Genomic DNA, 56,635 nt, shown 5'->3' on the forward strand with positions numbered 1-56,635 from the left:
CGTCATCGCTGGCGGTCACCCGGGCGAAAAAGTTCACGCAGGAGGCCATATCCCGCTTGCCCAGTCCGTACTTCGCCAGCTCGACCAGAAAACTGTCGTAACCGTTTTGATGCCAGCCGTTGCGGTCGTGCTGATAATCCCGCGCGCCATACTGAGCGCTGACCTGACGGGCGTTGCTGCTGCCGCAGACACTTTCGTGCCAGCCGAAGCTGTCCTGCTCAATACCGCAGAAAATGCGGCCCATATCGGAATACAGGCAGTGTCCGGCCGTCAGACGGAAAGTGTGCTGGCATTTCAGCGTGTCCGGCGCGTTGTAGCGCTCCAGCAGGTTTTCCGGGTTGTACATCAGCAGGCCAGCGTTGATGCCGCCGTCAATATCGCTCAGGCGCAGCGCGCTGCCCCGACGCATCCGCAGGGACCAGTGCGATCCTGCCGGTAATAGCGTTTCATAAGTCATCATGGTTCCTCCTCAGGCAACCTGCGCGACAGGCGAGGCTTTAGCCGCCGCAGGCCGCCCGCGCTCCAGTGGAATATCGTAAGTAATGCTCGCGCCCCAGGCATCCGGCTGGTGGGGATCGTGGCGCAGCTTGTCAAAAACCCACAGCCGCGATCCGAGGGTGAAGCCCTCTTTCAGGTCGTGGGTGATCATAAAAATGGTCAGGTTATGGCTCTGCCACAGATTGCCGATCAGCTCGTGCATTTCGCCGCGAATACCCGGATCGAGCGCGCCAAAAGGCTCGTCGAGCAGCAGAATGCGCGGCCGTTTCATCAGCGCCTGAGCCAGCGCCAGGCGCTGCTGCATGCCGCCGGAAAGCTGATGGGGATATTTGCTTTGCGCCGAAACCAGCCCAACCTGAGCCAGCATCTCCAGCGCCCGCTCGCGAATTTTCCTGCGCTTTTTACCCCACACGCGGCCCAGCCAGCGCGCTTCGCTGAACTCATCGGCCAGCATCACGTTGCCCAGCACGGTCAGATGGGGAAATACGGAGTAGCGCTGGAACACCACGCCACGATGGGCGTCCGGCTCCTGCGGAACAGGCTTGCCATCCAACAGCAGCTGCCCTTTGCTTGGGCTTTCCGTTCCCAGCAGCATATTGAGAAAGGTGGTCTTTCCGCAGCCGGAAGCGCCGACGATCGAGACAAACTCGCCCTCCTCGACGCTGACGTTGAGCCGCTCCAGCACCACCTGCTGGTCATAATGTTTTTCCAGGTTTTTCAGCTCGATAATCGCCACGCTTCCCCCTTATTTTGCGTAATACCACGGCCAGCAGTGGCGGCTAATCAGCCGCAGCAACAGGTCGAGGGCGAAGGCCAGCAGGGTGATCCACGCCACGTACGGTAAAATGACGTCCATCGCCAGATAGCGCCGCATCAGAAAAATGCGGTATCCCAGACCTTCGGTGGCCGCAATCGCCTCCGCCGCGATCAAAAACAGCCAGGCCGAGCTAAGCGACAGACGCACCGCGTCAAACAGGCGCGGCATCAGCTGCGGCAGGATCACCCGCCAGAGGATCTGAGCGCTGTGGCCGCCCAGCGTCTGCGCTTTCACCAGCTGTTCGCGCGGTATAGTCTGCACCTGTAGCATCAGATCGCGGGTAATCATCGGCGTGGTGCCAATCACGATCAGCACCACTTTAGAGACTTCCCCAAGGCCAAAGCAGATAAAAAGGATCGGCAATACCGCCAGCGGAGGCACCAGCGCAAACAGGGTGATAAGCGGCGAGAGAAACGCGCGAAACACCGGCAGCGCCCCGCAGAACAAGCCAAAAACCAGCGCCAGCATCGCGCCAATCGCCACCCCCATCGCCAGTCGCAGCAGGCTGGCGAGGGTATCCGCCCACAGCAAATACTCGCCGGTGCGCGGGCTGGCCTCGAAGGCCATGCGGTACACCGCCTCGCCCATCGCGTTGAAACCCGGCAGCAGTTTATCCGCCGCGTTCAGGCTCAGCCGCGCGTCGGAAGCCATCAGATACACCAGCAGCAACGCCAGCAGCGGCAGAAATCCCATCATGAAGCGGGCCATCGGCACCGGTTGGTAATTGATCATTTTGCGCATCGGGCGTTCCTCCGGTTACAGCTGATTTGCCGCAGCCAGCCTGGTGAACTCATCGGTAAAGCGCAGCTTGACGTTGCCCGCGTTGCCCCAGCTTCCGGCAGGCGTTTCGATACCCACCACGTCGGCACCCGGCGCGGCTTCGCCCAGCAGGCCGTGCTTGAAGGAGAATTCAGCTACCAGCTGCATGGTGGCTTTGATTTGCGGCGTGTCGATAAAGTCGAGCGTCAGTTTGGCATCGCTGAACAGGTGCGTGGCGGCCAGCTGGCGATCGAAGCCCGCCAGGTCGGTGCCGGAGGCTTCGCCCATCTGCGTGCGCGCCCTGATAGCCTCAGGCGAACTGCCGGACATCGTTTTCAGCGTCTCGTACCAGGCGCCGGTCAGCGCTTTGCCCAGCTCAGGATGCTTTTTCAGCGTGGCGGTATTCACTACCAGCAGATCAAGAATTTCGCCGGGGATTTGGGCAGAGGAGAACACCAGCTTGCTGTTGGGCTGCTTTTCCGCTTCGGCCAGCAGAGGGTTCCAGGTGACGATAGCGTTCACTTCCGGGGTGCTGAAAGCCGCCACCAGATCGGCATCGGCGGTGTTGACTACCTTCACATCTTTCTCACTCAGGCCGGATTTATCCAGCGCACGAGCCAGCAGGTAGTGGGAGACGGAAAGTTCGACCAGGTTGATCGGCTTGCCTTTTAGCGCGGCGACGCTGTCAGCGCCTTTGACCAGGATGCCGTCGTTGCCGTTGGAGTAATCGCCGACGATCAGCGCGGTGCTGTCGACGCCGCCGCTGGCCGGGATAGTCAGCGCATCCATATTGGTCATGGTGCAGCCGTCAAAGCCGCCGGAGGTGTACTGGTTAACCGACTCGATATAGTCATTCACCTGCACGAACTGGATATCTACGCCGTATTTATCGGCCCATTTTTTGACGATGCCATTTTGCTGGGCAAAGTCCCAGGGCATCCATCCGGCGTAGATGGACCAGCAAATTTTGAAAGTGGGCTTTGCCGCAAGGGCATTGACGCTGAACAATGCGAGGGCACAGAGAAGAAGCAGGCGCTTGAAGGCTATGATCATGGTGGTTCCTCTGACATTGGCGGGTGAAATAAAAGCAGGAGGCAGCGAGTAACATCGCGCTATCCTCCCGGGCTTTTATCCCGCCGTGTAACCGCCAGAGGGCGGTCGGCCACTCTCGGACCAGCGTCTTGCGACCGGAACCCTAGTGACCCATTTTCAAATTGTGTGGCGACACCGGCTACCCGCTATCGCTCCTGCATAAGGTCATTAAAGCAAGATGGATACCAGGTTTTTAATTAACTGATTACTGGTCGATTTTGAATATATGAGGGGAAAACGGGCGGCTGGATGCTCTGTAAAGGCACAGCATTGCACCATTACAGCGCAAATTTGTTTGGTCGGCCGCTGGGCTGGGCTGCTTTATCCCTCTTGCCGTACGCCGCTGATAAGCCTGGAAAGTGAAGGCGTGAATTTATTCGTCTTTCCGGCCCTGTTACCCCTATCCTCCCCGGCACGGAGAGACTATCCTTCAGGGGCGGCGTTTGCCGCTCATATTGCTTGTAAGCCCTAAAATTACAGGAGTTACTCCCCATGACCACAGGAATATTTCGCGGCTGGTCGCGTCTGTTCGTGCCTTTTGTCGCACTTTTTCTGGTCTTTCAGCTCACCGGCTGCGGCGATAAAGAAGCCGACCAGCGCAAAGCCTTTATCGATTTCCTGCAAAACACGGTGATGCGCAGCGGCGAACATCTGCCGAGCCTCAGCGAAGACCAAAAGCAAAAACTCGGTAATTACGTCAGCGATTACGCCATCCTTTACGGCTTCTCTCAGCAGGTTAACCGCGCTGTGGATTCGGGCATGAAGCCGGTTGTGGATGAGCTTTCCGCGATCCGCACGCCGCAGGACTACCTGACGCACCGCGATTCACTGCGCCAGGCAAGCGGCTCGCTGAGCGTGCTGACGCAGCAAATTCAGGCGGCCAAAACGCAGGCAGACAGCAGCAAGGCCGCGCTTAAGCAGCCGGAAGATCTGAAAACGGTCTATGATAACGTCTACAACAAAGTGGTCACCCAGCCAGCCAATTCACTACAGCCGCTGCTGCCAGCTTTGCAGACGCTGAGCCAGGATGTGGTGCAGACCGGCGACTTCCTGCAGCAGCAGGGGAGCAAAGTGACCTTTAACGGCCCGGCCATCCAGTTCCCTACCCAGCAGCAGGCGACGCAGTACAATACGCTGATGCAAAACCTGTCCGCAAATGCGCAGGTGTTAGGCCAGGCTCAACGCGCTATGCAGGGTGGATTCCAGTAAGCCGTCAGGCTTATTTATCATGGCTCCCTCGTCATTATTACGGGCAGAGTGCTTTCTGCCCGTAAAATAATTCGCCCCGAAACCGGCGCGGGCAGCCCGCCAGTTTCCCCGACCAAACGCGACAATTTGCGTAATTTTCTTACATCCTGCTAAGCCGTTGATTTCTTATCCTGCTGAACTGTGATCGCACGCATTTTCACCGCTAAATTTATTGTGACAAAGATCACACAATGAACAGAAAGCCACCCAGCCATTTCGTGATATAAGTCACACAAATCAGCCCGTATTGCGCATTTATTCCACAAAGTCTTTTTTTTACACTGCATATATGTGATCCGCGTCACTAAAACACCCCCTGAAGGTCACCTAACATAGTGATATACATCACACTTTTTGTGATGACTACGCAGTGTCATATTCGCGTGATAGAGTCCGCCTGCATACAGTGATACAGACGGCTCCCCGCCGTAATGTCCTAAACAAAAATCAACGCGCTCTCTTATTGTCAGCGCGTACCAATAAGGGGTGTTTTTTTATGTCCTCATCAGATATCAAGATCAAGGTCCAGAACTTTGGTCGCTTTCTGAGCAACATGGTGATGCCAAATATCGGGGCGTTTATCGCCTGGGGTATCATCACCGCACTGTTTATTCCTACCGGCTGGCTGCCAAATGAAACCATGGCCAAGCTGGTCGCCCCGATGATCACCTACCTGCTGCCGCTGCTCATTGGCTACACAGGCGGCCGTCTGGTCGGTGGCGATCGCGGCGGCGTGGTGGGGGCAATCACCACTATGGGCGTGATCGTCGGTGCGGATATGCCTATGTTCCTCGGATCGATGATTGCTGGTCCGCTCGGCGGCTGGGCAATCAAACGCTTCGACCGCCTGGTCGACGGCAAAATCAAAAGCGGCTTCGAAATGCTGGTTAACAACTTCTCTGCCGGTATCATCGGCATGTTGTTGGCAATCCTCGCATTCATGGCCATCGGCCCGCTGGTAGAAGGTCTGTCCCATATTCTCGCCGCTGGCGTGAACCTGATGGTGCAGAACAACCTGCTGCCGCTGACCTCCATCTTTGTGGAACCGGCGAAAATCCTGTTCCTGAACAATGCCATCAACCACGGCATCTTCTCGCCGCTGGGTATCCAGCAGGCCAGCGAAGCCGGTAAATCCATCTTCTTCCTGATCGAAGCCAACCCAGGTCCAGGTATGGGCGTGCTGATGGCTTACATGTTCTTTGGACGCGGCAACGCCAGGCAGTCTGCGGGCGGCGCGGCTATCATCCACTTCCTGGGCGGTATTCACGAGATTTACTTCCCGTACGTGCTGATGAACCCACGTCTGCTTATTGCGGTGATCCTCGGTGGGATGACCGGCGTGTTCACCCTGACGGTGCTGCATGGCGGTCTGGTATCGCCTGCTTCTCCAGGCTCAATCCTGGCCGTGCTGGCGATGACGCCGAAGGGCACCTACTTCGCTAATATCGTGGCGATAATTGCGGCCTTCGCAGTCTCCTTCGTGGTTTCTTCCATCCTGCTGAAAACCAGCAAAGTAAAAGAAGATGACGATATCGAAGCCGCAGCGCGCCGCGTGAGCGAGATGAAAGCGAAGTCTAAAGGTCTGCCGGGAGCCGCCGCGGCGACCACCACTGCCGACGGCATGAGCAGCGACCTGAGCCACGTACGTAAAATCATCGTTGCCTGTGATGCCGGTATGGGGTCAAGCGCGATGGGTGCAGGCGTGCTGCGCAAAAAGGTGAACGATGCCGGACTGACCAATATCTCCGTCACTAACACCGCCATCAACAACCTGCCGGGCGACGTCGACCTGGTGATCACTCACCGCGATCTGACCGAACGCGCTATGCGTCAGGCTCCGCACGCTCAACATATCTCGCTGACCAACTTCCTCGACAGCGGCCTGTACACCGATCTGACCAGCCGTCTGGTTGAGGCTAACCGTACTGCCGGCCACCGTGAAAAGGTTTCCGAGACCCTGAGCGACAGCTACGACGACAGCCAGGAACATCTGTTCAAGCTGACCGCCAGAAACATTTTCCTCGGCAACCACGCCAGCGATAAAGAGCAGGCTATCCGCTTTGCTGGTGAGCAGTTGGTCAGAGGCGGTTATGTTGAGCCAGAATATGTTCAGGCGATGCTGGATCGTGAGAAACTGACCCCAACCTATCTGGGTGAGTCCATCGCCGTGCCGCACGGGACGATTGAAGCAAAAGACCGCGTGCTGCAAACCGGCGTGGTGTTCTGCCAGTACCCGGACGGCGTACGCTTTGGTGAAGATGAGGATGATATCGCCCGCCTGGTGATCGGTATCGCAGCGCGAAATAACGAGCACATTCAGGTGATCACCAGCCTGACCAACGCGCTGGATGATGAGTCCATCATTGCCCGACTGAGCACCACTACAGATGTTCAGGAAGTGCTGGACCTGCTGTCAGGTAAACAGCCGGCGTAAAGCAACCGTTCTTTAAGCATGACCTCCCAGGGCCGGGTATGCCCGGCTCTTTTCGGGTCGGGTTTGTCCGGCCTCTGATTTTTAATACGGGAAAAATTATGAAAGCATTACATTTTGGCGCCGGTAATATTGGCCGCGGTTTTATTGGTAAATTACTGTCTGATGCCGGTATTCAGCTAACGTTCGCCGACGTTAACCAGGTGGTTCTGGATGCGCTGAACGCCCGTCACGAGTATCCGGTTCATGTGGTTGGCGAGCAGGCTCAGGTTGAGATCGTCAAGGGCGTGAGCGCCGTTAGCAGCGCCAGCGATGATATTATTCCGCTGATTGCTGAGGTTGATATCGTTACCACGGCGGTTGGCCCGCAGATCCTGGAGCGCATTGCCGGCGGCATCGCTAAAGGTCTGGCAAAACGCAGTGATAGCGGTAATACCCGGCCGTTAAACATCATCGCCTGTGAAAACATGGTGCGCGGCACCAGCCAGTTAAAAGGCCACGTACTGAAGGCGCTGCCAGAGCAGTATCATGCCTGGGTCGATGCTAACGTTGGCTTCGTGGATTCCGCCGTAGACCGCATTGTTCCTCCTTCTGAAGCAGGCACCACCGATCCTCTGGAAGTGACCGTGGAAACCTTCAGCGAATGGATTGTGGATAAAACCCAGTTCAAAGGCGCGCTGCCGACTATTCAGGGCATGGAGCTGACCGATAATCTGATGGCGTTCGTTGAGCGCAAGCTGTTCACCCTCAACACTGGCCATGCCATTACCGCCTATCTGGGCCAGCTGGCCGGGCACCAGACCATCCGCGATGCCATCCTTGATGAAAAAATCCGCGCGGTGGTGAAAGGCGCGATGGAAGAGAGCGGCGCGGTGCTGATCAAGCGCTACGGCTTTGATGCAGACAAACATGCAGCCTACATTCAGAAAATCCTTGGCCGCTTTGAGAACCCGTACCTGAAGGATGACGTTGAGCGCGTAGGCCGCCAGCCGCTGCGTAAACTCAGCGCGGGCGACCGCCTGATCAAGCCGACGCTCGGCACGCTGGAATATTCTCTGCCGCACGCCAATCTGGTCACCGGTATTGCTGCCGCTCTGCACTACCACAGCGATCAGGACCCACAGGCGAAAGAACTGGCTGAACTGCTGAACAGCAAAGGCGTGAAGGCTACGCTGGCGCAGGTTTCAGGCCTCGGAGAAGAGAGTGATGTGGTGTCTGACGTCGTGAAGGCCTTCGACGCTATGGCATAATGCCGACTTCAATGGATGAACGGACAGGGCGCGGCTCAGCCGTGCCCCTAAAGGCGGTGGCCGCCTGGTGATGAACGATATGCAGGCTCTCATGGAAAAACCACAGGCTTTTGAGAATCGGGTGCTTGAGCGCCTGAACGCCGGTCGAACGGTCAGAAGCTTTCTGATCGCGGCGGTTGAGCTGCTGGCGGAAGCGGTGAACCTGCTGGTGATCCAGGTATTTCGCAAGGATGATTACGCGGTAAAATATGCGGTAGAGCCGCTCCTGCTCGGCGATGGCCCGCTGGGCGAACTTTCCGTCAGGCTAAAGCTGATTTACGGCTTAGGGGTGATTAGCCGCGGAGAGTATGAAGATGCCGAACTGTTGATGGCGCTGCGCGAGGCGCTGAATGACGACGGCACCGAGTACCGTTTCACCGACGACGAGCTGCTGGGACCGTTTGGCGAGCTGCACTGCGTGGCCGCTTTTCCGCCGCGTCCCGACCTCTCCAGCGACGATCCTGAACTGCGAGCCATGCTGCAACAGCGTTACCAGCAGGTGGTGCGTTCAACGATGGTTCTCTCTCTGACCGAACTGATTTCCCGCATCAGCCTCAAGCAGGCGTTCAAAAAGTAACGCGTCACCTTTCCCTCTTGCCGTCGCTTTCGTGTATCCTTGCGGCAATGAATCACTTCACGGTTAACTACAATGAAAGAACAAGTCCAGGCAGAAATCAGAACCCTCAGCGATAAGCTGGATGCCCTGACGCGCAAAGAGTCGGCGCTGCTGGAATCAGGCGATGCGGAAAAGCTCGGCGATCTGCTGAAAGAGAAAGACAAGCTGACTCAGGAGCTGGAACGTCTCAGAGGCGTGCGCGAAGAGAAGCTGAGCAAAGAAGCGCAAAAGCTGAAGCAGATGCCGTTCAACCGCGCCATCACCAAAAAAGAGCAGGCGAATATGGGCGCGCTGAAGAAAAGCGTTCGTGGCATCGTGGTGGTCCACCCGATGACCGCGCTGGGCCGTGAAATGGGCCTGAAAGAGATGACCGGCTTCGCCAAAACCGCGTTCTGAATACGGGGTCCTGGCCAGTAAAAATGCCCGCAGAATGCGTAGTCCCAACGCCAAATCGGAAATCCAGGCCCTACGGTACTTACCCTAAGTTCTGCTGGCGCAAGGTTTTGCAAATGGCCGTCACCAGTGGCTGATAGAGTGCAACTGGTAAGTCATGGCCCATGCCATTGATGAGCAGAAGTTCTGCGCCGTGAATTGATGACGCCGTATCCTTTCCGCAGGCCGGTGGAATCAATGCATCGTCAGCGCCATGTATAACCAGGGTTGGAACATGGATGCGGACAAGACGCGACCGAATGTCGCCGGTCGCAGCAATCGCGGCGATCTGCCGCCCAAAGCCGGCTGGGTCATATGCGCGATGAAACTCTTCCAAAATGATGGCACGATGCGATTCCTCATCAAAGGCGAAACCGGCCCCGGCAATGCGGTTTGCAAACAAAAGGGTATGCGTGACGTATCCCTCTAAATCTTCGGCAGGATTGGGGAGGCGCTTTGTCAGCATCGCCATTACATCGGGTTCCGCAGATGGAAGATTGGGATTGCCGGTGCTGGACATGATGGAAATCAGCGACAAAATCCGCTGCGGGTAATCGCTAGCCATCAGCTGCGCGATCATGCCTCCCATTGAGCGCCCGATGACGTGTGCCTGGTTAATGGCCAGAGCATTTAGCAGACCTATTGCATCTGCCGCCATGTCATGGAGCGTGTAAGGGACGTCCGGCTTTTGGCCAGCCGTTATTGACTTTGCCAGGACCGCAAAATCAGGTGAAGGCAAATTTGTGAAATGCGTCGAGAGGCCTGCATCACGATTGTCGAAACGGATGACACGAAAACCCTCTGCCACAAGGCTTTGGCAGAACAGCTCCGTCCAACGAATCATCTGGGTTCCAAGACCTGAGATGAGCAAGATGGTTTCATCGTTCTCATCGCCAAAGCTGTCATAGCAGACGTCGATACCATTGGCCTTTAAGAACTTCATTTTCTCTCTCTAACTCGCCGTTTCGATTTGCGTTAATGGAAGGAGACGAGAATCTTCGATCGCAGCCGTTCTATGCCCTATGCCAGCCAGATACTCTGAGTTATTCGCAAAATCCAGGAATGATTCAGCACTACTTTGCTTGACCATCATTGCAAGATCCCACCGTTCGTTTTCGGGGCCAATTAACAGCGGTCCTCCTGTACCAGGGAACAGGATATCTCCGCCGCTTTCGCGCAGAAACGGCAAGGTATGCTGGATGTAGCAATTGAACGCCTCGCTACCGCTGATGGGTTTACCGGGCGCCAGTTCTGGATTCGCGGAGTAGTCGGCGATTTCGCGAAAGCGCAACAGATTCAGCATGATGACGTTACCCTGTATTTTTCTCATAACAAATGCCCGGACAGATTGCTGTGTAGGCTCCAGGTAGCAAGTGTTTAGAGTGGACAAGGGCATTTCAAGATTTCCTGTTCGAGTCTTCAGAAGAAAACAAACTCTGATATTCGTCGCCAAATGCAAGGCGCATTGCATGGTCACGTACATCGCGAGGCCAGACAGCAAGAACTTCGCCGAGTCGAAGTGTGTCATTTGCGAACAATGCGCGCATGGCCTCCTCGAAGCCGGGTAGATCGCCGCCGATGGCTTCCATGAAGTGGTAAGCTCGCTGATGCGCCATCCGACGCTCATCTTTCTCAGCATTGGCACGCCGGGCTTCCTCAACCAGCTTTCTAAGAACCACGGAAGCCCCCCCAGGTTGGGTGGCAAGCCAATCCCAATGTCGGGGAAGCAGAGTCACTTCGCGTGGAATCACCCCTAACCTGGGACGTCCACGCCCTCTAGGGCTCGACACTTCCAGCTTGTCCTGGTCATCGGGCTCGGCTTCAGAGGGGGCTACGCTGGCGAACCGCGCAGCAACTTCCTCATCTGTTCCACGTATATCTACCTCAACAAAGCGGCCCGTCAGGTCATCAAAAGTGAGAACCGGCACGGATGATTTGTCCTCCATGGCTTTCCTGGCTGCCAGGGCATTTGCTTGTAGAGAACCCGTGGCGATACGGCGATGGCCATGGAAAGTTGTGTACGAATTGAGAGGCGGCTGTGTCATGGCAGGCATACAAGGTGAATTTGCCAGAATTTTATCCGGGTAAAATATTCAAGTCAATATTATCCGGATAAATATCCGCATGACACCTACATGGGACGGCTGCGCAGAACCAGCGCGAAACAGAAGTCCAGGGCTATAGCGATGCCCCCTTACGCGCTGTAGTGTCCCTGGACTCGCCATCGTGACGCGCCTGTGCGGTACCTGACTCGAAAAGCGGCAATCAGTGGCAGGAATCTGACCTAACCTCTTGCCCTACAATACCTTGTGCGCCGCTGCATGATTCTACAAAAAATTCGACAGCGGGCATTTTTCATTTCTGGGACAGGCTTATTTCTTCGCGTATTTCGCCTGCAACGTCGCGAACCACGGTGCGACGAAATCGGTAGATTCACCCCAGCCCGGGATGATTTTGTTCAGGGTTGCCACGTTCACCGCGCCAGGCTGCTGGGTCAGCTGCGCCTGAGAAATCGCGGCGGCCTTGAACTGGTAAGTCGCTGGCGTCGCTTCGCCGCCAATCTTGTTGGCGATCAGACGCATATTCGTGGCGCCAATCAGCTTACTGTCCACGGCAACGGTCTGCTTCCACGGGCTGTCCTTCTGGTGCATCAGCTGTAGATCCTGATTCGAGACGTCAATACTGTACAGCTTGATCTCAGTACGCCCATTCTCCTGCAAGGCTTTATAAGCGCCCTGCGCGAAGGCATCCCACGCGCCCCAGATCGCGTCGATTTTCCCTTTCGGGTATTTGGCGAGGATTGCACCAATCTTGTTCGCCGTATCGCCCTGCACGTCTGAAGAGACCGCGCCGATTGACTCCAGCTGGTGAATGCCTGGGTTCGCCTTCAGCACTTTCTCATAAACCACCTGACGACGTTCCATCGCCGGGAAGCCCGCCACCCAAAGCTTAACGATATTGGCCTTGCCGTTGCTGTCTTTTACCAGCTGATCCAGAGAGAGCTGAGCCAGCGAAGCATCGTCCTGCGCGGTCACGGTCACGCCTTCAACCGGCTGATTCACCGGCGTATCGAACACCGACACTTTGATACCCGCATCGGCAATGCGCTTCACCAGCGCAGTGGAGTAGGGATCTTTACCGTGCGACAGGATAATTCCGTCATATTTCTGGCCGATAGCCTGGTTTACGAAGTCCTGGAAACGGGCGTCGTCGCCGTTGCTGAGAAAGGTACTAACCTTAAAACCCAGCTTGCGGCCTTGCTGAATCGCACCGGCAACAAACTGCGTGGTGTTGTCGTCAGAGCCAAGATTGCGGATGACGGCGACGCGGATCGGGCCGTCATGATTGGCAATCGCGGCGGGAACGGCAGCGGTATCGGCAAAAGCAGGTATGGCGGTCAGCAGGCTGAGAGCCAGCAGCGATGTTGTCAGTTTTTTCATTTTTATTAATACCCTGTCTAAGGTGTAAGGCGCTTATCGGCGCTGTATGTAAGTAATTGCCAGCGCAATCGCCAGCACTAATCCTTTGATAATATCCATCGCGTAGTAAGGCACGGAGAGCATCACCAGGCCGTTCTGCAACACGCCAAGGATGATAGCTCCCACCAGCGTCCCCAGCGCGTTCGGCTTGCCGGAGCCAGCCAGAGAAAAGCCGATCCAGGCGGCGGCGACAGCGTCCATCAGATAGCCGCCTCCCGCATTGACCTGCGAAGAGCCGATGCGTGAAGCCAGTAAAATGCCGCCCAGGCCAGCCAGCAGCGACGCGATGACATAAGCCAGCACGCGGTAACGATTAGTGCGGATACCGGAGAGGCGCGCGGCTTCCGGGTTGCCGCCAATGGCGTACATGCGGCGGCCGTGCTTGGTCAGCGACAGCCCCAGCTGAGCGACGACGGTCACCACCAGCATGACGATGACGATGATCGGCACCTGCCCCAGCAATGAGAAGTTGGCCGGAATCGTCCCTTCCGCCATATCGCCACTCGGCATAACCATGTTTTCGGTGATCGAGCCACCGAAGCTGTAGGTCATCGCCACGCCCTGCACCACGAACAGGCTGGCTAACGTCGCTAACATGTCGGGAATTTTCAGGATAACAATGAGAAAGGCGTTAAACAGGCCGACCAGCGTGCAGAGCAACAGCGTAATCGCTATCGCCTCGGTCGAGCCAAAGCCGTACCAGACGAACAGCGAGATCACCAGCGAGTTAGCCAGAGAGGCCGTAGAACCCACGGAGAGGTCGAATCCGCCAATGGTCAGGGAAACCGACACCCCAATCGCAATGACCGTCACGATGGCAATAGAGCGCAGGATATTGATGATATTGCCCGGTTCCAGGAAACTGTCCGACGCCAGGCCAAACGCGGCGATCAGCGCGACCACCGTCAGCAACATTCCCCATTTATAGAGAAATTCAAACAGCTGGTGACGCACAGAGGGCGTCGCCTTCAGGGAAAGTTCTTTGCTGCTCACGCAGGCGTTCCTCCGGTGGAATAAAGTAAAAGTGTTTCTTCGTCAACGGCGCTGGCTTCCATTTCCGCCACGATGCGCCCGTCCCAGAGCACGCAAATGCGGTCGCACAGGCCCACCAGTTCGGCGAATTCGCCGGAGGCATAAATCACCCCTTTTCCCTGGCGGGCCAGACCGTCTATCAGTTCAAATAAATCGGTTTTGGCTTTGATATCCACCCCTTTGGTGGGCTCATCAAAAATCAGCACGTCTGCGTCGTTGCGCAGCCATTTGCCGATAGCCACTTTCTGCTGATTGCCGCCCGACAGGCGGCGCAGCGTCTGCTGCGGGCCAGTGGTGCGCACCCCCAGTTTCTGAATCACGCTCTCCGCCCACTGCCAGGCCTGACGGTGACCAAACAGGCTCCAGCGTGAGAAGCTGTTATCGGCGGTAACGCTGAGATTCATCGCCACCGACTCGTCAATAAAAATGCCCTCTTTACGGCGCTCTTCCGGGATCAGCGCCATGCGGTTTTCTACTGCCGCATGAGGTGAAGACGGTTTCCACGCCTTCCCGTGCAGTTCGCCGCGCGCAATGCGGCTGTTGCTTGCGCCAAACAACGCCTTGCAGAGTTCGGTTTTCCCCGCGCCAGCCAGTCCGGCGATGCCGAGGATCTCCCCTTTACGCAGCGTCAGCGAAATATTCTGCAACAGCGCGTCATCATGCAGGCCTTCTACCTTCAGCAGCGTCTGGTCGCTGAACGGCGGACGACGCGGCGGGTAGATATCCTCCAGCTGATGCCCCAGCATCTTCTCCACAATCTGCTCGCCGTTGAGCTGCGCCATCGGGCTGGTTTCAATCAGGCGGCCATCGCGCAGCACGGTTAACTGGTCGCAGATCCCGCGCAGCTCATGGATGCGGTGAGAGATAAACACCACGCCGATGCCGCTGCTTTGTAAACGGCGCACTACGGCGAATAAGCGCTCGCTTTCATGCTGATCCAGCGGCGCGGTAGGCTCATCCAGGATTAAGAAGCGGCAGTGGTGGGAAAGCGCGCGGGCCAGCAATATTTGCTGTTTCTCTGCCAGCGTACACTGGTCGATGCGGCGACGGACGTCCAGCCTGACGTCAAGCTGCGCCAACAGCTCTCTGGCCTGCTTACGCACCTCGCCCCAGCGATATACCTGGCCGCCCTCGGCGAGGCGATCCAGCATGATGTTTTCCGCCACGCTAAGCGTCGGCACCAGCGCCACATCCACCTCCTGCTGCACAAGGTGGATGCCAAGCCGTTTAGCATCACGCGGCGAGCGAATGCTGACCGGTTGACCATCCAGCAGGATTTCACCGCTGTAGCTATCGTAAGCGCCGGAAAGCACCGCCATCAGCGTCGATTTTCCGGCGCCATTTGCCCCGGTCAGCGCATGTACCGAGTGGCCTTCCAGGCTGAAATCAACGCCATTCAGGGCCGTGAAACCGCCAAAAGCGATGGAGATCTGACGCATTTCAAGGCGATTTACCGCAGTCATGGGCGAAACTCTCAGGCAGATGATGAAACGTGTCGCCGCATTTTTTAATGGATTATCACGGCTGGCAACGAACGAAAGCGCATAAGCTAACACAAAACGTTATTAGCCATCCAGACATCCAGCCACATAAGCGGTTAAAACCAGACAGCCGGAGCAATCCAGCAGAAAACGGGGAGATAATCATAATAAGCAGCATTTCTCTCGGTGCAGAACCAGTTGGTGGGCGGAAGCGAATCCTGAATGCAGGCTTATACGCCCATATGTCCCTTCGGTTATCTGCAATTTGACACGTATATCTGGGTAAGCATCAAAGGAAGGTCATCGACTGCTTGCGGCAAGCTTGACGGCGAAGAAAACAAATAATCCGCCTGTTGCTATGTCCATCCATTTGATGACTGAATTATTTTTTAACCACGCGGAGGCGTAACCGGTGGTCATGATTAAGATTAGCGACCACAGCGTACCCATGACGACATGTATGGCGACAAGCAAAAAAGTCCAGATGAGGGGGGAATGTCCGGTGGGGATAAATTGTGGCAAAAATGAGACGTAGAAGATGCCTATTTTAGGATTAAGAACATTGCCAAGCATTCCTCTTAAAAACCAGTTTCCTACCGCCTCTGCCTTACCATGAGACGGATTGAAGCTGGTTCTTGGTCGAAATATCAGTTGTGTACCTAACCAGCAGAGGTAGCAAGCCCCACACCATTTGAGGACTGAGTAAGCGATTTCTGATACAGCAAGCAGAGCGCCAAGTCCAAAAGCGACTATTGCACCCCAGATAAAACAACCTGCATCAATTCCAAGAGCGGCTTGAAAAGCCTTTTTCCCACCTTCAACAGAGGCTGTACGCAGGATTAATGCCGTATCAAGTCCGGGGGTGAGCGTCAAAATCAGGGCGGCGAGAGAGTAAGCCAGAAGAGCATCTTGAACAGACATTGCCTTTCTCCGAAAGAGCAGATTCTATTGAAATAACAGCAGATTCTCAAGTCAAAAAATCATTGTCATTTTTATTCGCACTGGCATTTGAAGGGGGTGTTGATCGTGCTTGCGGTCATGCTTTTTGCCATGTAAAAAACTCACAACGCGGGAATGCAGGAAATTAATCTGTTAATGTCGATTTCTGTAAGATGGGTCCTCAAATGCCGCAATAAAAAAACCGACGAAGCGAACTCCGTCGGTTTATCGTCACGATATAACGTGGTCGGGAATTATTTAGCGGCGGCAAAGCGTGCGGCGGCTTCGTCCCAGTTGGCAACATCCCAGAACGCCTTGATGTAGTCAGGACGTTTGTTCTGATATTTCAGGTAGTAAGCGTGTTCCCAAACGTCCAGTCCAAGAATTGGCGTACCGGAAGCGCCAGCGATCGCCTCGCCCATCAGCGGGCTGTCCTGGTTCGCGGTAGACACCACGGCCAGCTTGTCGCCTTTTTTAACCAGCCACGCCCAGCCTGAACCGAAACGAGTGGTTGCCGCTTTTTCGAATTCAGCTTTAAACGCGTCAACGCTGCCGAAATCTTTTTCGATAGCCGCTTTCAGCTCGCCGCTCAGGGTAGTGCCGGTTTTCAGGCCTTTCCAGAAGAAGCTGTGATTTGAGTGGCCGCCCGCGTTGTTACGCAGCGCCGTTTTTTTGTCCGCAGGAACCTGATCCAGTTTGGTAATCAGTTCATCAACAGGCAGGTTGGCAAACTCAGTGCCTTCCAGCGCCGCGTTAGCGTTATTGACATAGGTCTGGTGGTGTTTGGTGTGATGGATTTCCATCGTCTGCTTGTCGAAATGCGGTTCCAGTGCGTCGTAGGCGTAAGGCAAGGATGGCAGTGAATAACTCATGTTCATCATCTCCATGTAAATGGTGGGCGGCGCTGTTTCTGTAAGCACCGCGTAAGCAGTCGGATCATTATAGTTAAATAAACGATCCGTAAAAGGGTTATCAATGCCCCGACGTTAATGTGGGTTTAGCCCGCAGCAGGCACAGAGGCCGCTTTATGCTCTTTGCCTGCCCGGTTAAAACAAATCGGTCTAAGGTCTTATTTCCCTAATTCTGCCAATGATTTATCCAGCGCGCCAACCAGCCAGTCGATATCGCTCCGCTGGAAGGCCAGCGGTGGCCGCAGTTTCAGCACGTTGCCATAGGGCCCGGCCACCGAGGTCAGTACGTGGTTATCACGCAGTTTCTCGGTCACGTCCAGCGCCAGCTGCTTGTCCGGCGTTTTGCTGGCTTTATCGGTCACCAGCTCAAAGCCGATAAACAGCCCCGCGCCGCGCACGTCGCCCACGCAGTCATATTTGTCTTTCAGCGTCAGCAGCTCGCGCAGCAGCTCGTCGCCCACTACGCGGCTGTGTTCCTGCAATCCCTCTTCCTTAATCACTTTCAACACCGCCTGCGCGGCCGCCATCGCAACCGGGTTACCGCCAAAGGTGTTGAAGTAGGGGATGTCATCGCTGAAAGAGGCCAGCACGTCGCTTTTCGCCAGCAGTGCGGACACCGGGATGCCATTGCCCATCGGTTTACCGGTGGTGACGATATCCGGCACCACGCCGTGACGCGCAAAGCCCCAGAACGCATCGCCCGTGCGGGCAAAGCCCGGCTGAACTTCATCGGCGATAAAGATCCCGCCGTTTTTATGCACCACATCCACCGCTTTCTTCAGAAAACCTTTCGGCCCCGGCAGCACGCCGTCCGAGGAAAAAATGGAATCAGCCAGGAAGCCCGCGAATTTGATGCCGTTCGCCGCCATATCATCGATCTGCTTCTGAATTTCCCCGGCAAACCAGTCACCCAAATCTGGCGCCGTTACCCGGTAGCGATCGGGGGGAGAAACCAGGCGCGTCGTCGCAGCCAGCGGCTGGCCGGTGCCCAGCGCGGGAGAGACCCCGGAGGTCAGGTCGCTGGTGCCATGATAGGCTTCCTGGCTGACAATAATGCCCGTACCGCCGCTGTATGCCCGCGCCACGCGGATCGCCAGATCGTTGGCTTCTGAGCCGGTACACATGTACATCGCCCGATCGATTTCGCCAGGCATGGTCGCCAGCAATTCTTCCGAGTAATCAAGAATGCGCTCGTGCAGATAGCGGGTGTGCGTGTTCAGCTGCTGCATCTGCTGGTACACCGCATCAATCACCGCAGGATGACAGTGACCAATGCTCGCCACGTTGTTGTAGACGTCGAGGTATTTGTCCCCGGCGGCATCCCAGAGATACTGGCCTTCACCCCGCACCAGATGGACCGGCTTACGGTAGAACAGACGGTAGGATTCACCCAGCACCTTGCTGCGCTTATCGGTCAGTTTACGCACGTCAGCATCCAGGCCGTCGGCGTGCTCGGCGCGAAAGCTGTTGGTGTCCATGATGGTCGAACGTGTAGCCATAATAACTCCCGTTGCGAATTGAGGGGTGAGCGGGCAGCCGTTGCGCCCGGATGAGATTCATCATGGCAAATTTTCCACAAAATGCAACCAAATACACAAATACAATAAAATACACATGCACGACGACAGATTGTCAGTTAGGCTACAGCCATCCCAACTGGAAAAGGAAACCTTAATGTTGCAGGAAACCCGTTTACACCGTATCCGCGCGCTGCTGACTACCCTCAATCACGTCAGCACCGAACGGATCATCAGAGAGCTGGGGATTTCCAGGGAAACCGCCAGAAGGGATATTATTGAGCTGGAAACGCTGGGGCTGGCTCGCCGCGTACACGGTGGATTGATCGCGCTGGACGCGGAGCCAGAGCCGCCGCTGACCGTGCGCAGCGAAGTGCGGGCCAGAGAGAAACGCGCGATTGCCAGAGCGGCGGCCCAGCGCCTCAGGCCGGGTCAGACCCTGTTTCTGGATGCCGGTAGCACCACAACCATGCTGGCGGAAGAGCTGCGCACCATGTCCGGTCTGACCATTATTACCAATAGCCTGAATGCTGCGCTGAAGCTTTCGGCGGCAGAAGAGCATGACGTACTGAATAACACCATTATTTTACTGGGAGGCAGCATGGGTGCCGGGGCGCAGGAAACGCGGGGTGAGCTGACGGTAGGCGAAATCTACCGCTATCGCGCCGACGTAGCGCTGATGTCGCCGGTGGGTATCGACAGTAAAAATGGCGCCAGCAGCTTCCACCCGCATGAAGCCGCCATTGCCCGTGCGATGACCCAACAGGCCGCGCAGCTGATTTTACTGGCCGACAGCAGCAAGCTCGGCCTGACCAGCCGCATCAACTATGCCAGCGTGAAGCAGATCGCCGCGCTGATTACCGACGGCGGCGCGGCTGGCAAACCCGTTTTAGCCGCGCTGGAGAAGGCGTTACCTGAGGTGGTGCTGGCTTAAAAAATTCACTATCCAGGCCAGCACCAGCCGATCGTCCAGTGGAGCAGACAGGCTGTGCAGCGCCTCGCGAACCCGATTTGGCGGCAGAACAGACTGCCGGTATTGCATCAGATCCCGGGCATAGTCACGGGTGAATTCCGGGTGCCCCTGGATACCCAGCATTACCCCGTCATATTCCACCATATAGTTACGACAGAATTGGCTGGCTGCCAGCACCTGCCCCATTGAAGGCAAGTTGACAACCTGATCCTGATGGCTGACCAGGATTTCCAAACCGTCCTGCGACGGCTGCATCCACGCCCGGCTTTCAACGATCTGATTAAACGACACCCCGATCCCCCACCCCTGCGGATGGGGTTTCACCGTTCCGCCCAGCGCCTGAGCCAGTAATTGATGGCCGAAACAGATCCCCACCACCGGGCGCCGTTGCTGCCAGCACTGCCGAATAAACGCCCCCAGCTCGTCAATCCACGGCAGGTTGTCGTACACGCCATGGCGCGAGCCGCTGATTACCCAGCCGTCCAGTTCGTTGATCTGTTGGGGAATTTCACCGTCATGACAGCGAAAAACCTGCCATTCCACCTCGCTACCCACCTGGGAAAATGCCTGTTGAAACAAATGCGGATAGTTGCCGTGGCGCGGTTGCAGCGCCTCAGCCACATCGTCACACTGCAATAAGCCTATCTTCATCAGCAGTCTCGCTCACGATCAAATTGCGCTGGCTATAAACAGCCGCCGCTCGGTTTGCGTCAGCCGCTGGTGGCCATTCGGCGTCACGAGAACCGTTTCGCTGAATGCCATCCCGGCTGCGGACACATACATATGGAACACCATACCCGATTTCAGACGCCAATTGGCATCAGGCAGGAATACGCGGGAGAAATCGCTGGTATGGGGTGATGAGAGGGGATAGTAGCCCAGCGAGTAACCGGTGATATTGACGTATTCAGTCCGTAACCCAGCCGCAAGCATGGCCTCACGAGCCAATGCATCAATTTCGTTGGCGTGAGCGCCTGGCCGCATGGCCGCCAGTTGGCGATCCTGAATGGCAATCAACTGTTCCGCCAAACGATGCTGTTCATCCGTTGCGCTGCCGATCACCACTGGCCGCATCATGCGCGCGCTGTAGCCATGACAGAAAGGCAGCAGTTCCATATGCAGCACATCACCCACCGCTAGCGGCCGATCGTGCAGATTTCCATGCAGGAAGCTATTTCCGACGCCTGCGGTGATGATGCCGCACCGGTTGGTGTCCAGCCCCTGCGCCATAAACACCTGATGCAGCATCGCAGCGGCCTGGCGTTCGGTAGTGCCAGGTCCGGCAGCGGCCACCGTGCGGGTAAACGCCTCATCGCCTACCAGAGCCGCACGGCCAATGTACGCCAGTTCCTGTTCTGACTTACACTCTCGCACCTGCTCAAGTATGCCGGAAAAATCCACTATTTCCGTCTGCGGCAGACGCTGCCTGAGCGCACGAAAACGGTTAATGGTCATGCAGTAGGAATCCTGATCCAGCCCCAGCCGTCCCTGATGCCAGCCTCGTTCGGTCAGCGTCGCCGTCAGCACCTCCAGCGGCTGTTGCCAGTCGCTAAAGGTAACCATGCTGGTCATCCAGCTGCTTTCCACGAAGGTGGATTCATCAATGCTGCGGAAAATCATTACTGGCTCGCCGTCCAGCGGCAGCAAACAGGCGCGATACATGTTTTCTGAAATGCCAAACCCGGTGAGCCAGAACAGGAACTCGGTCTGATCGATCAACAACACATCGATCTGGCGTTCACGCATATGGGCGCGAACGTCACGCACCCGCTGTTGGTACTCTTCAACGGTAAACAACAACTGTTTTACACTACTCATCATTCAGAACCTATCTTGATACGCGCGTGTTCAACGCGATTTAGAGAACAGATTGGCGATAACCAGCGCCGCCACCGAAATCAAAATCAGTAATACGCTGACTGCCGCGATGGCCGGGGACAACTGAAACTGCACGCTATTCCAGATACGTACCGGCAGCGTCTGGGCCTCATTGCCCGCCATAAATAAAGCGATCATCAATTCGTCAAACGAGCTAAGGAAAGCGAAAATCGCGGCGGAAATGATGCCGGGGGCCGCCAGCGGCAGCGTAATGCGCCGCAAAATGGTCACCGCGCCCGCGCCCATACTCATCGCCGCCCAATCCAGCCGACGATCCATTCCTTGTAAAGTGGCGGACAAAATAATCGTGGCGATCGGCAGCGCAATAACGGCGTGACCGATGATGATGGCAACCACGCTGCTAAACACGGCGCTGGCGGAAAAGAAGAAAAACATCGACAGGGCGGTAATGATATTCGGCACGATCATCGGCATCAGTATCAGCGCATAAACCAGCTGTTTGCCGCCAAAGTGCATCCGCACCAGCGCAATGGCAGTGGACAAACTCAGCACCACCGCTAACACGGTAGCGGCAATGGCCACCCGCAGACTCAGCCACATCGACGCCAGCCAGTCCGGGTCCGTCAGGATCTCTTTCATCCAGCGCAGGGAAAAACCGCTGGGAGGAAAGGTCAGATAGCCGGTATTGCTGAACGCCAGAGGAAAGATGATAAGAACAGGCAGCGCCAGAAACAGCAGGACCATACCTGCCAGCAGCCTGGTCAATATGCCTGGAGATCCGGCAGTCATAGTCTGGCCTCGAACAGTTTTTCCAGCCCCACCACTCTCTGATACAGCCAGAACAGCAGCAGAGTACAGACGAGCAATACCGAAGATAGCGCCGCAGCGAACCCCCAGTCGAAATAGGTTTCGATCTGGTTCTCTATCACCATGGAAATCATGGTGTCCTGCTGTCCCCCCATCAGCGCTGGCGTGATGAAGAATCCCAGCGACAGAATAAAGACCAGCAATCCGCCAGCGGCGATGCCAGGCAGACTCAGCGGTACATAGATGCGCCAGAACGCCCGGGTGCGCGACGCGCCCAAACTTTCCGCCGCGCTCAGCAAGCTGATATCAATGCCGCGCATCACGCTGTAGAGCGCCAGCACCATGTAGGGCAACAGAATATAGGTCATGCCGATCATCACCCCGGTCGAGGTATACAGCAGCTTCAGGGGCGCAGGGATAATCCCCAGCCACATCAGCAGCTGGTTGATTGCGCCCTCGGTGCCGAGCAACACCATCCAGGCATACGTACGCACCAGGATGCTGGTGAAATACGGTACGATCACCACAATCATCCACAGATTGGCCTGCCGCACCGGCAGCCGCGCCAGCACGCAGGACAACGGATAACCCAGCGCCAGCGTGGCCAGCGTCACCATGACGGCGATGCGCAGGGTGATCCACAGCACTTGCCAGTAGGCGGGCTCTTCCAGCAACCGCTGATAGTGTTTGAAGGTCAGGCCGGGATCGAGCAGGCTCAGCAGCAGCATTTTGCCCAGCGGGTAGAGAAAAAACACCGCCAGCGCCAACAGCGCAGGAGCCAGCAGCAGCCAGGGACGCCAGCGTCTCATCCTGCCGAATCCGCTCATTCTGCCGCCTCTGCGTCGATCAGCCACAGATGAGAAGGTTGCCAGCTAACGCCAACGTGCGCGCCAGGCCGCAACGCGCCTTGCAGATCCCGATTCTGCGCGGAAACCAGCAGCGGCATTCCGTCCGCCAGCCGCACTGTCGCTTTTACGGTATGACCGAGATACAACACTTCGCTGACCGTAGCGGATAACATTCCCGTTGATGTCGCGCCCTCTGGCTGCGTCAGCAGAATTTTTTCCGGCCTCAGCACCGCCATTGCCCGACCTCCAACCTTGAGGCCGTTGACACCGGAGGCTGCCAGCGTCTCTCCGCTGTCGAGCCGCATCCGGTAGTGCTGCCCTTGCGCCTGCTCGATTACGCCGCCGATAAAATTGGACTGGCCGACAAACTCCGCCACCCAGCGGTTTTGCGGGCGTTCATACAGCATGTCCGGCGCATCAATCTGAGCAATACGGCCGTTCTGCATCACCGCCACCCGATCGGACAGCGTGAGCGCCTCTTCCTGATCGTGGGTCACAAACACGATGCTTGCTCCCAGTTCGGTATGCAGGCGTTTGATCTCCAACTGCATGTGTTCTCGCAGGTTTTTATCCAGTGCGCCCAGCGGTTCATCCATCAGTAGCGCCTGAGGTTCAAAAATCAGCGCTCTGGCCAGGGCGATGCGCTGCTGCTGGCCGCCGGACAGCTGCCGCGGGTAGCGCTGGCCCATCTCCGCCAGCTTCACCATCTCCAGCGCCTGATGAACGCGCTGCCGAATCTCCGACCGTCCCATCCCCCGCATTTCCAGCGGAAAAGCCAGATTGGCCGCCACTGTCATATGCGGAAACAGCGAATAGTGTTGAAACACCACCCCCAAATTACGTTTGGCCGGCGGCAATTCAGTCACGTCATAGCCGTTAATCAGAATCTGGCCGGCGCTGGGCGCGGTGAACCCCGCCATCATCATCAGAGCCGTAGTTTTACCTGATCCGCTGGACCCCAGCAGCGTAACAAACTCCCCCGGCTTGACGATCAGGTCCAGGTTGTCCACCGCCGCCGCACCGCCATAGCGCTTGGTGATGGATTCCATGCGCAGTTCCGCCCCCAACGTCCTGCGGCGAACGTCTTGCCCGGTTGTGGTTTGAGTCGCGCTTTGCATTAGCTGCTCCCCAGCACCCAGGCTTGCCATTTCTCGCCCACGCGGCTGACATTATCCGCCCACCACTGGGCGTCCTGCTGGAACGAGACGTCGAAATGCGCCGGGCTGCCCGGCAGCTTGGCGAGATCCTCCGGGCGCACCAGATCGAAGGCGCGGGTGTTGGTAGGGCCATAGGCGATATAACGCGTCAGCGCCGCCTGGACGCTGGGCTGCAAGGCGAAATCGATGAAACGCTGCGCGTTGCGGGCGTTGGGCGCGTTCTTCACCACGCTCCAGTACTGCACCTGCTGTTTGGCCTGATTCCAGTCGATAGCCAACGGCGCTCCCTGATCGATCAGCGCCTGCGCCCGACCGTTCCAGATGGCGCCCAGCACCGCGTCGCGTCGCTCCAACAACTGTGCGGACACCGCGCCGGTGTCCCACCATTTGGCGACGGCAGGTTTGATCCGCGATAACGAAGCGAATGCCCGATCGAGATCGATGGGATACAGGCCATTAACCGGTACGCCGTCCGCCAGTAGCGCCAGTTCCAGTTCAGCGGCGCCGGAACGTTGGTCCGCCAGCGTGCGCGGGCCGGGGAACCGTTTCAAATCCCAGAATTCCGCCCAGCCTTTCGGGTGATTATCCTGGCTAAACGCTTTAGTGTTGTAGGTCAGTACGGTGGCGAAAAACAGGTTGCCAACCATGTTGGGATGACGCACCGACGCACGGATATCGTCGGGATGGGTTAAGGTCATGCTCTGATAGTCTATCGGCGCCAGCGCGCCAGCTTTGTCCAGACTGATTTGCGCCACGTCCAGCAAATCCAGTACGTCAATATTGACCCGACCGGCGCGCACCATCGCCAGCACCTGTGCCGCAGTCGCCGGCTGCACTTTGACTTCAATACCGGTGGCTGCGGTAAAAGGCTGATAGATCGCTTTTTCCATTGCCTCCTGGTAAGCGCCGCCCAGTCCGCGCACGATCACCTGTTGACGCTCGCCAGCCAGCACGGCTGGCGCGCCAAACGCGCCCAGCGCCAATCCTGCTCCCGCCAGCAGCGACTGCTTAATAAACTGCCGCCGGCCGTTTTCCGTCTCCCCCTGAGCAAGGCGGGGGGCAATCGTTTGCTGCATCACCTTCTTCATCGTTTTCACCTGTCGTCAATAAGTTGACTTATGCCGTCCGGCGGCATAGCTATTTTTTGGGTGGCGAGGACGATCCCCCACGCCGCTGACGGGAAGTCCCGCTGGCCGTTTTCCATAACCCCAGCGCCTTAAGATTGTTATCCGAGCGCTCTAACCAGCGTTTCACGTTGTCTTCATCACTGGAGATCGCCTGGGCGATCAGCCAGTCAATCACCATCATGGTGCTGGTTTGCGACCACCAGCCCAGCGGCGAGCTGCTGCGCGCCACATACAGCGTTTCAACGGCCAGCGCCGCCAGCGGCGAGGTTACCCGGTCGGTCAGCGCCAGCACTCGTGCGCCCTGCAAGCGCGCTTGTTCCATAATGTCCAGGGTATAGGGCAGATAACGCTCATAACCGATGCCGATCAGCACATCATCGGAGGAGATGTGGCGCAGCCGATCGGCCAGATCGCCAGCCCCCAGCACAAACAGTTCCCCTTTGCCGCTGACGTGCTGTAGCATCCGCGCCAGATAACACCCCAGCGGATAGGTCGTGCCATGGGCGGTTACCCATACCTGGCGCGCCTGATTGATAAGCGTCGCCATGCGGGCCACGGTGGCGCAATCGTTGAGTTTGGCCGTTTCCCCCAGCAGCGCGCTGGCGTCATCAAACAGCGACTGACGCAACTCGTCATCCGTGGAAGGCGTGAGCTGCTGACTGCGAATGCCGCTGGCGCCAGCGCGTTCAATTAACCCTACGCGCAGCGCTTTGCGCATATGCGGGTAACCCTCGTACCCCAGCGCTTTGGCGAAACGGATCACCGCCGCATCGCTCATCCCCGCCGTAGCGGCCAGCTGCCGGGCGGTCATAAACGCCACCTGTTCGCTATGGCTCAGGATGTAATTCGCCAGATGCTGTTGCGAAGGGGTGAGCAGTTCGAAATGCGCCTTGATGCGCTCTGGAAAACTCATCATTCGCCTCCTGATTTAAATGCTACATAAATTTCTTTAACTGTAGCACTTTCAACAATGCTCATCTTCATCAGATTTTTGCCGAATGAAAAATAGGTTTTTGTTATAGATGTGACGCAGCGCTTAAAACAGAAGGGAAATCGCCAGGGGAACACGGGGAAACTCTGGGAGTGTAGGGGGGAAAAATCCCCCCCGATTTTACGCCAGCCTTTGCGGATGGGTATAAATTGTAGCGCGGCCTGGCTTGCAGAAGCCAACCAGCGTCAGATTACTGCGCTCGGCCACCTCAACAGCCAGCCTGGTGGCCGCAGAGACCGCAAACAGGATCTCGACGCCGCACATTGCGGATTTCTGTACCATTTCATAGCTTGCGCGGCTGGAAACCAGCACCGCGCCCTGCTGCCAGCCCGGCTGCTGACTGCGCATACCCAACAGCTTATCCAGCGCTACGTGCCTGCCAACGTCCTCGCAGCCGCCAGCGAGGTTGCCATCCGGCAGCATCCAGCCGGCAACGTGGGTGCAGCCGGTCAGTTGCCCGACCGGCTGATAGCTTTTCAGCTGCGATAAGGCTTCGTCCAGTCGCTCAATCTCAAAAGTCTGGGTAAAGGGCAGCGGCGTGATGGGCTTGCCGATTTCGGCCAGCTGTTCAACGCCGCAAACGCCGCATCCCGTCCGGCCCGCCATCGCTCTGCGCTGCTCTTTCAGCCCGCTAAAACGGCGGCTGGAAAGCTCTACCTGCACCTCAATGCCCGTACCGGCTGGCTGAATATCGATGCCGTAAATTTCTGACGGGGAGGAGATAATCCCTTCCGACAGGGAAAAACCGATGGCGAATGCTGCCAGATCTTTCGGCGTTGCCATCATCACTACGTGTGAGATACCGTTATAGACCAGCGCGACCGGCACTTCATCCGCCAGCCAGTCCTGCTCAGGGCTCTGCAACGAACGACGCTGCCGAACCTCTACCCGGCTTAGTCCTGCGTTCTCACTCATCTTCTCGTAACCTCACCGCTTTTATTCACCTGAAACCCATCTGCCCCCGCAAAGTCTGCGGCCATAGTCTAACCCTGTGCGTTCAGAAAAGATTCCTCAGATTCTGAACCTGCGACCGTTTGATCGCAAAGAAAACCGAGCCCCTGAGGCACAGCGTGACTAAGAATTGGGATGCTTTGCGCCAACTAATGCCAGGCAAGAACAGCCCTGTGGCTGGCAGGGAAAAATAATTACCCATGAACATTTAAAACATTAACGTCAAATATTAAAATTTAATTAGTATTATTTAATTTAAAAAATAACAATCATTATAACTGAATTAATTATAAGATTTTATCAAAAAAATAACTCTAAAGAGTAATTTTTGCGAGCCGCCAGCAATTAAATCGTGGCTTGTTGATTGATATCAAAAATCGCCTCTTGCAGACTGCTATTTTCGCTACCAAGGATATATAAAATTGAGCAAAATAGAAAATGCAAATAAACAGACGGAGCTTTTTTAAAATTTGCGCTGGCGGCATGGCCGGAACGTCCCTTGCCGTTCTTGGGTTTACACCAACCTTAGCGCAAGCCTCTCTTCGCGAATATAAATTACTTCGCAGCAAAGAAACCCGAAATAATTGTACGTATTGCTCCGTGGGCTGCGGCATGTTGCTTTACAGCCTTGGCGATGGCGCCAAAAATGCTCGCTCAACTATCTATCATATCGAAGGCGATCCCGATCATCCGGTTAGCCGCGGCTCTTTATGTCCCAAAGGCGCCGGGGTGCTGGATTACATTCACAGTGAGCAGCGGCTGAAATACCCTGAGTATCGCGCGCCAGGCTCCGATCGCTGGCAGCGCATTAGCTGGGAAGAAGCCTTTACCCGTATCGCCCGGTTAATGAAAACGGACCGTGATGCCAATTTCGAGGTGAAAAACGCGGCAGGCACCACGGTCAATCGCTGGCTGACCACCGGCATGTTGTGCTCATCCGCCGCCAGCAACGAAACCGGCCTGTTAGATTACAAATTTGCCCGGTCGATGGGTATGCTGGCGCTGGAGAATCAGGCGCGCCTGTGCCACGGCTCCACGGTAGCCGCTCTGGCGCCCAGCTTTGGTCGCGGCGCCATGACCAACAACTGGACTGACATCAAAAATGCCAACGTGATCCTGATCATGGGCGGCAACCCGGCAGAAGCCCATCCGGTAGGGTTCAAATGGGTGATTGAGGCCAAAACCCATAACAACGCCAAAGTTATCGTCGTCGATCCCCGCTTTAATCGCTCAGCCGCCGTCGCCGATATCTATGCTCCGCTGCGGGCCGGAAGTGACGCCGCTTTCCTGATGGGCGTGGTGAATTACCTGCTGGAACATAACCAGGTGCAGCATGAGTATGTGAAGGCCTATACCAACGCCGCGCTGATTGTCAGTGAAGGATATGGCTTTCAGGACGGGTTGTTCAGCGGCTATGACGAAACCAGCCGTCAGTATGATAAATCGGGCTGGCATTATGAACTGGACGCCAGCGGTAATGCCAGACGTGATGATACGCTCAGCCACCCACGCTGCGTGTGGAATTTACTGAAAGCCCACGCCAGTCGCTATACGCCAAAGCTGGTCAGCCGGATTTGTGGCACCGCCACGGAAGATTTCCTGACCATCTGTCAGCAGTTGGCTACCACCTGCGTGCCGGACCGCACTGCCAGCGTACTTTATGCGCTGGGCTGGACACATCACTCAAACGGCTCGCAAATTATCCGCGCGGCGGCGATGGTGCAGCTGTTGTTAGGTAACATCGGCATGATGGGCGGCGGCATCAATGCGCTGCGCGGCCACTCCAACGTACAGGGCTATACCGATCTGGGTCTGCTGTCGCAAAGCCTGCCGGGCTACCTGACGCTGCCTTCAGAGAAGCAAACGACGCTTGAAAACTACCTTGAGCAGACGACCCCCGCCATGCTGCTACCAGGCCAGGTGAACTACTGGAAAAATACCGCCAGCTTCTTTGTCAGCCTGATGAAAAGCTTCTACGGAGACAAAGCGCAGAAGGAAAACAGCTGGGGCTTCGACTGGCTGCCCAAGTGGGATAAAGGGTACGATTGCCTGACCCAGGCAGAAATGATGGTGCAGGGAAAACTCAACGGTTACCTGATTCAGGGCTTCAACCCGCTGGCCGCCTTCCCTGACAAAAACAAAGCCTTCCGCGCCTTTTCAACGCTGAAATATATGGTCGTCATCGATCCGCTCAGCACCGAAACCTCGAATTTCTGGCAGAACCACGGCGAATTTAACGACGTCGACCCCAAAACAATCCAGACAGAAGTGTTCCGACTGCCCTCTTCCTGCTTCGCGGAGGAAGACGGTTCTATTGCTAACTCCTCCCGCTGCCTGCAATGGCACTGGACAGCAGCCAGCCCTCCGGGAGAAGCCCTGCACGATGGGGAAATTCTGGGAAATATTTTCCTGCGTCTGCGTGAGCTTTATCGACAGGAAGGCGGCGTGGCCGCTGAACCGCTGCTGGCAATGAACTGGGACTATACCAACCCCTGGTCGCCTTCGCCTGAAGAAGTGGCAAGGGAGAGCAACGGCAAGGCACTGGCGGATATTGTCGATGAAAACGGCAGGCTGGTGCTGAAAAAAGGCCAGCAGCTCAGCTCTTTTTCCCAGCTGCGTGACGATGGCACTACCGCCTGCGCCTGCTGGATCTACTCCGGGAGCTGGACGGAGGCGGGTAATCAGATGGCAAGACGTGATAACGCCGACCCTTCGGGCCTCGGCGCAATCAACGACTGGGCCTGGGCGTGGCCGCTAAACCGGCGCATTCTTTATAACCGCGCTTCAGCCGACACCCAGGGCAAAGCCTGGGACCCGCAGCGCAAGCTCATCGAGTGGAACGGTCGGCGCTGGGAAGGGCTGGACATTCCAGATTACCCCGTGACCACGCCGCCGGACCAAAATGTCGGGCCGTTCATCATGTTGCCTGACGGCATGGGGCACCTGTTCGCGCTGGACAAGCTCAGCGACGGCCCCTTCCCGGAACATTATGAACCGCTGGAAAGCCCCACCGGCACCAACCCTCTGCATCCTGCCGTGGTCTACAGCCCTGTGGCGCGACTGTTCAAACGCGACGCGGCGGCGCTGGGTAAAGCCGAACGCTTCCCTTATGTGGCCACCACCTATTCCATCACCGAACTGTTCCGTCACTGGACCAAACATGCGCGACTGAACGCCATCGCTCAGCCGGAACAATTCGTCGAAATTGGCGCTGAGCTGGCGGAAGCGAAGGGGATTAAGGCTGGAGAAACAGTGAAAGTCAGCTCGCAACGCGGGTTTATCAAAGCCAAAGCCGTAGTGACTAAACGCTTGCAGAGATTGGTTATTGACGGCAGGCAGGTCGATACCATCGGTATTCCCTGCCACTGGGGCTTTGAAGGCACGGCGAAAAAAGGCTTCCTGGCCAATACCCTGACACCTTCAGTGGGCGACGCTAATTCGCAAACGCCTGAATACAAGGCTTTTCTTGTTAACGTCGAGAAAATATAGAGAAACGCACTATGTCATTACAGACTCAAAATATCCTCCGTCGTTCAGCGACGAATGACTTAACGCCTCCCCCTAAGGCGCGGGATCATCAGCAGGAGGTGGCAAAGCTGATCGATGTGACCACCTGCATCGGCTGCAAGGCCTGCCAGGTCGCCTGCTCGGAGTGGAACGATCTGCGGGATAAGGTAGGGACTAACGTCGGGGTATACGATAACCCTGGCGATTTGACCGCCAAATCCTGGACAGTAATGCGCTTTTCAGAAGTGGAAGAGAACGGCAGGCTGGAGTGGCTGATCCGCAAGGACGGCTGTATGCACTGTGCCGATCCCGGCTGCCTGAAAGCCTGTCCGTCTGAAGGCGCCATAATTCAGTATGCCAACGGCATCGTCGACTTTCAGTCTGAGCAGTGCATCGGCTGCGGCTACTGCATCGCAGGCTGCCCATTTAACGTGCCGAGGCTGAATAAAGAGGACAACCGCGCCTATAAATGCACGCTGTGCGTCGATCGCGTGGCCGTAGGTCAGGAACCGGCCTGCGTAAAAACCTGCCCAACCGGCGCGATCCGCTTCGGCAGCAAAGAGGAGATGAAGCAGGTTGCCGCAGAGCGCATCAGCGAGCTGAAAAGCCGCGGCTACAGCAACGCGGGGCTTTATGACCCGCAAGGCGTTGGCGGCACCCACGTAATGTATGTCCTACACCATGCCCATAAACCGCAGCTTTATCACGGCCTGGCAGAGGAGCCGTCCATTAGTCCGGCGGTGACCTTCTGGAAAGGGGCCTGGAAACCGCTGGCGGCGATCGGCTTTGCGGCAACCTTCGCCGCCAGCGTCTTCCACTATGTGGGGATCGGGCCTAACCGGGTGAAAGAAGAGGATGACGAACGGGATGAGAAGGAAGAACGCAAATGAAAAAGCACGATCGTATTCAGCGCTACAGCGCGCCGGAGCGCATTAATCACTGGATTGTGGCGTTTTGCTTCGTGCTCGTCACGCTCAGCGGGCTGGGATTCTTCTTCCCCTCCTTCAACTGGCTGATGCACGTTCTGGGCACGCCGCAGCTGGCCCGCATCCTGCATCCTTTCGTCGGGGTGATGATGTTTGTCGCCTTTATGCTGATGTTTTTCCGCTACTGGCGGCATAACCTTCCTGAGCGTCAGGACCTCGAATGGGCAAAAAATATCCATAAAATTGCTCAAAACGAGGAAGTCGGCGATACCGGGCGCTATAATTTCGGACAGAAGTGCGTCTTCTGGGCGGCTATCATTAGCCTGGTGCTGCTGCTGGCGAGCGGCATCGTCATCTGGCGGCCTTACTTTGCCGGTGCTTTTGCTATCCCGGTAATTCGCCTTGCTCTGGTAGTTCATTCCGTTTCTGCGGTGATCCTAATCATCGTGATTATGGTGCACATTTACGCGGCGCTGTGGGTGAAAGGCACGATTACCGCGATGGTCGAAGGCTGGGTCACCTCCGCCTGGGCGAAACATCACCATCCGCGCTGGTATCGTGCCGTTCGTGAACGGCAGCCGGAACAACAGGAAAAACGTCCCTGATGAGTATTCGCATAATCCCGCAGGAGCAGCTGGAGAAAAGCGACAAAAAAACGGCGGAGTCGATTCCGCCGTTACTTTTCCCCGGACTGAAAAATTTATATAGCCGCCGTGCCGCCCGATTGCGGCAGCTGGCGGAGAAAAATCCGCTCGGCGACTATCTGCGCTTTGCCGCCGTGGTAGCCAGCGCGCAGGAAATCGTGCTCTACGACCATCCCTTACAGATGGACTTACATGCGCGCCTGGTGGAAACGTCCGCTTTGGGCAAGCCGCCGCTGGATATCCATACGCTGCCGAGAAGCGCCCACTGGCAGCGCCTGCTGCAATCGCTGATTGCCGAAATGAAGCCGGAGATGACCGGCCAGGCGCTGGCGTCGCTGGAAAACCTGGAAAAAGCCTCGGCCAGCGAGCTGGAAACCATGGCCAGCGCGCTGCTGAGTCACGACTTTGCGCAGGTGAGCAGCGATAAGTCGCCGTTTATCTGGGCGGCGCTGTCGCTCTACTGGGCGCAGATGGCGGCGCTCATTCCGGGTAAAGCCCGCGCCGAATATGGCGAGCAGCGGCAGTTCTGCCCGGTGTGCGCCAGCGTGCCGGTCGCCAGCGTGGTCCACATGGGCGCCCAGGGCGGCCTGCGCTACCTGCACTGCAACCTGTGCGAAAGCGAATGGTACGTGGTGCGCTCAAAATGCAGCAACTGTGAACAAACGCGCGATCTCCACTACTGGTCGCTGGACAGCGAAGTGGCGGCGGTCAAAGCGGAAAGCTGCGGTGACTGCGGCACCTACCTGAAGATGCTTTATCAGGAGAAGGACCCGGCGGTAGAGCCAGTCGCCGACGATTTGGCTTCACTGATCCTCGATGCCCGCATGGAGCAGGAAGGTTTTTCACGGAGTAGTTTGAATCCTTTCCTTTTTCCGGGAGAATAGTCCAGGCTTCCGGCAGAGCGGTTTTTGCTGGTCAGCGCTGCTATCCGTCACATCAGGCCGACAGAGGTCGGCCTTCACAGGAGAAACGCGGAATGAAATTAATCGGCAGCTATACCAGCCCCTTCGTACGTAAAGTTTCCATCATCATGCTGGAAAAGGGCATTACGTTTGAGTTTATTAACGAAAACCCCTGGACTGATGAGAGCCACGTCCCGTCTTATAATCCGCTGGGGAAAATCCCCGCGCTGGTCACCGGCCCGGACGAAATCTGGTATGACTCCCATATCATTGCCGCCTATATCGAGCAGATGGACATTGCGCCAGCGCTGGTGCCGCGTGAAAAGCTGGCGGCGATGAAGGTGCTACAGCTGGAGGCGCTGGCCGACGGTATTGGCGACGCCTGCGTCCTGCTGGTGCGTGAAGGGATGCGGCCGCCGGAGCGGCAAATGGAGGAGCAACTGGTGCGCCAGCGAGAAAAAATTCAGCGCGGGCTGGACGCGCTGGAAAAAGAAGCGGCAAAAGGCACCGTGCTGAACAGCGACACGCTGAACATAGCGGATATTGCTACCGCCTGCCTGATTAGCTACCTGAACTTTCGCCGTATTCTGCCGGGCTGGTGCGTCGATCGTCCTGCGCTGGTCAAACTGGCTGAAAAGCTGTTTCAGCGCGACAGCTTTGCCCGTACCGTTCCGCCAACAGCCTGAGCCAACAATCTGGGTTCGATGAAAATACTGCACACGCTGAAGCATTATTACCACGCGCGTCCCAGGCTACTGGCGGCCGTCGTGCTGGCAGTGGTCAGCTTTTTCCTGTTGCCGGCCAGTCAGCCACTGGTACAAAGGCTGCTGATTGGCTGGAACGTGCTGGGCTGGCTTTACCTGCTTTTCCTCTGGTGGCTGCTGCTGAGAACGCCGACTAAGGAAATTGCGAGAATTGCCCGCGAACAGGATGAGAGTGCGGCTACCGTGCTGGCGCTGGTGTGCCTTACCTGCCTGGTCAGCATCCTGACCATTTTGTTTGAGCTGGGCACGGTGAAGCCGTTGCCGCAGGCGCAGCAGGCCTGGCATATTGCCCTCACCGCGTCGACGCTGGTGGTTTCCTGGACGCTGCTGCCGACGGCTTTTACCATGCATTATGCCCATATGTACTATCAGCAGGGCGCGAAAGGCCACAGGACGCTGCTGTTCCCCGATAAGCCGTCCGAACCGGGCTACTGGGATTTTGTCTATTATTCCTTCACCATCGCGGTGGCGGCGCAAACGGCTGATGTAGCAACCGGTAATACGGCGGTCAGGAAGATCACCACCTTGCAGGCCGTGCTCTCATTTGTCTTCAATCTGGCCATTCTGGGCCTTTCAATCAACGTAGCCGCCGGGCTGCTGAGCTGAATCAGCGGCGGCTGATGACCAATCCCCGGTAATAATTGCAAGCCGCCGCGCATATTTTTCCCTTCCCCCGCGCCAACGTACCCCTTTTTGATTAGCCGCAAAATACGCCTTCTTTTGTTATGGGATAAGTGACTACTTTTCCATTTGGGATGGAAATCAAAAAGAACACAGGGGTCAGAATGGCATTTTTAAGGAAAATTAGTCAGCTACGCTGGCTGAGAGGATGGCGAGGATGGGCATTAATCTTGTTGGGGATGCTGCTGGCGATGCTGGCCATCGCGGGTAGCGTTACCGTTCTGCATAAGACCAGCGACAGCGCATTCTGCGTATCCTGCCACAGCATGGAAAAACCTTTAGCCGAGTACATGGGCAGCATTCACTTTCAGAACCACGCGGGGATCCGTGCCGACTGCGCCGACTGCCATATCCCCAGCCAGCCCGTCGCCTATATGGCGACGAAAATCGGCGCAGTTAAAGACATTTTTGGCGAAATTACCGGAAAAATAGACAGCGAAGAGAAATATAATGCTCACAAGCTGAGCATGGCCGAATCGGTATGGAAAAGCATGAAGGCCAATGATTCGGCCACCTGTCGAAGCTGCCACAGTTTTGAGGCAATGGATATTCTTGCCCAGCGACCCGATGCGGGCAAAGCGCACCCCACGGCGATAAAAGAGGGCCAGACCTGTATCGATTGCCACCGGGGCGTTGCGCATATCCTGCCTGATATGCAGGCCAGCAACCAGGCGGGGGCAGCCCATCTGGCCGCTATCGCCGCCAGTACGCCGCAGGACGCCAGCCCGCTTTACAGCATCGCCACGCAGCCCTTTACGCTACAGCCTACCGCAGGCGCTTCTGCCGGTACTCTGTTCCCCTCCACCGAACTGATCCCACTTAAGCACGAAAACGGCAGGGTACAGTCGCGGCTGGACGGCTGGCAGCAGGAAGAAGTGCCCAGCATTATTTATGCCGCCGCAGGCAAGCGCATCATCAGCGCCGTGCTGGGTGAGCAAGCCGCCAGCGCGGTTGAGCGCCATCAGTCAGCGATTGACAGCCAGACAGGAACCTCCTGGCACAAGGTTTCTCTCACGATCTGGTTACCGACCAGCCAGCTGATTCAGGATCGGCAAAAAATCTGGCAGTACGCTTCCGGCCTGATGACCAGCAGCTGTACCGGCTGCCACGGCCTGATCCCGACCGATCGCTTCACGGCCAATCAGTGGATTGGCGTGATGAAAGGAATGGCCTCACGGACGTCACTGGATGCGGAACAGCTGCGGCTACTGACGCAGTTTGCGCAATACCATGCCGGCGACATGTCCGCCGCCAGCCTGGCGACATCAAAAGGAACCGATGATGAAAAATAGCAGCACAGGACTCAGTCGCCGCCGCCTGTTACAGGCTGGAGGGGCCTTAATCGCCGTGGGCACGTTGGATCTGCTTTACAGCAAGTCAGCGGTGGCCGTCGCGGTCAGCGAGGCTATGCCGTTATTTACCGCCCTCCGTCCCGCCCGCAAAGGGATACTCACCGCCACCCACTGGGGAGCTTTTGAGGCGGTGGTAGAAAATGGCCGGATGGTCGGCGTGCAGCCGGTAGCTGACGATCCGGCTCCCAACGAGCTGATTAGCATGGCCCCCAGCCAGCTCTACGCGCAAAACCGCATTACCTCGCCGATGGCGCGAAAAAGCTGGCTGGAACAGGGACCGGGTAGCAGCAATGAGCTGCGTGGACGCGACGAGTGGGTCAAAATTAGCTGGGATGAGGCGATTAAGCTGGTCAGCAAGGAGATCGGCCGTTTGCAGCAGAGCCTTGGCCCCTCCTCGATCTACGCTGGCTCGTACGGCTGGAAAAGCACGGGTATGCTGCATAACTGCCGCGCCCTGCTGCACCGGTTAATGAATCTGGCGGGCGGCTTTGTTGGCTACAGCGGTGATTACTCGACCGGTGCAGCGCAGGTCATTATGTCGCACGTTGTTGGGTCGATGGAGGTCTACGAACAGCAGACCACATGGCCCAACGTTGTCGATAACGCGGAACTGGTGATCCTCTGGGGATGCAATCCGCTGATCACCCTGAAAAACAGCTGGAACGTTCCCGATCACGTCGGGCTTGATGGGCTGGCAGCGCTGGCGCAGAAAGGCACGCCCGTCGTCGCCATTGACCCGATCTTCAACGCGAGTGCGAAGAAGCTGAACGCTGAATGGCTGGCTCCCAACGCCTACACCGACAGCGCAACGATCCTCGGTCTGGCCCACACGCTGCTGACCGAAGACCTGCACGACCAGCCCTTCCTTGACCGCTACACGACCGGTTTCGATAAATTCCGCGCCTACCTGCTGGGTGAACCGGACGGCATAGTGAAAAGTGCTGAATGGGCGAGTGAGATTTGCGGAGTGGAGGCGAACACCCTTCGCCAGCTGGCGCGCAGGATGGCAGGAAAACGGACGATGATCATGGCCGGATGGGGCATCCAGCGCCAGCATCGCGGCGAACAGCCCCACTGGCTGCTGGTTACGCTGGCGGCGATGATCGGCCAGATTGGCCTGCCGGGCGGCGGTTTTGGCTTCAGCTATCACTACTCTTCCGGCGGCAGCCCGACGGCCAGAGGCGGCATTCTTTCCGGTATCAGCGCGGGCGATCCGCCAAAAAATTCGCCGCCGCCCATTCCGGTGGCCCGTATCGCCGACTGCTTAGCCAACCCGGGAAAACGCGTGCAGTTCAACGGGAAAACCCTGACCTGGCCTGATATCAAAATGGTCTATGTCGCCGGGGGCAACCCCTTCCATCATCATCAGGATACCAATAACCTGCTGAAGGCCTGGCAACGGCCCGACACTATCGTCGTGCAGGAACCGTACTGGACGGCGACGGCCAAACATGCCGACATCGTTCTGCCCTGCACCACCAGCTTTGAGCGCAACGATATGGATATGGGCGGCGATTATTCACAGCGCTATGTTTTCCCGATGCACCAGTGCGTAACGCCGCAGCATGAGGCGCGCGATGACTTTGCTATTTTTCGTGATATTGCCGTCCAGCTTGGCGTGGAGCAGAGCTTTACCGAAGGCAAGAATGAAATGCAGTGGCTTAAATCGCTGTATGACGACATGAAAAGCCAGGCCAGAAACGTCGGCATCCCGCTACCGCCTTTCGATCTGTTCTGGCAGTCCAACAACTATATTCGCTTCCCCATTCCGCAGGAGAACCAGCAGTGGGTACGCTTTGCCGATTTCCGGGCCGATCCGCTACTGAATCCGCTCGGCACGCCCAGCGGTAAGATCGAAATCTTCTCGCAGACCATCGCCAGAATGCAATATGACGACTGCGCCGGTTTGCCCGGCTGGGTGCCGCCAAAAGAGTGGCGCGGCAGCCCGGAGGCCAAACGTTTTCCTTTGTCGCTGAACACCGCCCATCCGGTAAATCGCCTGCATTCACAGCTGGATAATGCGCCGCTGAGGGAGAAATATGCCGTCAGCAATCGCGAAGCCATCCTGATCAACCCTGAGGATGCCAGGGCAAGAGGGATTGAGTCAGGGGACCTGGTCAGAGCCTTCAACGATCGGGGACAGATTCTGGTCGGCGCCACCCTCTCCAGCGATATCCGCCCCGGCGTCGTACGCATCAGCGAGGGAGCCTGGTACGATCCGGCCGAGCCGGCCAGGCCAGGCTCGCTGTGCAGGAACGGTAACGTAAATTGCCTGACGTTTGATATCGGCTCTTCACAGCTGGCGCAGGGAAACTGTGGACATATGGCGCAGCTGGAGATTGAGAAATATCAGCATGAGGCGCCGCCGAATACCGCACACGCCATACCAGCAACGGCAGTTTAGCCCTTCACGGCTGTCTTGCATGACCTGGAGACAGCCGCAAAATTCACCCGCCCCCCAGGCCGACGGGACGCTGGCAGCAATCTGCATTAATACGCCCTTAGTGCTATACTGTACGTATATCCATTTATGACTGGAGAATATGTGACTGAAAACGCCCTGCGCGGAGAAGATGTTTACACCGTCATTGGAAAGGTGGTGTCCAGCCTTTTAAGGCCGGACCATACTCTTACGCTTCATGAGATTATTAACGCACTGCACCTGATGGGTGAAGGCGCCAGCCTTCAAAGCATAAAAGATACCTGTAGCGAGGCCATCAGAATTCTTGCCCGGCAGATGCACTAATTCTGGCGGATAAACCGACGGTACAACAGGCCAGGGCAACAGCGGAGCTGAAGCCCCTTCAGCAGGTCGGGTCAGAATCCCTCGTCATCCGGGGTGCGTCCCACGACAACTTCCAGCACGTTACGCAGCACGTCAAGTTTAACCACGTCAGAGGTACATTCCATCTCACCAATGAGGCTAAGAATAATGGCCTTGGTAGTCACCTGTTGCCCCCGGACCGCCAGCTCCCGGATTACCGAGTCCAGCACGGCCGCTTCGTCAGCAAGAGAATCGCCAGCGCTGCGAAAGTGATTGATAATTTCTGCTTCTAAACTGGTCTGCTGCATGTTTTTATCCATTATGTTCGCATTATTGCGGCCAGAAAGCCTGGCGAAATTAACCCATAAAAAAGACGGCCACCCCTGCGGGGGCCGCGCTCGGTGGTTTGCTCCCCTTTCCAGCGGAGCGGGGAAATATAATGTTAGTGCTTTTTACGGCTTTGCGCGTCAGCAGCGCCAAAAACAGGTGCGCCAACACTTTCACGCGCGGATAAAAATTCGGTCTGGACTTCGTCAAGCGCCGCACGTAACCCTTCCAGCCGCTCAGGATCATTCTCGACCGCAGCCATCTCTTTAAGCCGGTGGGCCAACATGGCGCCATTTAGCGCAAGGTTTTTATCCAGCAGATGTACTGCTGCCTCGCCAATCAGTATTTCGGTTAATTTTTCAAGCTTACTTTTGTGCATACCCGCATTCCAATGGTTCGTTCTCAGACGCACGGAACAGAAGTTCCGATACATCAGGCAGGCTCACGCACCGGATTTGCAGTTCAAAACGTGCAATACCCGGTATATATTAACGGCCAAACAACATGCCAATCAGAGCCTGGTAGTGCTTTTCCTCCTCCATACTGGTGGCATGTTCGAGTTTGCGCAACAGTTTGGTGCAAATCATCTTACGATTCAGGCTCTTACCTGAACGGAGGATCTCCACCACAATACTTCCTAAAGTCTCTTGCTGAGAAGGAAGCGATGCCTTGCTAAAATAGTGAGTAATTTCACTGGCGGTGCCTGGAGCGATACCGTTCTGATTCATAGTTAGTCTCTCAGGTAGTTAATTTTAATCAGCATTGACTACACGTAAAGTTGTACAAACATAGCAAAGTTGTACAGAAATAGTGTGCAAGATCGGCTTCTTATTTTTTGCAAAAAATGCTATTACTTAATTAACAATAAGTTGCATCAATATCAGGCCGCTAACCTTATGAGGGATGTTTGGCTGGTGTGTTGTAAAGCGGTTCCGAGGGCGGGCATATGGGTGCGGCGGGTTTAAACGTCATCCCTGACAGATTTCTCCAGGCGGAGCGCCTTCAGGCACATCCGACAATCCCCTGATGAGGTTATCTTTCATCGTCGTTATCCGGACGAAACCGGACTACGTCTCCGCTCAGGCTTATTTCACCTTCACTGCCAGCTTCCGTTAGCCAGTGCCATGCTGAAGGATACTTCTGTCCGGGTTGCCTGAAACTTTTCAACCAATTGCGGGCATCGGTAATCTGTACCAGGCGAGCATCGCTGGTTTCATTTTCGGCGATCAAACTGAGCTGTTCAATGAGCGTTTCAACGCTGATGTCTTTATCACCCAAAGCCAGGCTCAGTGCAGCTTCGCCAATTATGGTGTGACCTAATTCATCGTCGTGAAATAACACGATACAACCTCCATTAATGAATTAAAGATAACCTCAATATCTATTTTAGTTCTTATTTACAACATTACAAAAAAACATCTTTAATCGCAGGATATAATTTAATTGCTTTAATCAAAATGCATATTTATAACCTCATGAAAAAACTCAAATATTATTTCCAACCACCCGACGGAGGCCTTTCGCCGCCGCAGGTTATAAGTTTTAGCATCGCCGCCTGCAACTGCTCGCGGATCTGCAAAAGGCCAAAGCCAGCATTCGTCAGGATCCTCTGCGGTCACCTGTGTACAATACATCCTCCAGGCCATAAATTGGTTGAGGCTGTGTCTATAAACGATGCTGGCCTGACGACAGGGTGATATCAATGATTTTCAGTCAATTATCTAAGGAAAACTAACGATGCAGCGCTGCGGTTGGGTTACTCAGGACCCTCTTTATCTTGCCTACCACGATACTGAGTGGGGCGTGCCCATTACCGACAGTCGCGGGCTGTTCGAAATGCTCTGTCTGGAAGGACAAATGGCTGGCCTTTCATGGCTGACCGTGTTGAAGAAGCGTGAGAACTACCGCCGTGCGTTTCATCATTTCGATCCGCAGGCCGTCGCCCTGATGGGAGAAGCCGATGTTGACCGGCTGATGCTCGACAGCGGAATTATTCGCCATCGTGGGAAGCTATCCGCCATTATCGCCAATGCGCGAGCCCTGCTGGCGATGGAGGCGCAGGGTGAAGCCTTCAATACCTTTATCTGGCATTTTGTTGATAACCAGCCGCAAATTCATCAGCATACCGATTTCCGTACCGCGCCTACCTTCAGCCCTGTCTCGAATGCGCTTTCCAGGACCTTAAAAAAGAAAGGTTTTAAGTTTGTGGGCACCACCACCTGCTATTCATTTATGCAGGCCTGTGGGCTGATTAATGACCACGTTACCAGCTGCTTTTGCCACCCAAACAACCAGCCGTAGCGCCTCTTTACACTTTCAGACCAAAGCCCCGATTTTTTTACATTTTTTGGCGGCATAATCTGAGTTTTATGGGCAAGTTTGCCTGACGTTGCATTTGAGAAGGATTCTATGAAAAAGCGCTATATCACCCTTGCTCTGGTTTTGAGCGGCACCATTGCCCTCTCGGGCTGTACCACTAACCCCTATACCGGCGAACGCGAAGCAGGAAAATCCGGAATTGGCGCTGGCCTGGGCGCCGCGCTGGGCGCAGGCGTTGGCATGCTCTCTTCCTCCAAAAAAGATCGTGGTAAAGGCGCCCTGATTGGGGCGGCAGCAGGCGCCGCTTTGGGTGGCGGTGCGGGCTATTACATGGACGTGCAGGAAGCCAAACTGCGTGACAAAATGAAGGGGACCGGCGTCAGCGTGACGCGTCAGGGTGATAATATCGTGCTGAACATGCCAAATAACGTCACCTTTGACAGCAGCAGCAGCACGCTGAAGCCAGCCGGGGCCAACACTCTGACCGGCGTGGCGATGGTGCTGAAAGAGTATCCGAAAACCGCCGTTAACGTGGCGGGCTACACCGATAGCACCGGCGGCCGTCAGCTGAATATGACGCTGTCCCAGCAGCGCGCGGACAGCGTTGGCAGCTCGCTGATTACCCAGGGCGTCGCGGCTAACCGTATCCGCACCACCGGGATGGGGCCGGATAATCCGGTGGCCTCCAACGCCACCGCCGAAGGTAAGGCGCAAAACCGCCGCGTCGAAATTACCCTCAGCCCGCTACAGTAAACTCCCCTCGCCGGGCTGCCTACGCGGCCCGGCAACAACGCCTGCTGTGCTGCTGTGTCCTTAAAATCCCTGCCGCGTTGCCTGGAGATGGGCGAGCCTGAGCTTATGCTTTATGATGATCCGATCCGCTTTCGGTTATTCCGCGCTATCTTAGGGTAGGAAGTACTGAGAAGGCTGCAATCCCATTTATCCTCACTGTTTACTGTTCAAAGGATCGCTATGAACCGCAAGGCTGCACGAGCCACTATAAGCGACGTCGCGAAAGCGGCAAAGACTGGGAAAACCAGCGTTTCGCGCTATCTGAACGGTGAGCAGAACGTGCTTTCGGCTGATTTGAAGCAGCGAATTGAAACCGCCATCGCCGAGCTGAATTACCGCCCAAGCCAGATGGCCCGTGGCCTGAAGCGGGGGCGCACCCGGTTAATCGGACTTATTATCGCCGATATCACCAACCCCTATTCGGTGGACGTAATGGGCGGGATCGAGGCGGCCTGCCGGGCGCGGGGCTTCACCCTGCTGATGTGCAACACCAATAACGAGGTGGATCAGGAGCAGCATTACCTGAACCTGCTCAACAGCTATCAGGTGGAAGGCATTGTGGTAAACGCCGTAGGGATGCGTGAAGAGGCACTGAGCCAGCTTCAGCAATCTCTGCTGCCAATGGTGCTGATTGACCGTAAAATCCCCGATTTCCCCTGCGACGTGGTGGGCCTGAATAACGTCGAAGCGGCGACGCAGGTGACCAGCCATTTGATTGAACGGGATTATCAAACGGTAATATTCGTCAGCGAACCGCTTGGCCTGGTGAATACCCGGCACGAACGTTTGCAGGCTTTCAAAGAGACGATGGCGCGCTACCCAGACCGCGAGGCTGTGCAGGCGGAGGTTTCTCTGACCGACGGCGCCGAGCTGGATCGGGTGCTGAAAACGTTCTGGCAGCAGCATGGTTCCCGGCGCTGCGCGGTGATAGTCGTCAACGGTGCCCTGATGTTGCAGGTGGCGCGCTCGCTCAAACGCCTTGGGCTGAGCTGGGGTGAGCAGCTTGGTCTGCTGGGCTTCGACGAACTGGAGTGGTCAGAGCTGGCTGGCGTGGGGATTACCACCTTGAAACAGCCGACCTGGCAGATGGGCTATACGGCGCTGGAGCAGGTTATTCGCCGCATTGAGGGCGATAACGCACCGCCTGCCGATCACGTTTTCTCCGGCGAGCTGATTATTCGCGGGTCGACAAGCCTGACGCAATAGAGGCCGGTAGATTGGGCAAGGGTTGGCCCGAAGTAGGTCAATTATTGAAGATATTATTACTGGTCTTTTAGTTTTATAATCTCGCCGTCTTTTTTCTTCATATAACTATGGTTGTAAGTATCATAATAAGTTACATCGCCCCCTCTGGAACTCACCCTGAATAAGATGTCCTTTTCGATACAATTATCTTTTACCTTTCTGTCGTCGAAACAGCGCAGATCCGTTGTTTCAAAGCTCAATCTTGGAACGCTTTTAGGCATTACTTTATAACCATCATTGAATCCCCAAAAAACTATCCTGAAGTCCCCCGTTTCATCCTCTTCTGGAACGCCATACTTCTCTTTTAACATTTCTTCGTTTTCTTTCCACCATGCTAACTTACCTGCGTCGGTATAGGGAAAGTGTCTGACCAACACATTACTCCCATCGGATTCATGATGGATATCCACTATTTCAACAGGCTCAGAAATTTTCAAGATGAAGAAAATTACGCCGAGTAATGCCAACACAGCGACCAGCACCTGAAGAAGCTCATTTTTTATGCTTTTCATTTTTCTGCTTTTTCTCCATGAATTTCAACAGTCGCTTCCATATTAACCATAAACGGTTTGAACCCCATTTTTTCCCAGCGTTGTAGTAGGAACCAGATGCGGAAGATCGGCATATTGTGGTAACGCGGTTTCATCATATCACGATCGTCCAACCCGAAATGATCCTGTCCTTTAAAGTGTACCTTTGCAGTGAATTTACGCCCTTCAATGCGTAGCGCCATTAACGTTATTTGGGTTGCATGAACATCATGCACAGAAATTCCGAGACCATTTACGCAGTCAATCCAACGGTCAAATTTCGGCAAATAGCTATCACTGATTTCAATCGCTATGGAGTGTCTGATTTTATCTGAAAAATATTTCAGATCTGTATCTTCTGATAGCGCTATTTTTATGCCATTCAAAGCGCTTTTTTTCGAGCGATCGTTCCTGATCAGATTAGCATAAGCAAAGTTCAGCAATGAATCACTAAATGGCCTGCCGTTACCGTTTTGCAGATGATTAACCAATCTTAAAAAGAGCGCCCGATGGCCAAAGAATGAAGCCACCCGTGAGTGCTTGCGCATCTCATCAAAAAGCAGTCTGGAAACGTCCTGATAATTCACCCTCTCTTTGATGATTGCCGGTCTGGCTAAGGCGTGGGTGCCAAACGGATAGCGACGCTTTTCACCCGTCCAGGGATCAAAGCTCTCTGACACACTGTCCAACAGGTAATGTTGCCGGAGAACCTTCTCACTCAGATCGCCACAATGCATATCTTCCGCGTAGCCATCGTCAAAGCGATGCTGGGTAGTGAAAAGTACGTTGGGGAGTTGCAGTTCGCAGGGAAGGGAGATGCTGCTGTCTGTCATCGTGAATTCCTTTTAGACGTTATCGGGCTTCATTGCCCATCGGTGGCTATTTTCCCTAAACCTCAGATTTCCAGGCGCGTTCAGATCGCATTTTCAGACCATCCCCCAACAAAAATTGTTCACATCGTGAGCGCGATCATAAAACCATACACTGCCCCTTTGCTTTGGAACCGGTTCCATTTAACGTTTTTATAACGTCGAGGCCACACCGAGCCTGGAGGAAGGTATGAAAAGAGAAGTGATAGTGGTGACGGCAGCCTATGGTCGCGAGCAGATTGCCGCCATGGGCGGTCAGCAGGCCGTGGTGCCCATCGTTGCCGCCGCCGGTGCCGACGGCATTGAAATCCGTCGCGAATTGTTCAGCGACAGCGAGTTAAGCACGCTGCCTGCACTGGGAAAAACGCTGGCCGATGCCCGGCTGGTGGTGTTCTATTCCGTGCCGGAAGCGCTGTTTACAGAAGACGGGCAGCTTAATCCCAGGCTCGATGCGCATTTCGCCGAAGCAAAGCAATTAAATGCTCAGCTACTAAAATATTCGCTGGGACACTATCGCCGCGGCTTTGACTACGCCGTCCTGCGCGAAAAGCTGGCGGGTCAGACTCTTCACCTGGTTGTAGAGAACGATCAGACCGACTGCGGCAGGCTGTCCGCCCTGGACAGCTACTTTCACGATTGCGGCGAAACCCGCACCTGTAGCGGCATGACCTTTGATATGGGCAACTGGCTGTGGGTGGGCGATGACCCTCTGGCCGCCGCCGCAAGCCTTAGCCGCTTCGTCAGCTATATCCATGTTAAAGCCGCCACGAAAGAGGCCAACGGCTGGCGCGCCGTGGCGCTGGATGAAGCCGACGCTCTGTGGCGCGAGACGCTGGCGCGGCTGCCTTCAGGCGTGCCTCGCGGCATTGAATTCCCGCTGGCAGGCGACGATCTGCTCGCCGTCACCCGCCATTACGTTGATCTGCTGCGAGAGGAGTAACCGATGACCTTCCATGAAAACGGCACGCTTGACGTCGTGACCATTGGTGAAGCGATGGCGATGTTTGTCGCCACCGAAGCCGGTGAGCTGGCCGCAGCCGAACGCTTTGTAAAACGCATTGCCGGCGCCGAGCTGAACGTGGCGATTGGCCTCGCCAGGCTGGGCCTGAAAGTGGGCTGGGTCAGCCGGATTGGCGATGACTCGTTCGGTCGCTTTACCCTTCAGCAGCTGGAAAAGGAGGGCGTGGACCACCGCCAGGTGACGACCGACGGGCGTTACCCGACGGGCTTCCAGCTAAAATCAAAGGTGGATGACGGGTCAGATCCGCTGGTGGAATATTTCCGTAAAGGCTCTGCCGCCAGCCATCTTTCTGCTGAAGACTTCAGCCGCGACTATTTTGGTTCGGCGCGTCACCTCCATCTGAGCGGCGTCGCCGCCGCTCTCTCTGCTTCCTCGCTCGAACTGTCCAGATACGCCGCGCAGGAGATGAAACAGATGGGTAAAACGCTCTCTTTTGATCCCAATCTGCGCCCCGTTCTGTGGCCGGATAAGCGTGAAATGGTCAGGCAACTGAACCTGCTGGCAGGCTTTGCGGACTGGGTACTGCCAGGAATCGGCGAAGGAAAAATACTGACCGGTTACGACCAGCCTGAAGCCATTGCCGACTTTTACCTCGATATGGGCGTGAAGGCGGTAATAGTGAAAACCGGCTGCGACGGCGCCTGGTACAAAACCTCGCAGGGCGAAAAAGGCCCGGTTGCGGCCATCAGAACGGAGAACGTGGTGGATACGGTTGGCGCAGGCGACGGCTTTGCCGTTGGCACCATCAGCGCGCTGCTGGAAGGTAAAAGCCTGCCCGCGGCGATCCGTCGCGGTAACAAAATTGGTTCACTGGCCATTCAGGTCATCGGCGACAGCGAAGGCCTGCCGACGCGCGCTGAACTGGCCGATGACTGACCCAAAATAATAAAAAAGCCCCTACACTCTTTTAGCCTCAACAGAGGAAACACCTATGAACAAGCAGACAATCGCGCCAAAACGCTGGTGGTATATTATGCCCATCGTGTTTATCACCTACAGCCTGGCGTATCTGGACAGGGCGAACTTCAGCTTCGCTTCCGCAGCAGGGATAAACGACGATCTGGGGATCACCAAGGGCATGTCATCGCTGCTGGGTGCCCTGTTCTTCCTCGGCTACTTCTTTTTCCAGATCCCCGGCGCTATCTATGCTGAACGCCGCAGCGTGAAGAAACTGGTGTTTATCTGCCTGGTACTGTGGGGCGTCTGCGCTTCGCTAACCGGCATGGTCAGCAATATTCCGATGCTGGCCGCCATCCGCTTTATCCTTGGCGTGGTAGAGGCGGCAGTGATGCCCGCCATGCTGATCTACATAAGCAACTGGTTCACCAAATCTGAACGTTCCAGGGCCAACACCTTCCTGATCCTCGGTAACCCGGTGACCGTGCTGTGGATGTCCGTAGTGTCAGGCTATCTGATTGAGTCGTTCGGCTGGCGCGAGATGTTTATCTTTGAAGGCATCCCGGCGGTGATCTGGGCGATAGCCTGGTGGTTTATGGTGCAGGACAAACCAGCACAGGCGAACTGGCTGAGCAACGACGAAAAAGCCGCCCTCCAGGCGCAGTTAGAGAAAGAGCAGGAAAACATCAAGGCGGTGCGTAATTACAGCGAAGCCTTTAAGTCACGCAACGTCATCATCCTTTGTATTCAGTACTTTACCTGGAGCATCGGCGTTTACGGCTTCGTGCTCTGGCTGCCTTCTATTCTGCGCAACGGCACCCAGATGGGCATGGTTGAAGCGGGCTGGCTCTCGGCGGTTCCTTATCTGGCGGCCACCCTCGCGATGATCGTCGTCTCCTGGGCGTCGGATAAGTTACAAAACCGCAAATTATTTGTCTGGCCGTTGCTGCTGGTTGGCGCGCTGGCGTTTTTAGGTTCCTGGCTGGTGGGAGCAAACAATTTCTGGCTGTCGTTCACGCTGCTGACCGTCGCCGGCGCGGCAATGTATGCCCCTTACGGGCCGTTCTTTGCCATCATTCCAGAGATGCTGCCACGTAACGTTGCCGGCGGCGCAATGGCGCTGATCAACGCTATGGGCGCGCTGGGTTCATTCCTGGGCTCCTGGGTGGTAGGTTATCTGAACGGTGCCACGGGCAGCCCTGCCGCTTCGTATATATTTATGGGTGGTTCGCTACTGATTTCGGTCTGGCTGACGCTGATAGTAAAGCCCGCGAAGAACAAACAACCGCCGATGCCGCGCGGCGCTAAACACGCTTAAAAATGCACAGCGGGCCAGCAGGCCCGTTCCTCAATTCAAGGGAGACGAGAATGAAACCTTCTGTGGTGCTGTACAAGAAATTACCCGAAGATCTGCGCACAAAGCTTGATGAGCATTTTACCGTTACCGAAATCAACGGTCTTACCCCGGAAACCCTGAGCCAGCACGCGGCGGCATTCCAGCAGGCCGAAGGGATTTTAGGATCGGGCGGGAAGATTGATGCCGAATTCCTGGCCAAAGCGCCGAAGCTGCGCGCCGCCTCCAGCGTCTCCGTTGGCGTGGATAATTTTGATATCGCCGCGCTGAACGATCGCGGTGTGGCGTTGATGCATACGCCAACGGTCCTGACCGAAACCGTGGCCGATACTATGATGGCTTTAGTCCTCGCCGCGGCTCGCCGCGTGACCGAAGTTGCCGAACGCGTGAAGGCCGGAGAGTGGCAAAGCAGCATCGGCGCTGACTGGTTTGGCATCGACGTGCATCATAAAAAATTGGGCATTCTGGGTATGGGACGTATCGGCCTGGCGCTGGCCCAGCGGGCGAACCTGGGGTTCAGTATGCCGATCCTCTATAACGCGCGTAAGCATCATGAAGAGGCCGAGCAGCGTTTTGGCGCCACCTGGTGCGATCTCGATACGCTGCTGCGCGAGTCCGATTTCCTGTGCATCAGCCTGCCGCTGACCAATGAGACGCATCATCTGATTGGCCGCGAACAGCTGGCAAAAATGAAACATTCCGCGGTGCTGATTAACGCCGGACGCGGCCCGGTGATTGACGAAGAGGCGCTGATTGCCGCGCTGAAAGACGGCACGATCCATGCTGCCGGTCTGGACGTCTTCGAGAAAGAGCCGCTGCCGGTTGATTCTCCTCTGCTGACGCTGCCCAACGTTGTGGCCCTGCCGCATGTCGGTTCCGCCACCCATGAAACGCGCTACGGAATGGCCAGAGATGCGGTCGACAACCTGATCGCCGCGCTGAGCGGGAAAGTGGAGAAGAACTGCGTTAATCCGCAGGTGATAATTGCATCACGCCAGGGCTGACGTTAAGGTAACCCCCCCTACGACCTGACTAAGCAGTTAATACGTTATGAGCTTTTCCGCCTTCGGTGACAAATTTACAAGACATTCAGGCATTACGCGCCTGATGGAAGATATGGGTGAAGGATTACGCACACCGGGTGCGGTTATGCTGGGCGGCGGCAATCCCGCGCAAATTCCAGCCATGAATGCGTATTTCCAACAGCTGCTACAGCAGATGCACGATCAGGGCAAGCTGGCCGAGGCGCTGTGCAACTACGACGGCCCGCGTGGAAAAACAACGCTGCTGGAGTCGCTCTCAGCCCTGCTGCGCGAAGAGCTGGGCTGGGAAATTGGGCCGCAAAATATCGCTCTGACTAACGGTAGCCAGAGCGCCTTCTTCTATCTGTTCAACCTGTACGCCGGACGACGCGCCGACGGCAGCAAGAAACGGGTGCTGTTCCCGCTGGCGCCGGAATATCTGGGCTATGCGGATGCCGGGCTGGAGGAGGATCTTTTCGTCTCTACCCGTCCCAACATTGAGATGCTGCCCGAAGGGCAGTTCAAATATCATGTGGATTTCGAGCATCTGCACATTACCGAAGATACTGGCCTGATCTGCGTTTCCCGCCCGACTAACCCAACGGGTAACGTTATTACTGACGAAGAGCTGATCAAGCTTGACCTGCTGGCGCAGCAGCATGACATTCCGCTGCTTATCGACAACGCCTACGGCGTGCCTTTTCCCGGCATCATTTTCAGCGAGGCCAGGCCGCTGTGGAATCCGAATATCATCCTGTGCATGAGCCTTTCCAAGCTCGGCCTTCCCGGCGCGCGCTGCGGCATTATCATCGCCGATGAGAAAACGATCTCAGCCATCAGCAATATAAATGGCATTATCAGCCTGGCGCCGGGCAGCATCGGCCCGGCCATCGCCAATGAGATGATCCAGCGTGGCGATCTGCTGCGCCTGTCGGAACAAACGATAAAACCGTTTTATCAGCAGCGCGTAAACCAGACCATCGCCGTCATTCGCCGCTATTTATCCGAAGATCGCTGTCTTATTCACAAGCCTGAGGGCGCAATTTTCCTCTGGCTGTGGTTTAAAGACCTGCCGGTTACCACCGAGGTGCTCTATCAGCGGCTGAAAAAACGGGGCGTGCTGATGGTGCCGGGCCACTTCTTCTTTCCCGGCCTGGAGCAGGCGTGGCCGCACACGCATCAGTGTATGCGCATGAATTACGTGCCGGACAGCGACAAAATTGAACGGGGCATTGCGATACTCGCGGAGGAGATAGAGCGGGCGCATCAGGAAGGATGAAAAAAGGGCCGCTGATGCGGCCCTTTCTACTGGCGGATTACTTCAGAATTTCAATCTTCCGCGGCTGATTGGCTTCAGGCACGACGCGCTCAAGATCGATATAAAGCAGGCCATTTTCTAATTTGGCATCGCGCACGCTGACGTGTTCAGCCAGCTGGAACTTGCGCTCAAAATTGCGCTCGGCAATGCCCTGATACAGATAGGTTCGCTCCTGCTGTTCGTCAGGATGGGCGCCGCGCACGGTCAGCATATTGTCGTGGGCGGTGATATCCAGCTCGCTCTGAGCGAAGCCTGCCACGGCAATGGTGATTCGGTATTTATTTTCCGCCACCAGCTCCACGTTATAAGGAGGGTAGCCGCCGTTGCTCTGGCCCTGATTAGATTCCAGCAAATTGATCAGGCGGTCAAAGCCGATAGAAGAACGGTAAAGTGGGGCAAGATCGAAATTACGCATGTTATTACTCCTGAATTTCAGCGAGAATTGAGGTCAGACCTTCCACTATGGACAGGTCGTGGGTCAGGATGACGTACCCTTACGGCGTACTCATTTGTGACCCTGATAGTAAAATGGTGACTTCAGGTCGGCTTTCAAGGGGCTAAAACGCAATTTTTTTAACCATTGAGCCACGAATGTCATACACTCAGGGAAGAATTCGTCGAACCAGTGCAAGAGTCGCCACAGAGCGGCCGGGAACTTCCCAGCACATGACGATAACAATCAGGCCGGCGTTGCCGTGACTGAAGGGATGATGATGATGAGAGTAATAAACAAGTGTCGCTGTGCCGGTCTGCTTGCCTGCCTTTCGCTGGCTGGCACTACCGGGTGCTCCAGCTTTATGACCCATTCCGGCCCCGACCAGGGCTATTATTCCGGTACGCGTGCCGGTGCGGCGATTGTTGCCGACAGCAATAGCGGCTGGGTCATGCGCCCGCTGGCCGCGCTGGACCTGCCGTTTTCCGCCGTAGTGGATACGCTGTTCCTGCCGTGGGATTATTACCGTAAGGACAGCGACAAGGCCAACGACTCCCCGCGTGAGCGCGTGTTGCGCAGCGAACAGCAGAACCATACCAACGACAGCCTCGCTCAGGCCGCGCCAATGCCAGTTAGCACGCCTCCCCAGCAGTAGCTTTCGCCCGCCCGGGCTACTCGCCCACGCCGACGATAAAGATTTGCTGCCAGCCCCCGACGTTACGCAGGTAGGCTACGTGTAACCCATCGGGGGAGCAGACCACCGCATCAGCCAGCGGGGCTTCATCCGTCCTCACGGTCAGACGATTGAGCTTGCCGGTTGCCATATCGCAAAGCATCACGCTGTTATCATTGATCAATGCCACTGAACGCCCGCCAGGATGCCAGCTGAAGGCCGACTGAATATCGCTCTTCGCCCGCGTAATCTGATGCGGCTCGCCGCCGGTCGGCGCAACGGTCCAAAGCTGTACCACGCCCGCCTCATCTTTCATTAAAAAGGCAATGGCCCGGCCGTCTGGCGAGCTGCGCAGCCAGTGGCGGGGCAGCATTGCCAGCCCCGGATGCGCGCGCCGGTGGGTAAAGGTCAGCCTGCGCTGGACAACGTTTTCAGGCGGCGCAGGCAGCCGGGTTGCCGTCCCGGCCAGCGGCGATTCGCCTTCCAGCGCGTAATCAGCCATCTTATCGGGCAGATCGACGATAAACACCTCCGGCACTTTTTCACCGTTTTCAGCCCGGGTGTCGCCAATAAAGGCCAGTGCCCAGCGCTGCCGGTGACCATCGTGCTTCAGATAGCCCTCCTCGCCGATCCAGCCTTCTTCATAAGCCCGGCTGATTTCGTCGCTGCCTGCGGCGGGGTTTGCGGTCGTTTTGCTAACCAGCACGCAGAAGTGGCTGCCATCGTACTCGCGCGGGTGCTGCTTAGGCGGGCAGACGGCGTGCAGAGGCACCGCCACGCCAACGTTGCGCAGATCCTCTTTGCTGTCGAATTCGTGCATAACGTGGTCGTTATAGGTGTAGCTGAGGCGTGAGCCGTCCGGGCTGAAAACGTGTACATGCGAACCGCCGCGCAGCGCGCCGGGCGTGAAGGGCGGCGTAATATCGCAGGCGTCCAGATTCTCCGCGCGACCGTGCTGGATAATCACCCCGCGCCGATGGTGAAAGTCATACTGCCACTGGCTGTCCGGGTGTTCCGGGCCGTGGATGCAAACATAGCGAGGAGGCAGGTCGGGGCTGACGGTGACCACGCCAACATGCGCGCCGTCTTTAGCCTGGTACAGCACTTCCGTCTGGCCGCGAAGATTCACCCGCTCAACGGTTAAGCTGCTGAACGTCGCGCCATTTGGCCGCATGTCGTATACCAGCCACTGGCTGTCAGCCGTCCAGATATTAATATTGGTAAGTTGATGGTTACGTTGATCAAACGTCAGCTGTGTTTCCGTCATCGCGCTTTCCCCAGGACCTGTTCTGCCCCTAAGGGTAATGCATTCAGCGGCTTTCGGGTACTGGCGTTGCCAGCGGCTGACCGTTAAAGAAGGCATCCACGTTTTTCGCCACCAGTTGTGACATAGCCAGACGCGTTGACCAGGTTGCGCTGGCTATATGCGGAGTCAGGACAACATTGGGCCGGTGAAATAGCGCGGAAGGAACCTGAGGCTCCTCGCTGAACACGTCCAGCCCTGCGCCACCCAGCGTCCCGGCATCCAGCGCCGCAATCAGGGCCTGCTCATCCACCACGCTGCCCCGACCTACGTTTATCAGGATCCCTTCACTCCCCAGCGCCTCCAGGACTTCACGATTAATCAGATGGCGGTTGCTGGCCGTGCCCGGCGCGCAAACCAGCAAAAAGTCACTCTCTCTGGCCAGCGCCACGACATCAGGCTGATAGCGATAGGCTACATTACCGAGCGGCGTCCGGTTGCAGTAAGCAATCGACATATCAAAGGCCTGCGCGCGTTTGGCTGCCGCCAGTCCAATTCGGCCCAGTCCCACAATCCCCAGCGCAGATCCAGAGACCTTTCGCGTCCACGGATAGCTTGCCTGCGGCCATTTGCCCTGCTGAATAAATGCCTGCGCGCCAGGGATCTGGCGGGAAGTTGACAGCATCAACCCGATAGCAAGGTCGGCGACATCCTCTGTCAGTACGTCCGGCGTATGGGTCACCTTAACCTGATGCTCTTTTGCCGCCTGCACGTCGACACCGTCATAGCCAACGCCAAACACCGCAATCAGCGCCAGGTTAGGTAACGAGGCCATCAGCTCGCGGGTGACCACCGCCTCCCCATTGGTCAGCAGAACCTGAAAATCAGCCGCCATACCGGCAAAATCGCTGCTGGTTAGCAAGGAGAATTCTACAACCTCATAGCGTTGCTGTAAGTCGGACAGTAGCGGAGCAGGCAGAAACGCCTGCTTTAACACTTTCATTTTCATATTACTTACCTGGCTGATGATGAGGGACCGATTTCAGCGAACCGCGCGAGGGATGAGAGACGATAATGCCGATTACGCCGCCAACAATCAGCGCTACGGCGACGATGAGCAGGCCGTAGTGATAGCTGTTAGTTATGTCCTTGATTTTGCCGAGAATAGGGGGTAAACCCAGTCCGACAAAGTTCGCCACCGTATTAATAAACGCGATGGAAGCGGCCGCCGCCACGCCAGCCAGCTTTTCGGTGGTAACGGCCCAGAAAACGGGCGTCAGCGCAAAGTTAAAGCCAACGGTCAGCACCAGCAGCAGGTAAGACACCAGCAAATTGCCCGACCAGACGGCCATGGCCAGCGCCAGCCCGGAGAAGATCAGCGGCAGACCCATATGCCATGAGCGTTCGTTGGTCTTATCTGAATGACGACCGTTTAAGTACATAAACAGGCAGGCCAGCACGAACGGCACCGCAGAGAGCAGGCCGATAACAAAATTGCTCTGCCCGGCCGCCATGCTTTTGACGATCAGCGGCATAAACAGCGTGATGCCAATCGAGCCAAAGGCCTGGAGGAACCAGACAAGACTCAGCAGCAGCACGGTTTTATCCTTCAGCGCGCTAAGCCAGGAGTGATTCTTTCCGATCTCCACGCCAACGTTATCCTGCTGCAAACGCTGGCGTAGCCACGACTTCTGCTCCGGGTTCAGCCACGGCGCATGCTCCGGCGTATCGGGCAGCCGCCACAGCACCAGCACGCCCAGCAGTACGGCGGGGAGCCCCTCCAGCGCGAACAGCCAGCGCCAGCCAGCTACGTCAGCAATCCCGTGCATGTTCAGGATCGCACCCGACACCGGCAGACCAATAATTGACGCCGCCACGGAGCCCATATAGAAAAAGGACATCGCGCGGGCGCGGTTGCTTTTCGGGAACCAGCAGGAGATGTAGTAGATGATCCCCGGGGCAAATCCGGCTTCGCACATGCCCAGCAGAAAGCGCATCACGTACAGCTGGTTAGCGCTATGCACCAGCGCCATTCCGGTGCTGACGATACCCCATGTAATCATGATGCGGGCAATCCAGCGGCGCGCGCCGACCTTTGTCATGATCACGTTGCTGGGGATTTCGAACAGGATATAGGAGATGTAAAACATACCGACGCCGAGGCCGTACATGCTGGCGGAAAGGCCCAGATCCGCGTTCATTTGCAGCGCGGCGATGGAGATATTGGTCTTATCCAGATTGGCGACAAAATAGCAGATAACGATAAAGGGAATAATTTTCGCGTTCAGCTGTTTCAGGGTGGAGGTGTACAGATCGGTGTTCATCATCACTACCTCAACGGGTGGCGTGGCCGGGCTCGGGCAGCAAAAGGACCGCCCGCGGCGCACGCAGGGTATTTTGTGGGATGTTTGTTATGGCGCTTACTGACAGAGAGGGCGATTTACCACTCGGCGACCGTGCCGTCGCCAAACCGCCACAGCGGATTTCGCCAGTCCGGCGCGGTCTTGCTGCGTTCAATCACCAGCTGCTCGTTAATTTCCACGCCCAGACCAGGTTTGCTCAACGGCGCAAAGTGGCCGCCCTGCATCGTGAAGTCTTCTTTATTCACCACGTAATCCAGCAGCTCCGCGCCCTGGTTATAGTGAATTCCCATGCTCTGCTCCTGGAATACCGCATTGCGGGAAACAAAGTCCACATGCAGGCAGGAAGCCAGCGCAATCGGTCCCAGCGGGCAGTGAGGAGCCAACGCAACGTCATAGGCTTCCGCCATGGCGGCAATTTTAAAACATTCGGTGATGCCGCCAGCGTGGGAGAGATCGGGCTGAAGGATAGCCAGACCGCCCGCGTCCAGCACGCGTTTGAATTCAAAGCGCGAGTACATACGCTCACCGGCCGCAATAGGCAGATGCGTCTGGGCCGCCAGCCGGGGATAGTATTCCGCCTGCTCTGCCAGCACCGGCTCTTCGATAAACAGCGGACGATAAGGCTCCAGCTCCTTAATCAGGATTTTCGCCATCGGCGCGCTGACACGGCCGTGGAAATCCAGCCCGAACTCAATGTCGTTGCCAAACGCCTCGCGGATCTGCGCCACGGTATTGACCGCCGCATCCACTTTGCGTGAGCTGTCGATGATGCCCATCTCTTCGCAGCCGTTCAGCTTAAAGGTATCAAAGCCGATTTCACGCAGCTTTTTAATACCGTCAATCACTTCCGCCGGACGATCGCCGCCGACCCAGCTGTACGCTTTGATGCTGTCGCGCACCAGGCCGCCCAGCAGTTGCCAGACGGGAACGCCGAGGACCTTGCCTTTGATATCCCACAGCGCCTGATCAATACCGGCAATGGCGCTCATTAAAATCGGGCCACCGCGATAGAATCCGCCGCGATACATCACCTGCCACAGATCGTTGATCCGCGCCGGGTCCTGACCAATCAGAAATTCTGAAAGTTCATGCACGGCGGCCTCGACGCTTCTGGCTCGCCCTTCGATAACCGGTTCTCCCCAGCCCACCACGCCTTCGTCCGTTTCAATCTTCAAAAACATCCAGCGCGGAGGCAGGCGATAAGTAGTCAGTTTTGTAATTTTCATTGTACGGCGTCCTTATAGGCTGCAACGAAAGCGCGCGCCTGCTCTGCGGTGCGGGAAACGGGCTGTCCGGCACGATAGAGATCGCTACCGAGGCCAGCGCCCACGCAGCCCGCAGCCAGAAACGCATGGAGATTTTCCGGAGTGACGCCGCCAACGGCAAACACCGGCACGTCCGGCGGCAGTACGGCTTTCAGCGCCTTAATGTAGTCCGGACCGAAGGCGGAAGAAG

The 56,635-nt window shown here is 56.3% G+C and carries 57 protein-coding genes and 1 riboswitch (2 of these 58 cut by a window edge); of the genes, 24 read left to right on the top strand and 33 right to left on the bottom strand.

What is annotated here, in order from left to right:
* The 4 genes in view from NG99_RS05580 to NG99_RS05595 are tightly spaced (at most 15 nt apart) and all read right to left on the bottom strand, a layout consistent with a single transcriptional unit that may run on beyond the window.
* Positions 1 to 460: the 5' portion of an urea amidolyase associated protein UAAP1 gene (locus NG99_RS05580; RefSeq protein ID WP_157032562.1), read on the bottom strand. The gene continues 248 nt to the left of window position 1, outside the view; 460 of the gene's 708 nt are visible here — the first part of the coding sequence; its start codon is at positions 458 to 460; its stop codon lies off the left edge, out of view.
* 9 nt (positions 461 to 469) lie between these two features.
* Complete coding sequence (locus NG99_RS05585) at positions 470 to 1,234, bottom strand: ABC transporter ATP-binding protein (RefSeq protein WP_034889228.1); 765 nt, start codon at positions 1,232 to 1,234, stop codon at positions 470 to 472.
* Positions 1,235 to 1,243: 9 nt separating this feature from the next.
* The gene (locus NG99_RS05590; protein ID WP_034889230.1) at positions 1,244 to 2,056 is read right to left on the bottom strand and encodes an ABC transporter permease; all 813 of its coding nucleotides are present in this window, start codon (positions 2,054 to 2,056) and stop codon (positions 1,244 to 1,246) included.
* Between the two features lie 15 nt (positions 2,057 to 2,071).
* The gene (locus NG99_RS05595) at positions 2,072 to 3,127 is read right to left on the bottom strand and encodes a putative urea ABC transporter substrate-binding protein (protein ID WP_034889232.1); all 1,056 of its coding nucleotides are present in this window, start codon (positions 3,125 to 3,127) and stop codon (positions 2,072 to 2,074) included.
* A 62-nt stretch (positions 3,128 to 3,189) separates the two neighbouring features.
* Positions 3,190 to 3,284, bottom strand: a riboswitch (guanidine-I (ykkC/yxkD leader).
* 374 nt (positions 3,285 to 3,658) lie between these two features.
* On the opposite strand from NG99_RS05595, the gene NG99_RS05600 reads away from it, so the two are divergent.
* From NG99_RS05600 to NG99_RS05620, 5 genes are all read left to right on the top strand, one after another.
* A complete protein-coding gene (locus NG99_RS05600) occupies positions 3,659 to 4,375 on the top strand; it encodes a DUF3053 domain-containing protein (protein ID WP_034889234.1) in 717 nt (238 codons plus the stop codon).
* A 535-nt stretch (positions 4,376 to 4,910) separates the two neighbouring features.
* Positions 4,911 to 6,848, top strand: a complete 1,938-nt coding sequence (locus NG99_RS05605) for a PTS mannitol transporter subunit IICBA (protein ID WP_034889236.1) — start codon at positions 4,911 to 4,913, stop codon at positions 6,846 to 6,848.
* A 98-nt stretch (positions 6,849 to 6,946) separates the two neighbouring features.
* On the top strand, positions 6,947 to 8,095 hold the full coding sequence (gene mtlD, locus NG99_RS05610; protein WP_034889451.1) for a mannitol-1-phosphate 5-dehydrogenase: 1,149 nt from the start codon (positions 6,947 to 6,949) through the stop codon (positions 8,093 to 8,095).
* A 70-nt stretch (positions 8,096 to 8,165) separates the two neighbouring features.
* Positions 8,166 to 8,711, top strand: coding sequence for a mannitol operon repressor MtlR (gene mtlR / locus NG99_RS05615; protein WP_052130564.1), 546 nt, complete (start codon positions 8,166 to 8,168; stop codon positions 8,709 to 8,711).
* A gap of 72 nt (positions 8,712 to 8,783) precedes the next feature.
* Positions 8,784 to 9,146 (top strand): YibL family ribosome-associated protein, encoded by a 363-nt coding sequence (locus tag NG99_RS05620; RefSeq protein ID WP_034889240.1) that lies wholly within the window; start codon positions 8,784 to 8,786, stop codon positions 9,144 to 9,146.
* 79 nt (positions 9,147 to 9,225) lie between these two features.
* Here NG99_RS05620 and NG99_RS05625 read toward each other — a convergent pair whose 3' ends face one another.
* The 9 genes from NG99_RS05625 to NG99_RS05665 form a co-directional block, all read right to left on the bottom strand.
* Positions 9,226 to 10,125 carry an alpha/beta fold hydrolase gene (locus NG99_RS05625; protein WP_034889242.1) on the bottom strand — a complete coding sequence of 300 codons (900 nt, stop codon included), beginning with the start codon at positions 10,123 to 10,125 and terminating at the stop codon, positions 9,226 to 9,228.
* A 9-nt stretch (positions 10,126 to 10,134) separates the two neighbouring features.
* Entirely contained in the window at positions 10,135 to 10,512 is a 378-nt protein-coding gene (locus NG99_RS05630; protein ID WP_232298176.1) for a DUF1330 domain-containing protein, read from the bottom strand.
* Positions 10,513 to 10,579: 67 nt separating this feature from the next.
* On the bottom strand, positions 10,580 to 11,236 hold the full coding sequence (locus tag NG99_RS05635) for a DUF2239 family protein (protein ID WP_198138735.1): 657 nt from the start codon (positions 11,234 to 11,236) through the stop codon (positions 10,580 to 10,582).
* A gap of 318 nt (positions 11,237 to 11,554) precedes the next feature.
* On the bottom strand, positions 11,555 to 12,622 hold the full coding sequence (locus tag NG99_RS05640) for a sugar ABC transporter substrate-binding protein (protein WP_034889246.1): 1,068 nt from the start codon (positions 12,620 to 12,622) through the stop codon (positions 11,555 to 11,557).
* A gap of 33 nt (positions 12,623 to 12,655) precedes the next feature.
* Positions 12,656 to 13,654 carry an ABC transporter permease gene (locus NG99_RS05645; protein WP_034889248.1) on the bottom strand — a complete coding sequence of 333 codons (999 nt, stop codon included), beginning with the start codon at positions 13,652 to 13,654 and terminating at the stop codon, positions 12,656 to 12,658.
* Positions 13,651 to 15,156, bottom strand: coding sequence for a sugar ABC transporter ATP-binding protein (locus NG99_RS05650; RefSeq protein WP_034889250.1), 1,506 nt, complete (start codon positions 15,154 to 15,156; stop codon positions 13,651 to 13,653). The genes NG99_RS05645 and NG99_RS05650 overlap by 4 nt, the downstream gene beginning before the upstream one ends.
* Before the next feature lie 318 nt (positions 15,157 to 15,474).
* Positions 15,475 to 16,095: a LysE family translocator gene (locus NG99_RS05655; protein ID WP_034889252.1), complete on the bottom strand. Its 621-nt coding sequence runs from the start codon at positions 16,093 to 16,095 to the stop codon at positions 15,475 to 15,477.
* A 272-nt stretch (positions 16,096 to 16,367) separates the two neighbouring features.
* Positions 16,368 to 16,985, bottom strand: a complete 618-nt coding sequence (gene sodA, locus NG99_RS05660) for a superoxide dismutase [Mn] (protein ID WP_034889455.1) — start codon at positions 16,983 to 16,985, stop codon at positions 16,368 to 16,370.
* A 197-nt stretch (positions 16,986 to 17,182) separates the two neighbouring features.
* Positions 17,183 to 18,523 carry an aspartate aminotransferase family protein gene (locus tag NG99_RS05665; protein ID WP_034889254.1) on the bottom strand — a complete coding sequence of 447 codons (1,341 nt, stop codon included), beginning with the start codon at positions 18,521 to 18,523 and terminating at the stop codon, positions 17,183 to 17,185.
* Positions 18,524 to 18,698: 175 nt separating this feature from the next.
* On the opposite strand from NG99_RS05665, the gene NG99_RS05670 reads away from it, so the two are divergent.
* Entirely contained in the window at positions 18,699 to 19,475 is a 777-nt protein-coding gene (locus tag NG99_RS05670; protein WP_034889256.1) for a DeoR/GlpR family DNA-binding transcription regulator, read from the top strand.
* Here NG99_RS05670 and NG99_RS05675 read toward each other — a convergent pair.
* The 8 genes from NG99_RS05675 to fdhD form a co-directional block, all read right to left on the bottom strand.
* On the bottom strand, positions 19,452 to 20,165 hold the full coding sequence (locus NG99_RS05675; RefSeq protein WP_034889258.1) for a type 1 glutamine amidotransferase: 714 nt from the start codon (positions 20,163 to 20,165) through the stop codon (positions 19,452 to 19,454). The two genes, NG99_RS05670 and NG99_RS05675, sit on opposite strands and share 24 nt — an antisense overlap.
* Positions 20,166 to 20,183: 18 nt before the next feature.
* On the bottom strand, positions 20,184 to 21,335 hold the full coding sequence (locus tag NG99_RS05680) for a M24 family metallopeptidase (RefSeq protein ID WP_232298177.1): 1,152 nt from the start codon (positions 21,333 to 21,335) through the stop codon (positions 20,184 to 20,186).
* Between the two features lie 27 nt (positions 21,336 to 21,362).
* The gene (locus NG99_RS05685; protein ID WP_034889260.1) at positions 21,363 to 22,142 is read right to left on the bottom strand and encodes an ABC transporter permease; all 780 of its coding nucleotides are present in this window, start codon (positions 22,140 to 22,142) and stop codon (positions 21,363 to 21,365) included.
* Positions 22,139 to 22,969 (bottom strand): ABC transporter permease, encoded by an 831-nt coding sequence (locus NG99_RS05690; protein ID WP_232298178.1) that lies wholly within the window; start codon positions 22,967 to 22,969, stop codon positions 22,139 to 22,141. The genes NG99_RS05685 and NG99_RS05690 overlap by 4 nt, the downstream gene beginning before the upstream one ends.
* A gap of 14 nt (positions 22,970 to 22,983) precedes the next feature.
* Entirely contained in the window at positions 22,984 to 24,126 is a 1,143-nt protein-coding gene (locus NG99_RS05695) for an ABC transporter ATP-binding protein (protein ID WP_157032563.1), read from the bottom strand.
* Complete coding sequence (locus NG99_RS05700; protein ID WP_084110423.1) at positions 24,126 to 25,253, bottom strand: ABC transporter substrate-binding protein; 1,128 nt, start codon at positions 25,251 to 25,253, stop codon at positions 24,126 to 24,128. The genes NG99_RS05695 and NG99_RS05700 overlap by 1 nt, the downstream gene beginning before the upstream one ends.
* Before the next feature lie 49 nt (positions 25,254 to 25,302).
* On the bottom strand, positions 25,303 to 26,208 hold the full coding sequence (locus NG99_RS05705) for a MurR/RpiR family transcriptional regulator (RefSeq protein ID WP_084110425.1): 906 nt from the start codon (positions 26,206 to 26,208) through the stop codon (positions 25,303 to 25,305).
* Between the two features lie 195 nt (positions 26,209 to 26,403).
* Complete coding sequence (fdhD, locus tag NG99_RS05710) at positions 26,404 to 27,198, bottom strand: formate dehydrogenase accessory sulfurtransferase FdhD (protein WP_034889264.1); 795 nt, start codon at positions 27,196 to 27,198, stop codon at positions 26,404 to 26,406.
* 474 nt (positions 27,199 to 27,672) lie between these two features.
* Between fdhD and fdnG the strand changes: the two genes are divergently transcribed.
* The 9 genes from fdnG to NG99_RS05755 all read left to right on the top strand — a co-directional run bounded on the left by fdnG (position 27,673) and on the right by NG99_RS05755 (position 38,756).
* A complete protein-coding gene (gene fdnG, locus NG99_RS05715; RefSeq protein WP_072017544.1) occupies positions 27,673 to 30,723 on the top strand; it encodes a formate dehydrogenase-N subunit alpha in 3,051 nt (1,016 codons plus the stop codon).
* Positions 30,724 to 30,734: 11 nt separating this feature from the next.
* Positions 30,735 to 31,631, top strand: coding sequence for a formate dehydrogenase subunit beta (fdxH, locus tag NG99_RS05720; RefSeq protein ID WP_034889265.1), 897 nt, complete (start codon positions 30,735 to 30,737; stop codon positions 31,629 to 31,631).
* Positions 31,628 to 32,272 (top strand): formate dehydrogenase cytochrome b556 subunit, encoded by a 645-nt coding sequence (gene fdoI / locus NG99_RS05725; RefSeq protein WP_034889267.1) that lies wholly within the window; start codon positions 31,628 to 31,630, stop codon positions 32,270 to 32,272. Before fdxH ends, fdoI begins: the two co-directional genes overlap by 4 nt.
* Positions 32,272 to 33,195: a formate dehydrogenase accessory protein FdhE gene (fdhE, locus tag NG99_RS05730; protein ID WP_034889269.1), complete on the top strand. Its 924-nt coding sequence runs from the start codon at positions 32,272 to 32,274 to the stop codon at positions 33,193 to 33,195. Before fdoI ends, fdhE begins: the two co-directional genes overlap by 1 nt.
* Positions 33,196 to 33,287: 92 nt before the next feature.
* Positions 33,288 to 33,899: a glutathione S-transferase gene (locus NG99_RS05735; RefSeq protein WP_034889271.1), complete on the top strand. Its 612-nt coding sequence runs from the start codon at positions 33,288 to 33,290 to the stop codon at positions 33,897 to 33,899.
* A gap of 18 nt (positions 33,900 to 33,917) precedes the next feature.
* Positions 33,918 to 34,583 (top strand): DUF1345 domain-containing protein, encoded by a 666-nt coding sequence (locus NG99_RS05740; RefSeq protein ID WP_034889273.1) that lies wholly within the window; start codon positions 33,918 to 33,920, stop codon positions 34,581 to 34,583.
* 179 nt (positions 34,584 to 34,762) lie between these two features.
* Positions 34,763 to 35,950, top strand: a complete 1,188-nt coding sequence (locus tag NG99_RS05745; protein ID WP_034889276.1) for a NapC/NirT family cytochrome c — start codon at positions 34,763 to 34,765, stop codon at positions 35,948 to 35,950.
* Positions 35,937 to 38,414, top strand: coding sequence for a trimethylamine-N-oxide reductase TorA (gene torA / locus NG99_RS05750; protein WP_034889277.1), 2,478 nt, complete (start codon positions 35,937 to 35,939; stop codon positions 38,412 to 38,414). The genes NG99_RS05745 and torA overlap by 14 nt, the downstream gene beginning before the upstream one ends.
* A 141-nt stretch (positions 38,415 to 38,555) precedes the next feature.
* Positions 38,556 to 38,756 carry a hypothetical protein gene (locus NG99_RS05755; protein WP_232298179.1) on the top strand — a complete coding sequence of 67 codons (201 nt, stop codon included), beginning with the start codon at positions 38,556 to 38,558 and terminating at the stop codon, positions 38,754 to 38,756.
* Between the two features lie 71 nt (positions 38,757 to 38,827).
* On the opposite strand, the gene NG99_RS05760 is transcribed toward NG99_RS05755, so the two are convergent.
* From NG99_RS05760 to NG99_RS05775, 4 genes are all read right to left on the bottom strand, one after another.
* Positions 38,828 to 39,082 carry a biofilm development regulator YmgB/AriR family protein gene (locus NG99_RS05760; protein ID WP_034889476.1) on the bottom strand — a complete coding sequence of 85 codons (255 nt, stop codon included), beginning with the start codon at positions 39,080 to 39,082 and terminating at the stop codon, positions 38,828 to 38,830.
* A gap of 134 nt (positions 39,083 to 39,216) precedes the next feature.
* Positions 39,217 to 39,480 carry a hypothetical protein gene (locus NG99_RS05765; protein WP_034889279.1) on the bottom strand — a complete coding sequence of 88 codons (264 nt, stop codon included), beginning with the start codon at positions 39,478 to 39,480 and terminating at the stop codon, positions 39,217 to 39,219.
* 109 nt (positions 39,481 to 39,589) lie between these two features.
* Positions 39,590 to 39,829 carry a regulatory protein YcgZ gene (ycgZ, locus tag NG99_RS05770; protein WP_034889281.1) on the bottom strand — a complete coding sequence of 80 codons (240 nt, stop codon included), beginning with the start codon at positions 39,827 to 39,829 and terminating at the stop codon, positions 39,590 to 39,592.
* Positions 39,830 to 40,133: 304 nt separating this feature from the next.
* The gene (locus tag NG99_RS05775; RefSeq protein WP_034889283.1) at positions 40,134 to 40,442 is read right to left on the bottom strand and encodes a hypothetical protein; all 309 of its coding nucleotides are present in this window, start codon (positions 40,440 to 40,442) and stop codon (positions 40,134 to 40,136) included.
* 396 nt (positions 40,443 to 40,838) lie between these two features.
* Between NG99_RS05775 and NG99_RS05780 the strand changes: the two genes are divergently transcribed.
* The 3 genes from NG99_RS05780 to NG99_RS05790 all read left to right on the top strand — a co-directional run bounded on the left by NG99_RS05780 (position 40,839) and on the right by NG99_RS05790 (position 43,418).
* Positions 40,839 to 41,402 (top strand): DNA-3-methyladenine glycosylase I, encoded by a 564-nt coding sequence (locus NG99_RS05780; protein WP_034889285.1) that lies wholly within the window; start codon positions 40,839 to 40,841, stop codon positions 41,400 to 41,402.
* A gap of 108 nt (positions 41,403 to 41,510) precedes the next feature.
* Positions 41,511 to 42,173 carry an OmpA family lipoprotein gene (locus tag NG99_RS05785; RefSeq protein ID WP_034889287.1) on the top strand — a complete coding sequence of 221 codons (663 nt, stop codon included), beginning with the start codon at positions 41,511 to 41,513 and terminating at the stop codon, positions 42,171 to 42,173.
* Between the two features lie 219 nt (positions 42,174 to 42,392).
* On the top strand, positions 42,393 to 43,418 hold the full coding sequence (locus NG99_RS05790; protein ID WP_034889289.1) for a LacI family DNA-binding transcriptional regulator: 1,026 nt from the start codon (positions 42,393 to 42,395) through the stop codon (positions 43,416 to 43,418).
* A 56-nt stretch (positions 43,419 to 43,474) separates the two neighbouring features.
* Here the strand turns inward: NG99_RS05790 and NG99_RS05795 are convergent, their stop codons facing one another.
* A complete protein-coding gene (locus NG99_RS05795; protein ID WP_034889291.1) occupies positions 43,475 to 43,969 on the bottom strand; it encodes a DUF943 family protein in 495 nt (164 codons plus the stop codon).
* Complete coding sequence (locus NG99_RS05800) at positions 43,966 to 44,820, bottom strand: DUF3289 family protein (protein ID WP_034889293.1); 855 nt, start codon at positions 44,818 to 44,820, stop codon at positions 43,966 to 43,968. Before NG99_RS05800 ends, NG99_RS05795 begins: the two co-directional genes overlap by 4 nt.
* Before the next feature lie 226 nt (positions 44,821 to 45,046).
* On the opposite strand from NG99_RS05800, the gene NG99_RS05805 reads away from it, so the two are divergent.
* The 5 genes from NG99_RS05805 to NG99_RS05825 are packed head-to-tail and all read left to right on the top strand — an operon-like array spanning position 45,047 to position 50,429.
* Entirely contained in the window at positions 45,047 to 45,796 is a 750-nt protein-coding gene (locus NG99_RS05805) for a sugar phosphate isomerase/epimerase family protein (protein WP_034889296.1), read from the top strand.
* Between the two features lie 3 nt (positions 45,797 to 45,799).
* Positions 45,800 to 46,753: a sugar kinase gene (locus NG99_RS05810; RefSeq protein WP_034889298.1), complete on the top strand. Its 954-nt coding sequence runs from the start codon at positions 45,800 to 45,802 to the stop codon at positions 46,751 to 46,753.
* Between the two features lie 55 nt (positions 46,754 to 46,808).
* Complete coding sequence (locus NG99_RS05815; RefSeq protein ID WP_034889300.1) at positions 46,809 to 48,092, top strand: MFS transporter; 1,284 nt, start codon at positions 46,809 to 46,811, stop codon at positions 48,090 to 48,092.
* Positions 48,093 to 48,142: 50 nt separating this feature from the next.
* Positions 48,143 to 49,132: a glyoxylate/hydroxypyruvate reductase GhrB gene (gene ghrB / locus NG99_RS05820; RefSeq protein ID WP_034889302.1), complete on the top strand. Its 990-nt coding sequence runs from the start codon at positions 48,143 to 48,145 to the stop codon at positions 49,130 to 49,132.
* Positions 49,133 to 49,178: 46 nt separating this feature from the next.
* Entirely contained in the window at positions 49,179 to 50,429 is a 1,251-nt protein-coding gene (locus NG99_RS05825; RefSeq protein ID WP_034889304.1) for a valine--pyruvate transaminase, read from the top strand.
* 37 nt (positions 50,430 to 50,466) lie between these two features.
* On the opposite strand, the gene ibpA is transcribed toward NG99_RS05825, so the two are convergent.
* Entirely contained in the window at positions 50,467 to 50,883 is a 417-nt protein-coding gene (gene ibpA / locus NG99_RS05830) for a small heat shock chaperone IbpA (RefSeq protein ID WP_034889306.1), read from the bottom strand.
* Between the two features lie 301 nt (positions 50,884 to 51,184).
* Here ibpA and NG99_RS05835 point away from each other — a divergent pair, with 301 nt between their 5' ends.
* Entirely contained in the window at positions 51,185 to 51,556 is a 372-nt protein-coding gene (locus tag NG99_RS05835; RefSeq protein ID WP_034889479.1) for a YceK/YidQ family lipoprotein, read from the top strand.
* Positions 51,557 to 51,572: 16 nt separating this feature from the next.
* On the opposite strand, the gene NG99_RS05840 is transcribed toward NG99_RS05835, so the two are convergent.
* The 5 genes from NG99_RS05840 to NG99_RS05860 all read right to left on the bottom strand — a co-directional run.
* Positions 51,573 to 52,841, bottom strand: a complete 1,269-nt coding sequence (locus tag NG99_RS05840; RefSeq protein WP_034889308.1) for a DUF3748 domain-containing protein — start codon at positions 52,839 to 52,841, stop codon at positions 51,573 to 51,575.
* Positions 52,842 to 52,884: 43 nt separating this feature from the next.
* Positions 52,885 to 53,826: a 2-hydroxyacid dehydrogenase gene (locus NG99_RS05845; RefSeq protein WP_034889310.1), complete on the bottom strand. Its 942-nt coding sequence runs from the start codon at positions 53,824 to 53,826 to the stop codon at positions 52,885 to 52,887.
* Position 53,827: 1 nt separating this feature from the next.
* A complete protein-coding gene (locus NG99_RS05850; protein WP_034889312.1) occupies positions 53,828 to 55,141 on the bottom strand; it encodes an MFS transporter in 1,314 nt (437 codons plus the stop codon).
* A 116-nt stretch (positions 55,142 to 55,257) separates the two neighbouring features.
* A complete protein-coding gene (gene dgoD / locus NG99_RS05855) occupies positions 55,258 to 56,406 on the bottom strand; it encodes a galactonate dehydratase (protein ID WP_034889314.1) in 1,149 nt (382 codons plus the stop codon).
* Positions 56,403 to 56,635: the final stretch of a 2-dehydro-3-deoxy-6-phosphogalactonate aldolase gene (locus NG99_RS05860; protein WP_034889316.1), read on the bottom strand. Its footprint extends 385 nt past the window's final position; 233 of the gene's 618 nt are visible here — the last part of the coding sequence; its start codon lies beyond the right edge, outside the window; its stop codon occupies positions 56,403 to 56,405. The genes dgoD and NG99_RS05860 overlap by 4 nt, the downstream gene beginning before the upstream one ends.

This window comes from Erwinia typographi (genome assembly GCF_000773975.1).
In the GTDB taxonomy this organism is placed as follows: domain Bacteria; phylum Pseudomonadota; class Gammaproteobacteria; order Enterobacterales; family Enterobacteriaceae; genus Erwinia; species Erwinia typographi.

Bases quoted from the DNA above. Each gene is read 5' to 3' on its own strand.
- NG99_RS05590 (WP_034889230.1), bottom strand. From the start codon at position 2,056: ATGCGCAAAATGATCAATTACCAACCGGTGCCGATGGCCCGCTTCATG.
- NG99_RS05595 (WP_034889232.1), bottom strand. From the start codon at position 3,127: ATGATCATAGCCTTCAAGCGCCTGCTTCTTCTCTGTGCCCTCGCATTG.
- NG99_RS05600 (WP_034889234.1), top strand. From the start codon at position 3,659: ATGACCACAGGAATATTTCGCGGCTGGTCGCGTCTGTTCGTGCCTTTT.
- NG99_RS05605 (WP_034889236.1), top strand. From the start codon at position 4,911: ATGTCCTCATCAGATATCAAGATCAAGGTCCAGAACTTTGGTCGCTTT.
- mtlD (WP_034889451.1), top strand. From the start codon at position 6,947: ATGAAAGCATTACATTTTGGCGCCGGTAATATTGGCCGCGGTTTTATT.
- mtlR (WP_052130564.1), top strand. From the start codon at position 8,166: ATGAACGATATGCAGGCTCTCATGGAAAAACCACAGGCTTTTGAGAAT.
- NG99_RS05620 (WP_034889240.1), top strand. From the start codon at position 8,784: ATGAAAGAACAAGTCCAGGCAGAAATCAGAACCCTCAGCGATAAGCTG.
- NG99_RS05625 (WP_034889242.1), bottom strand. From the start codon at position 10,125: ATGAAGTTCTTAAAGGCCAATGGTATCGACGTCTGCTATGACAGCTTT.
- NG99_RS05630 (WP_232298176.1), bottom strand. From the start codon at position 10,512: ATGAGAAAAATACAGGGTAACGTCATCATGCTGAATCTGTTGCGCTTT.
- NG99_RS05635 (WP_198138735.1), bottom strand. From the start codon at position 11,236: ATGCCTGCCATGACACAGCCGCCTCTCAATTCGTACACAACTTTCCAT.
- NG99_RS05640 (WP_034889246.1), bottom strand. From the start codon at position 12,622: ATGAAAAAACTGACAACATCGCTGCTGGCTCTCAGCCTGCTGACCGCC.
- NG99_RS05650 (WP_034889250.1), bottom strand. From the start codon at position 15,156: ATGACTGCGGTAAATCGCCTTGAAATGCGTCAGATCTCCATCGCTTTT.
- NG99_RS05655 (WP_034889252.1), bottom strand. From the start codon at position 16,095: ATGTCTGTTCAAGATGCTCTTCTGGCTTACTCTCTCGCCGCCCTGATT.
- sodA (WP_034889455.1), bottom strand. From the start codon at position 16,985: ATGAGTTATTCACTGCCATCCTTGCCTTACGCCTACGACGCACTGGAA.
- NG99_RS05665 (WP_034889254.1), bottom strand. From the start codon at position 18,523: ATGGCTACACGTTCGACCATCATGGACACCAACAGCTTTCGCGCCGAG.
- NG99_RS05670 (WP_034889256.1), top strand. From the start codon at position 18,699: ATGTTGCAGGAAACCCGTTTACACCGTATCCGCGCGCTGCTGACTACC.
- NG99_RS05675 (WP_034889258.1), bottom strand. From the start codon at position 20,165: ATGAAGATAGGCTTATTGCAGTGTGACGATGTGGCTGAGGCGCTGCAA.
- NG99_RS05680 (WP_232298177.1), bottom strand. From the start codon at position 21,335: ATGATGAGTAGTGTAAAACAGTTGTTGTTTACCGTTGAAGAGTACCAA.
- NG99_RS05685 (WP_034889260.1), bottom strand. From the start codon at position 22,142: ATGACTGCCGGATCTCCAGGCATATTGACCAGGCTGCTGGCAGGTATG.
- NG99_RS05690 (WP_232298178.1), bottom strand. From the start codon at position 22,969: ATGAGACGCTGGCGTCCCTGGCTGCTGCTGGCTCCTGCGCTGTTGGCG.
- NG99_RS05695 (WP_157032563.1), bottom strand. From the start codon at position 24,126: ATGCAAAGCGCGACTCAAACCACAACCGGGCAAGACGTTCGCCGCAGG.
- NG99_RS05700 (WP_084110423.1), bottom strand. From the start codon at position 25,253: ATGAAGAAGGTGATGCAGCAAACGATTGCCCCCCGCCTTGCTCAGGGG.
- NG99_RS05705 (WP_084110425.1), bottom strand. From the start codon at position 26,208: ATGATGAGTTTTCCAGAGCGCATCAAGGCGCATTTCGAACTGCTCACC.
- fdhD (WP_034889264.1), bottom strand. From the start codon at position 27,198: ATGAGTGAGAACGCAGGACTAAGCCGGGTAGAGGTTCGGCAGCGTCGT.
- fdnG (WP_072017544.1), top strand. From the start codon at position 27,673: ATGCAAATAAACAGACGGAGCTTTTTTAAAATTTGCGCTGGCGGCATG.
- fdxH (WP_034889265.1), top strand. From the start codon at position 30,735: ATGTCATTACAGACTCAAAATATCCTCCGTCGTTCAGCGACGAATGAC.
- fdoI (WP_034889267.1), top strand. From the start codon at position 31,628: ATGAAAAAGCACGATCGTATTCAGCGCTACAGCGCGCCGGAGCGCATT.
- fdhE (WP_034889269.1), top strand. From the start codon at position 32,272: ATGAGTATTCGCATAATCCCGCAGGAGCAGCTGGAGAAAAGCGACAAA.
- NG99_RS05735 (WP_034889271.1), top strand. From the start codon at position 33,288: ATGAAATTAATCGGCAGCTATACCAGCCCCTTCGTACGTAAAGTTTCC.
- NG99_RS05740 (WP_034889273.1), top strand. From the start codon at position 33,918: ATGAAAATACTGCACACGCTGAAGCATTATTACCACGCGCGTCCCAGG.
- NG99_RS05745 (WP_034889276.1), top strand. From the start codon at position 34,763: ATGGCATTTTTAAGGAAAATTAGTCAGCTACGCTGGCTGAGAGGATGG.
- torA (WP_034889277.1), top strand. From the start codon at position 35,937: ATGATGAAAAATAGCAGCACAGGACTCAGTCGCCGCCGCCTGTTACAG.
- NG99_RS05760 (WP_034889476.1), bottom strand. From the start codon at position 39,082: ATGCAGCAGACCAGTTTAGAAGCAGAAATTATCAATCACTTTCGCAGC.
- NG99_RS05765 (WP_034889279.1), bottom strand. From the start codon at position 39,480: ATGCACAAAAGTAAGCTTGAAAAATTAACCGAAATACTGATTGGCGAG.
- ycgZ (WP_034889281.1), bottom strand. From the start codon at position 39,829: ATGAATCAGAACGGTATCGCTCCAGGCACCGCCAGTGAAATTACTCAC.
- NG99_RS05780 (WP_034889285.1), top strand. From the start codon at position 40,839: ATGCAGCGCTGCGGTTGGGTTACTCAGGACCCTCTTTATCTTGCCTAC.
- NG99_RS05785 (WP_034889287.1), top strand. From the start codon at position 41,511: ATGAAAAAGCGCTATATCACCCTTGCTCTGGTTTTGAGCGGCACCATT.
- NG99_RS05790 (WP_034889289.1), top strand. From the start codon at position 42,393: ATGAACCGCAAGGCTGCACGAGCCACTATAAGCGACGTCGCGAAAGCG.
- NG99_RS05795 (WP_034889291.1), bottom strand. From the start codon at position 43,969: ATGAAAAGCATAAAAAATGAGCTTCTTCAGGTGCTGGTCGCTGTGTTG.
- NG99_RS05800 (WP_034889293.1), bottom strand. From the start codon at position 44,820: ATGACAGACAGCAGCATCTCCCTTCCCTGCGAACTGCAACTCCCCAAC.
- NG99_RS05805 (WP_034889296.1), top strand. From the start codon at position 45,047: ATGAAAAGAGAAGTGATAGTGGTGACGGCAGCCTATGGTCGCGAGCAG.
- NG99_RS05810 (WP_034889298.1), top strand. From the start codon at position 45,800: ATGACCTTCCATGAAAACGGCACGCTTGACGTCGTGACCATTGGTGAA.
- NG99_RS05815 (WP_034889300.1), top strand. From the start codon at position 46,809: ATGAACAAGCAGACAATCGCGCCAAAACGCTGGTGGTATATTATGCCC.
- ghrB (WP_034889302.1), top strand. From the start codon at position 48,143: ATGAAACCTTCTGTGGTGCTGTACAAGAAATTACCCGAAGATCTGCGC.
- NG99_RS05825 (WP_034889304.1), top strand. From the start codon at position 49,179: ATGAGCTTTTCCGCCTTCGGTGACAAATTTACAAGACATTCAGGCATT.
- ibpA (WP_034889306.1), bottom strand. From the start codon at position 50,883: ATGCGTAATTTCGATCTTGCCCCACTTTACCGTTCTTCTATCGGCTTT.
- NG99_RS05835 (WP_034889479.1), top strand. From the start codon at position 51,185: ATGAGAGTAATAAACAAGTGTCGCTGTGCCGGTCTGCTTGCCTGCCTT.
- NG99_RS05840 (WP_034889308.1), bottom strand. From the start codon at position 52,841: ATGACGGAAACACAGCTGACGTTTGATCAACGTAACCATCAACTTACC.
- NG99_RS05845 (WP_034889310.1), bottom strand. From the start codon at position 53,826: ATGAAAATGAAAGTGTTAAAGCAGGCGTTTCTGCCTGCTCCGCTACTG.
- NG99_RS05850 (WP_034889312.1), bottom strand. From the start codon at position 55,141: ATGAACACCGATCTGTACACCTCCACCCTGAAACAGCTGAACGCGAAA.
- dgoD (WP_034889314.1), bottom strand. From the start codon at position 56,406: ATGAAAATTACAAAACTGACTACTTATCGCCTGCCTCCGCGCTGGATG.